This is a genomic window from Streptomyces sp. NPDC057474, from assembly GCF_042802555.1.
GTDB lineage: Bacteria > Actinomycetota > Actinomycetes > Streptomycetales > Streptomycetaceae > Streptomyces.
Map to the genome: position 1 here is coordinate 1 of NZ_JBHVDX010000073.1, position 42,007 is coordinate 42,007.

The 42,007-nt window shown below is 71.9% G+C and carries 43 protein-coding genes, 1 pseudogene and 1 riboswitch; of the genes and pseudogenes, 24 read left to right on the top strand and 20 right to left on the bottom strand.

Annotated elements, in window-relative coordinates:
- Together ACFU53_RS21415 and ACFU53_RS21420 are read left to right on the top strand one after the other, a co-directional pair.
- A partial coding sequence (locus tag ACFU53_RS21415) for a CoA transferase (protein ID WP_383994569.1) occupies window positions 1-750 on the top strand: 750 nt, incomplete at its 5' end.
- A 100-nt stretch (window positions 751-850) separates the two neighbouring features.
- Window positions 851-1,924 carry a CopD family protein gene (locus ACFU53_RS21420; RefSeq protein ID WP_383994572.1) on the top strand — a complete coding sequence of 358 codons (1,074 nt, stop codon included), beginning with the start codon at window positions 851-853 and terminating at the stop codon, window positions 1,922-1,924.
- Window positions 1,925-2,152: 228 nt separating this feature from the next.
- Here the strand turns inward: ACFU53_RS21420 and ACFU53_RS21425 are convergent, their stop codons facing one another.
- A complete protein-coding gene (locus ACFU53_RS21425) occupies window positions 2,153-2,824 on the bottom strand; it encodes a lysoplasmalogenase (RefSeq protein ID WP_383994575.1) in 672 nt (223 codons plus the stop codon).
- Window positions 2,821-3,744 carry a sterol desaturase family protein gene (locus tag ACFU53_RS21430; protein ID WP_383994578.1) on the bottom strand — a complete coding sequence of 308 codons (924 nt, stop codon included), beginning with the start codon at window positions 3,742-3,744 and terminating at the stop codon, window positions 2,821-2,823. Before ACFU53_RS21430 ends, ACFU53_RS21425 begins: the two co-directional genes overlap by 4 nt.
- A 149-nt stretch (window positions 3,745-3,893) precedes the next feature.
- On the opposite strand from ACFU53_RS21430, the gene ACFU53_RS21435 reads away from it, so the two are divergent.
- From ACFU53_RS21435 to ACFU53_RS21450, 4 genes are all read left to right on the top strand, one after another.
- The gene (locus ACFU53_RS21435) at window positions 3,894-4,535 is read left to right on the top strand and encodes a hypothetical protein (protein WP_383994581.1); all 642 of its coding nucleotides are present in this window, start codon (window positions 3,894-3,896) and stop codon (window positions 4,533-4,535) included.
- Between the two features lie 47 nt (window positions 4,536-4,582).
- Entirely contained in the window at window positions 4,583-5,578 is a 996-nt protein-coding gene (locus ACFU53_RS21440) for a DEDDh family exonuclease (protein WP_383994583.1), read from the top strand.
- Window positions 5,579-5,696: 118 nt separating this feature from the next.
- Window positions 5,697-5,930 carry a hypothetical protein gene (locus ACFU53_RS21445; protein ID WP_078531414.1) on the top strand — a complete coding sequence of 78 codons (234 nt, stop codon included), beginning with the start codon at window positions 5,697-5,699 and terminating at the stop codon, window positions 5,928-5,930.
- 81 nt (window positions 5,931-6,011) lie between these two features.
- Window positions 6,012-6,818, top strand: a complete 807-nt coding sequence (locus ACFU53_RS21450; protein ID WP_383994586.1) for an SURF1 family protein — start codon at window positions 6,012-6,014, stop codon at window positions 6,816-6,818.
- A 6-nt stretch (window positions 6,819-6,824) separates the two neighbouring features.
- Here the strand turns inward: ACFU53_RS21450 and ACFU53_RS21455 are convergent, their stop codons facing one another.
- The 4 genes from ACFU53_RS21455 to ACFU53_RS21470 all read right to left on the bottom strand — a co-directional run bounded on the left by ACFU53_RS21455 (window position 6,825) and on the right by ACFU53_RS21470 (window position 10,754).
- Complete coding sequence (locus ACFU53_RS21455) at window positions 6,825-7,784, bottom strand: hypothetical protein (RefSeq protein ID WP_383994589.1); 960 nt, start codon at window positions 7,782-7,784, stop codon at window positions 6,825-6,827.
- Window positions 7,785-8,063: 279 nt separating this feature from the next.
- Window positions 8,064-8,261 carry a YbdD/YjiX family protein gene (locus ACFU53_RS21460; RefSeq protein WP_383994592.1) on the bottom strand — a complete coding sequence of 66 codons (198 nt, stop codon included), beginning with the start codon at window positions 8,259-8,261 and terminating at the stop codon, window positions 8,064-8,066.
- Window positions 8,258-10,411 carry a carbon starvation CstA family protein gene (locus tag ACFU53_RS21465; RefSeq protein ID WP_383994595.1) on the bottom strand — a complete coding sequence of 718 codons (2,154 nt, stop codon included), beginning with the start codon at window positions 10,409-10,411 and terminating at the stop codon, window positions 8,258-8,260. Before ACFU53_RS21465 ends, ACFU53_RS21460 begins: the two co-directional genes overlap by 4 nt.
- A gap of 100 nt (window positions 10,412-10,511) precedes the next feature.
- Window positions 10,512-10,754, bottom strand: a complete 243-nt coding sequence (locus tag ACFU53_RS21470) for a DUF3311 domain-containing protein (protein WP_383994598.1) — start codon at window positions 10,752-10,754, stop codon at window positions 10,512-10,514.
- Window positions 10,755-10,921: 167 nt separating this feature from the next.
- Here ACFU53_RS21470 and ACFU53_RS21475 point away from each other — a divergent pair, with 167 nt between their 5' ends.
- The 5 genes from ACFU53_RS21475 (at window position 10,922) to ACFU53_RS21495 (ending at window position 16,345) form a co-directional block, all read left to right on the top strand.
- Complete coding sequence (locus ACFU53_RS21475; RefSeq protein WP_383994601.1) at window positions 10,922-12,478, top strand: sodium:solute symporter; 1,557 nt, start codon at window positions 10,922-10,924, stop codon at window positions 12,476-12,478.
- Window positions 12,475-13,191 carry a SigE family RNA polymerase sigma factor gene (locus tag ACFU53_RS21480; protein ID WP_383994603.1) on the top strand — a complete coding sequence of 239 codons (717 nt, stop codon included), beginning with the start codon at window positions 12,475-12,477 and terminating at the stop codon, window positions 13,189-13,191. Before ACFU53_RS21475 ends, ACFU53_RS21480 begins: the two co-directional genes overlap by 4 nt.
- Window positions 13,188-13,481 carry a hypothetical protein gene (locus ACFU53_RS21485; protein ID WP_383994604.1) on the top strand — a complete coding sequence of 98 codons (294 nt, stop codon included), beginning with the start codon at window positions 13,188-13,190 and terminating at the stop codon, window positions 13,479-13,481. Before ACFU53_RS21480 ends, ACFU53_RS21485 begins: the two co-directional genes overlap by 4 nt.
- Before the next feature lie 300 nt (window positions 13,482-13,781).
- Window positions 13,782-15,584, top strand: a complete 1,803-nt coding sequence (locus ACFU53_RS21490) for a glycoside hydrolase family 15 protein (protein WP_383994607.1) — start codon at window positions 13,782-13,784, stop codon at window positions 15,582-15,584.
- 5 nt (window positions 15,585-15,589) lie between these two features.
- Window positions 15,590-16,345, top strand: coding sequence for an SDR family oxidoreductase (locus ACFU53_RS21495; protein WP_383994610.1), 756 nt, complete (start codon window positions 15,590-15,592; stop codon window positions 16,343-16,345).
- Between the two features lie 96 nt (window positions 16,346-16,441).
- Here the strand turns inward: ACFU53_RS21495 and amaP are convergent, their stop codons facing one another.
- From amaP to ACFU53_RS21520, 5 genes are read right to left on the bottom strand one after another with little or no spacing between them, the layout of a single operon-like run.
- A complete protein-coding gene (gene amaP / locus ACFU53_RS21500) occupies window positions 16,442-17,020 on the bottom strand; it encodes an alkaline shock response membrane anchor protein AmaP (RefSeq protein ID WP_383994612.1) in 579 nt (192 codons plus the stop codon).
- Between the two features lie 6 nt (window positions 17,021-17,026).
- Window positions 17,027-17,740, bottom strand: a complete 714-nt coding sequence (locus ACFU53_RS21505) for a DUF6286 domain-containing protein (RefSeq protein WP_383994615.1) — start codon at window positions 17,738-17,740, stop codon at window positions 17,027-17,029.
- Window positions 17,737-18,111: a hypothetical protein gene (locus ACFU53_RS21510; RefSeq protein ID WP_383994618.1), complete on the bottom strand. Its 375-nt coding sequence runs from the start codon at window positions 18,109-18,111 to the stop codon at window positions 17,737-17,739. The genes ACFU53_RS21505 and ACFU53_RS21510 overlap by 4 nt, the downstream gene beginning before the upstream one ends.
- Window positions 18,108-18,293, bottom strand: a complete 186-nt coding sequence (locus tag ACFU53_RS21515) for a hypothetical protein (protein WP_316729604.1) — start codon at window positions 18,291-18,293, stop codon at window positions 18,108-18,110. Before ACFU53_RS21515 ends, ACFU53_RS21510 begins: the two co-directional genes overlap by 4 nt.
- 58 nt (window positions 18,294-18,351) lie before the next feature.
- The gene (locus tag ACFU53_RS21520) at window positions 18,352-18,837 is read right to left on the bottom strand and encodes an Asp23/Gls24 family envelope stress response protein (protein WP_383994621.1); all 486 of its coding nucleotides are present in this window, start codon (window positions 18,835-18,837) and stop codon (window positions 18,352-18,354) included.
- An 87-nt stretch (window positions 18,838-18,924) separates the two neighbouring features.
- Between ACFU53_RS21520 and ACFU53_RS21525 the strand changes: the two genes are divergently transcribed.
- Entirely contained in the window at window positions 18,925-19,692 is a 768-nt protein-coding gene (locus ACFU53_RS21525) for a nucleopolyhedrovirus P10 family protein (RefSeq protein ID WP_383994624.1), read from the top strand.
- Window positions 19,693-19,704: 12 nt separating this feature from the next.
- Here the strand turns inward: ACFU53_RS21525 and ACFU53_RS21530 are convergent, their stop codons facing one another.
- The 3 genes from ACFU53_RS21530 to ACFU53_RS21540 form a co-directional block, all read right to left on the bottom strand.
- The gene (locus ACFU53_RS21530) at window positions 19,705-20,496 is read right to left on the bottom strand and encodes an enoyl-CoA hydratase/isomerase family protein (protein ID WP_383994627.1); all 792 of its coding nucleotides are present in this window, start codon (window positions 20,494-20,496) and stop codon (window positions 19,705-19,707) included.
- Between the two features lie 125 nt (window positions 20,497-20,621).
- The gene (locus ACFU53_RS21535; RefSeq protein WP_006123601.1) at window positions 20,622-20,843 is read right to left on the bottom strand and encodes a helix-turn-helix domain-containing protein; all 222 of its coding nucleotides are present in this window, start codon (window positions 20,841-20,843) and stop codon (window positions 20,622-20,624) included.
- A gap of 348 nt (window positions 20,844-21,191) precedes the next feature.
- Complete coding sequence (locus ACFU53_RS21540) at window positions 21,192-22,790, bottom strand: ABC-F family ATP-binding cassette domain-containing protein (protein WP_383994630.1); 1,599 nt, start codon at window positions 22,788-22,790, stop codon at window positions 21,192-21,194.
- Window positions 22,791-23,044: 254 nt separating this feature from the next.
- On the opposite strand from ACFU53_RS21540, the gene ACFU53_RS21545 reads away from it, so the two are divergent.
- Window positions 23,045-23,467 carry a VOC family protein gene (locus tag ACFU53_RS21545; RefSeq protein ID WP_383994633.1) on the top strand — a complete coding sequence of 141 codons (423 nt, stop codon included), beginning with the start codon at window positions 23,045-23,047 and terminating at the stop codon, window positions 23,465-23,467.
- 80 nt (window positions 23,468-23,547) lie between these two features.
- Here ACFU53_RS21545 and ACFU53_RS21550 read toward each other — a convergent pair whose 3' ends face one another.
- The 3 genes from ACFU53_RS21550 to ACFU53_RS21560 form a co-directional block, all read right to left on the bottom strand.
- Window positions 23,548-24,993 (bottom strand): hypothetical protein, encoded by a 1,446-nt coding sequence (locus ACFU53_RS21550; protein ID WP_383994636.1) that lies wholly within the window; start codon window positions 24,991-24,993, stop codon window positions 23,548-23,550.
- Between the two features lie 225 nt (window positions 24,994-25,218).
- Entirely contained in the window at window positions 25,219-26,346 is a 1,128-nt protein-coding gene (locus tag ACFU53_RS21555) for an alpha/beta hydrolase (protein WP_383994639.1), read from the bottom strand.
- Between the two features lie 720 nt (window positions 26,347-27,066).
- Window positions 27,067-27,798, bottom strand: a complete 732-nt coding sequence (locus ACFU53_RS21560; RefSeq protein ID WP_383994642.1) for a class II aldolase/adducin family protein — start codon at window positions 27,796-27,798, stop codon at window positions 27,067-27,069.
- Between the two features lie 196 nt (window positions 27,799-27,994).
- Between ACFU53_RS21560 and ACFU53_RS21565 the strand changes: the two genes are divergently transcribed.
- From ACFU53_RS21565 to ACFU53_RS21575, 3 genes are all read left to right on the top strand, one after another.
- On the top strand, window positions 27,995-28,744 hold the full coding sequence (locus ACFU53_RS21565; protein ID WP_383994645.1) for a lysozyme: 750 nt from the start codon (window positions 27,995-27,997) through the stop codon (window positions 28,742-28,744).
- 198 nt (window positions 28,745-28,942) lie between these two features.
- The gene (locus ACFU53_RS21570) at window positions 28,943-30,205 is read left to right on the top strand and encodes an anion permease (protein ID WP_383994647.1); all 1,263 of its coding nucleotides are present in this window, start codon (window positions 28,943-28,945) and stop codon (window positions 30,203-30,205) included.
- Window positions 30,206-30,236: 31 nt separating this feature from the next.
- Window positions 30,237-30,458, top strand: a complete 222-nt coding sequence (locus ACFU53_RS21575; protein ID WP_383994650.1) for a hypothetical protein — start codon at window positions 30,237-30,239, stop codon at window positions 30,456-30,458.
- A 427-nt stretch (window positions 30,459-30,885) separates the two neighbouring features.
- Here ACFU53_RS21575 and ACFU53_RS21580 read toward each other — a convergent pair whose 3' ends face one another.
- The gene (locus tag ACFU53_RS21580) at window positions 30,886-31,197 is read right to left on the bottom strand and encodes a hypothetical protein (RefSeq protein WP_383994653.1); all 312 of its coding nucleotides are present in this window, start codon (window positions 31,195-31,197) and stop codon (window positions 30,886-30,888) included.
- A 31-nt stretch (window positions 31,198-31,228) separates the two neighbouring features.
- On the bottom strand, window positions 31,229-31,603 hold the full coding sequence (locus ACFU53_RS21585) for a DUF397 domain-containing protein (protein ID WP_383994655.1): 375 nt from the start codon (window positions 31,601-31,603) through the stop codon (window positions 31,229-31,231).
- 68 nt (window positions 31,604-31,671) lie between these two features.
- Window positions 31,672-31,836: riboswitch (cobalamin riboswitch) on the top strand.
- Between the two features lie 97 nt (window positions 31,837-31,933).
- Between ACFU53_RS21585 and ACFU53_RS21590 the strand changes: the two genes are divergently transcribed.
- The 5 genes from ACFU53_RS21590 (at window position 31,934) to ACFU53_RS21610 (ending at window position 38,636) form a co-directional block, all read left to right on the top strand.
- Window positions 31,934-32,905: a cobalamin biosynthesis protein gene (locus tag ACFU53_RS21590; protein WP_383994658.1), complete on the top strand. Its 972-nt coding sequence runs from the start codon at window positions 31,934-31,936 to the stop codon at window positions 32,903-32,905.
- Window positions 32,902-34,470 (top strand): cobyric acid synthase, encoded by a 1,569-nt coding sequence (locus ACFU53_RS21595; RefSeq protein WP_383994661.1) that lies wholly within the window; start codon window positions 32,902-32,904, stop codon window positions 34,468-34,470. The genes ACFU53_RS21590 and ACFU53_RS21595 overlap by 4 nt, the downstream gene beginning before the upstream one ends.
- Before the next feature lie 79 nt (window positions 34,471-34,549).
- Window positions 34,550-36,631 (top strand): putative cobaltochelatase, encoded by a 2,082-nt coding sequence (locus ACFU53_RS21600; protein WP_383994663.1) that lies wholly within the window; start codon window positions 34,550-34,552, stop codon window positions 36,629-36,631.
- Window positions 36,632-37,231 (top strand): cob(I)yrinic acid a,c-diamide adenosyltransferase, encoded by a 600-nt coding sequence (gene cobO, locus ACFU53_RS21605; protein WP_383994666.1) that lies wholly within the window; start codon window positions 36,632-36,634, stop codon window positions 37,229-37,231. It abuts the gene before it with no gap.
- A 4-nt stretch (window positions 37,232-37,235) separates the two neighbouring features.
- The gene (locus tag ACFU53_RS21610) at window positions 37,236-38,636 is read left to right on the top strand and encodes a cobyrinate a,c-diamide synthase (protein ID WP_383994668.1); all 1,401 of its coding nucleotides are present in this window, start codon (window positions 37,236-37,238) and stop codon (window positions 38,634-38,636) included.
- A gap of 44 nt (window positions 38,637-38,680) precedes the next feature.
- On the opposite strand, the gene ACFU53_RS21615 is transcribed toward ACFU53_RS21610, so the two are convergent.
- Window positions 38,681-39,409 (bottom strand): ZIP family metal transporter, encoded by a 729-nt coding sequence (locus ACFU53_RS21615; protein WP_383994671.1) that lies wholly within the window; start codon window positions 39,407-39,409, stop codon window positions 38,681-38,683.
- Between the two features lie 181 nt (window positions 39,410-39,590).
- Between ACFU53_RS21615 and ACFU53_RS21620 the strand changes: the two are divergent.
- The 3 genes and pseudogenes from ACFU53_RS21620 to cobC form a co-directional block, all read left to right on the top strand.
- A pseudogene (locus tag ACFU53_RS21620) lies at window positions 39,591-39,959 on the top strand (cobalamin biosynthesis protein); the annotation flags it as partial.
- 239 nt (window positions 39,960-40,198) lie between these two features.
- Complete coding sequence (locus ACFU53_RS21625) at window positions 40,199-41,140, top strand: sirohydrochlorin chelatase (RefSeq protein WP_383994673.1); 942 nt, start codon at window positions 40,199-40,201, stop codon at window positions 41,138-41,140.
- Window positions 41,130-42,007: Rv2231c family pyridoxal phosphate-dependent protein CobC (gene cobC / locus ACFU53_RS21630; protein WP_383994676.1), on the top strand; the 878-nt coding region annotated here is incomplete at its 3' end. The genes ACFU53_RS21625 and cobC, both read left to right, overlap by 11 nt.

Sequence of the window (42,007 nt, forward strand, 5' to 3'; positions counted from 1 at the left end):
GCCGGAGTGCGCGTCCTGGACCTGACCCGGGTCATCGCGGGCCCGGTCGCCACCCGCACGCTCGCCCTGCTGGGCGCGGACGTCCTGCGCGTCGATCCGCCGGGGATGCCCGAGATCCTCGACCAGCACGCCGACACCGGTTTCGGGAAGCGGTCGGCGACGCTCGATCTGGCCGCGGACCCGGGGGCCTTCGAGGCACTGCTCGCCGACGCGGACGTCGTCGTCACCGGCTACCGGCCCGGCGCACTGGACCGCTTCGGGCTGTCGCCCGAGGCGCTGACCGAACGCCGGCCGGGACTGGTCGTGGCGCAGCTCTCGGCGTGGGGCGCGTACGGGCCGTGGGCCGGGCGGCGGGGCTTCGACAGCCTGGTGCAGGTGGCCTCGGGGATCGCGACGGTCGAGGGTTCCGTGGAGCAGCCGGGCGCCCTGCCCGCGCAGGCCCTGGACCACGGGACGGGGTATCTGCTGGCGGCGGCCGTACTGCGGGCGCTCACCGAGCGGTTGGACGGGGGCGGCAGTCGCGTCGTCCGGCTGGCGCTCGCGCGTACGGCGGCCTGGTTGACGGACGGCATCGAGCGCGGTCCGGACGGGGTCGATGTCTACGACGGGCCGGCTGCGTGGCTCGCCGAGCGGGACAGTCGGTCGGGTCGGCTGCGGTACGCGCTGTCGCCGGTGTCCTTCGAGGGTGGGCCGGGTGACTGGGCGCGGCCGCCGGGGCTCTGGGGAGCGGACGAGCCGCGCTGGGGTTGAGTCACCGGAAGCCCTGAACCGTATGTATGGCCGGAATGTCGAACTGCCAGTTGTTTTCCGGCACTTGCCCAGTTCTGGTGCGACTGGTGAACTTTTCGGGGTGAGCCTGACGAGACGGACGGCGGAGGCGGCGGAGGCTGGGGCGGATGAACCCGAGCGACGACCTGGGGGGCGGGCCGGACGGCGAACCGGACGGCCCGGCGGTGGGACCGGCGGTGGGACCGGCCGGGCCGTCGTCGTGCTCGTCCTGGTGGCCGTCGGTGCGCTGATACCGCTGTTCGGCCCGCGTGTCGCGCTGGACGGCACGGGTGAGGCCGGGGCTCCCGGGGCCGGTGGGATCGCTCTGTTGCGGGCGGTGTCGCTGGCAGCGCTGTGTGTGCCGGTGGGCGAGCTGTTCGTGGCGTGGCTGGTGCGGCGGGTGCCGGGCGCGCCCGGGGAGGCTCCGCGCGGTTGGGCGCCGTGGGCGGCGGGGGCCGGTTTCGTGGCCTCGCTGGGGCTGGCCTCGGTCGTGGCCACGGGCAATCTGGTGCCGGACTCCCCCGCCGACATGGACGTGGGCGGCCTCTACGAGACCCGGGACGGCAAACTCGCGCTCCTGGAGGTCAACGCCTTCGCGGCGGCCGGTCTGCTCGCGCTCTCCCGCAGGCCTGCCGCCCAGGCGCTGCCCCTGGCTGCGATCGTCGTCGCGGAGGCGCTGCGCGCCCACCCCAGCACGGAGTACAGCCCGCTCATCGGCACCGGTCTGACCCTGGTGCACCTGGCGGGCGCGGCGCTGTGGGCGGGCGGACTGCTCCACGTCCTGCGGACGCTGCGCACGCGCGCGTGGCGCTCGACGGAGGCGGGGGCCGCGTTGTTGGGCCTCTACGCGCGCGTGGCCGCTGTTCTGCTCGCCGCCATCACCGCCACCGGCGTGTGGAGCACGCTGCGCCGGATGCCGCCGGGCACGGTCCTCGACCAGCTGACGGAGACGGCGTACGGGCGCGCCCTGCTCGCCAAGGTGCTCCTCGTGGCCGCCGTCGCCGGTCTCGCCCTCTGGGCCCGGCTGCGGCTGCGCCGCGCGACCGGCGATCCGCGCGACGCCTGCGCTCCCGCGCGCGCGGAGGTGGCGGTGCTGGGCGCGGTCGTCGCGGTGTCGGCACTGCTGACGGCGCTGCCGGTGCCGATCCGCTGGTGAGCGGTGCATGGGCAGGCCGAGAGTTGGTGAGCGGCGTGTTGGGCAGCCGAGAGTTGGTGAGCGGCGTGTCGGTGAGTGGGCGGCGTGTGAGTGAGCGGCGGCAGGCGGCCTCGGGGACGTCCTCCACCCGCCATGTCGTACGGAGCGTGGATGGTGGTGGCGCGTATGGCGGTGGATCCTTCGTGCAGTCGTGCAGTCGTGCTGTTCGGCCTGTGCTGTTCGGCCTGGTCAGACCGTGTTCGTGGACACCTCACCGTGCGCAGGGGTGGGCGCGGGCCGCGCGCCGAGGGTTGCGAGGACCCCCCGGACCAGGAGGTACTGGGCCGCCAGATAGGTGAGCATGATCCACAGGTCGGGGCGAGGCAGCTGCGGCCACTCGGCGACGCCGGTCGCGATGAGCATGTCCGACACCACGAAGAACGCGCCTCCGAGCCCCGCGACAAGCCCCAGCCGGGCGGCGGCCCACGCCATCGCGGTCAGCAGGGCGCTGTATCCGGCGACGGGGAGCCGTAGATCCGCAGGCAGACCCGGCCACAGACTCGCGACGGCGGCGACCAGGGCGAGGCCGTACGCGGCGCCGTACGCGAGCCGCCCGGGCTTCCTGAACCTCGCGAAGAGCACGAGGTAGCAGACGTGCCCCACCGCGAAGGAGGTCATCCCGGCGAGGAAGGCCGGCTCGGCGTCGGAGAGGAGCAGCACGTCTCCGCCCCAGCCGAACAGCAGCGCCGCGACCAGTGGCCGAGGCCCGCCGCGCGTGTAGGTGTACGCCGCGAGCAACGGCATCAGCAGCGGCTTGGCGACGACGTGCCCGGCGGTGAACCCGACGGCCAGGGAACCGAGATCGACGAGGGCCGCGCATCCGAAGGCAATGAGCAGAAGCGAAGCCCTGTCCGGCCTCACGCGACGTTCTCCGTGACCGTGGCGGGCTGCTCCTCGATGGCCGCGGGCCCCTCGGTGGAGTCAGCCCCCTCCACCGGCCGGTCCGACGGCTTCGCCGGCGCCCAGCCGGGCCCCCGGAAGACCCGGCCCGCCCGCTCGCCCCAACTCCCCGCCCTCTTGAGGTCTTTGGCGATGGAGGCGTACTCATGGGTGGCGACCCGCAGCGGGTTGTACGTGTCGATGTTCTTCGTCAGCCCGTACACCGGCCGTTCGGTCTCCTCGACGAACGACCCGAAGAGCCGGTCCCAGACGATGAGGATGCCGCCGAAGTTGCGGTCCAGGTAGCCGCCCTGGGAGGCGTGGTGGACCCGATGGTGCGACGGCGTGTTGAACACGAACTCGAACGCGCGGGGCAGCTTCCCGATCCGCTCGGTGTGGATCCAGAACTGGTACACGAGGTTGGCGGAGGAGCAGAACGCGAGCGCGGCCGGGTGCACGCCGAGGGCGATGAGCGGGGCGTAGAAGGGCCACACGGTCAAGGTCGTCCAGGGCTGCCGCAGGGCGGTCGTCAGGTTGAACTTCCGGCTGGAGTGGTGGACGACGTGGCAGGCCCAGAGGATCCGGATCACGTGGTGGCCGCGGTGCGACCAGTAGTAGAAGAAGTCCTGCGCGAGCAGCATCAGCGGGACCGTCCACCACAGAACGGGGACGCGCAGCGGGGTCAGCTCGTACATCGCCGTGTAGATCGCGACGATCGGGATCTTCCAGAGGAAGTCGAAGGCAAGACTCCCGAGCCCCATGCCGACGCTCGTCGCGGCGTCCTTCGCCTCGTACCCTGCGGCATCGTCGTCCGGATGGATCCGGACACTGACCACCTCGATCACGGTGAGCAGCACGAAGGCGGGTATCGACCACAGCACGACATCGGGCAGGTTCGGCATGTGGGCACGGTAGAACCGCTGGTCGGCGGGGTCTAGACGTGGTTACTGACAAGTATTCCCGGTGGTACGCGCTTGCTTCTTGGCGTCCTCCACCAATCAGAGGGGCGTGGGAGGGGCATTGTCAGTGGGTCGGCCCACGATGCGAGTCCATGCCGGCCCGCACACCGATCACGCCGAAGCCGGGCGCGGGTCCGGTGACCCCCGAGCACGAACGACTCGCGGCCGACCTGAACCCCGGGCGCCTGACCGCCGAGTTACGAGCACTCGACACGCGCCTCTTCGCCCGCGCCGTGGACCTCCACGCCGAGCCTCTCGGCCTGTGCTGCGCCCACCTGGTCGAACAGCTCACCGCCCACCCGTCGTTCGCGGCCCGTGCGGCCGTGGAGCAGACCCGGCGGTCCGGGCGTACGGAGGGCCTGCGGCGGGACCTGGCCCGGACCCCTCATCCACAGCGTGGAACCTGTGCGTGCCGTTCGTCCTGTGCCTGCGCTCGTTCAACACCCCCGACGGGCTGCCGATGCCGGAGGACTACCTGCCGGCCGCCGGAGTCCCGCTGCGCGCACCTGACGGCTGGACCCCGGAACTGCTCTCGGCCGGGCGGGCGTTGGTGCTCGTGCGCCGTGTCGACGAGGTGCCGACACACCGCTGGTGCCCCATCAGCGGCCGTCCACTCTCTATCTCGGCAGAGCCCGTCAGGTGGAGCACATCGCGGCACAACCGTCCGTCCCTACGACTGCCCGGACGTCGTCGGCGTCGATCTCTTCCCCCGGGACCGTCCCACCGTCGAGTAACAAGTCGAGTAACAAGCTGTCAGTCCCGGCCCGTATCCTCATGGACCATGCTCGAAGACCACACGACCGCAGCGTCGCAAGCGCCTTGGCCGGCCGCGTATCCGCAGGGGTACGCGGTCGTCGACGTGGAGACGACCGGGCTGGCCCGGGACGACCGGATAATTTCGGCGGCTGTGTACAGACTGGACGCGTGGGGCGAGGTCGAGGACCACTGGTACACGTTGGTGAACCCGGAGCGGGATCCGGGGCCGGTGTGGATCCACGGGCTGACGAGTGACGTGCTCGAAGGGGCGCCGCTCTTCCGGGAGATCGCGGAGGAGTTCTCGTCGCGGCTCGCGGACCGCGTCCTCGTCGCGCACAACGCGGTGTTCGACTGGTCGATGATCGCCCGGGAGTACGCGCGCGCGGAGACCGAGGCACCGGTGCGGCAGCGGCTGTGCACGATCGCGTTGTCGAAGGAACTGGGACTGCCGCTGCCGAACCACAAGCTGGAGTCGCTGGCGGCGCACTTCGGGGTCGTACAGCAGCGGGCGCACCACGCGTTGGACGACGCGCGGGTGCTGGCGGAGGCGTTCCGGCCGAGTCTGCGGGTCGCTGCCGCCAGTGGCGTACGGCTGCCCCTGCACGAGTGCCGTCCGCTGACCGAGTGGCGGGACAGCCCCGCCGCGCCCCGGATCGGGCAGCAGGCGGGCCACGGCGGCTACGACGGTTATCGACCGACCAGTTGGCGGCCCTCACGGAAGCGGCCCGCATGCCCCCATCCCAACCCCGGGCGCTATGAAGACGGCAAACCGCTCAAGCAGGGCATGCGTGTCGCCTTCTCCGGGGACACGTCGATCGAACGCGATCTGCTGGAGGACCGCGCGATCGAGGCCGGGCTGCACGTCGCGACGAGCCTGTCCAGGGTGACCAGTCTGCTCGTCACCAACGACCCGGACTCCCACACGTCGAAGGTCGTCAAGGCCCGGCAGTACGGAACGCCGGTCGTGGACGAGGCGGCGTTCGGGCAGTTGCTCCGCGATGTCGACCCCGCGGACGAGTGACCCGACCGGAAGGCCCGTACGAGTTGGTGTTCGGGCGGCCCGTACGGATGGGTGATTGCCGCGCGACTCGCCCGCCGCTCACTCGCCCGCACGGCGGTGACGGCTCACCCTGTGGCGCATGGCTAGATGCGAAGTTTGCGGCAATGACTACGGAATGACCTTCGAGATCCATGCCCAGGGTGCGGTGCACGTCTTCGACTGCTTCTCCTGCGCGATCCACCGCATGGCCCCGATCTGCGAGCACTGCCGGGTGCAGATCATCGGCCAGGGCGTCGAGGTCGAGGGCCACTGGTACTGCGGCGCCCACTGTGCGCGGGCCGAGGGGAAGGCGGGGATCGTCGACAAGGTCTGACCACGTCCCCGGAAGGGCCCGTCGGGGTTCGAGCGCACACCCGCCCGAACCCGCCCCACGACCGAGTTGTACGGTCGTGGGGTGTACCGCTTCCTGTTGTCCCGGCAGTGGGTGATCCTCACTCTGCTCTCACTCGTCCTGATCCCGACCATGGTCCGGCTGGGTATCTGGCAGATGCATCGCTATGAGGAGCGCAGCGCGCGGAACCAGCTCGTCGCCGACGCGCTGGCCGCGAAGCCGGTGCCCGTGGAGCGGCTGACCTCCTCCGGGCACACCGTCACCAGCGCCGAGCGCTACCGCACGGTGACCGCGAAGGGCCACTTCGACACCGACGACGAGGTCGTCGTCCGCCGCCGCGTCAACGCCGACGACGAGGTCGGCTTCCATGTCCTGACCCCGTTCGTGCTCGACGACGGCAAGGTGCTGCTCGTCAACCGGGGGTGGATCCCCGCGGACGGCCCGAGCCAGACCGCGTTCCCCGAGATCCCCGCGCCGACCGGCGGCGAGGTCACCGTCACCGGGCGGCTGATGCCCGACGAGACGACCGAGGCGAGCGGCATCAAGGATCTCAAGGGTCTGCCGGACCGGCAGATCATGCTGATCAACAGCGAGCGGGAGGCGGAACGCCTCGGCGTCCAGGTGCTCGGCGGCTACCTCGCGCAGACGGCGCCCGAACCCAAGGGCGACACCCCGGAGCAGCTCGGCAGCCCCGGCGACGAGAACGCCGCGCTGAACTACGCCTACGCCCTTCAGTGGTGGCTCTTCGCCCTCGGCGTTCCCGTCGGCTACGTCATCCTCGTCCGCCGCGAGCGCCGCGACCGCGAGGAGGCCGCGGCCGCCGCGGCGGAGGAAGAGAAGGAAACGGCGCCGACGCCTGCTTCGGCATAGTCGACGTCAGGTCCGGCCACGGCCGCCGGTCGACCTCTCCCGCCAGTATGCGAACGTGCGTTCCGGCTCGGGCAGCAGGTCCCATGGGTGGCGCGTCATATGGCGGCCGAGGCGGTGGAAGACGGGGGCGGCCTCGGCGGGGCGGTGCGCGCGGGTCAGGGCGAAGGCGAGGATGTTGAGGTCGGTGACGGCTTCGGCGTGGGGTGTGGTGCCGGCGTCGAACCAGCCCTTGAGTGCCAGGTCGATCTCGTGGATGGATCGGGGCTCGTTCCAGTTGCCGCCGCCCGAGCCGAGTGCGTCGAAGGGCGTCGCCCCCTGGCGGTGGGCCATGAGTTCGACGCGGGCCGCCACAGGGAGCAGGGCGAGCGGCGACCCGTGCGGTGCGCGGGCCGCGGCCTGCCAGGCGAAGTCCATCATGTCGGGGACCGTCCCGTGTCCGCGCGGCGACAGGTAGCGCAGGAGCCGGTGATAGGACGTCCGGAGCCAGGGGGCCCGGTTGACGGCCTCGGTCCACACGGGGACGGCGTCCTTCACCGGTACGGCGCAGGTGTACATCAGGGACAGCAGCGCTAGCCAGGGTGTGGGGTCCTCGGGGCAGGCCTCGGCGGCGCGGAGGCAGGAGTGTTCGGCGCGGCGGACGTCTGTGTGGTCGGCGGCCGGTGCCCGGTCCGCCTCGACGAAGGCCCTCAGTGTGAGGGCGTCGCCGTCTGCCGGGCAGTCGGCGGCCCAGCGCTGCGGGATCGCGGCGGGGAGGCGCCGGGCCAGTACGGCGATGCGGTGCGCCCGGCGGTCCCAGTCACGGCCTGTGGCCCGAAGTAGGTCGGCCACCGGTTCCCATGGGGGGCGGGTGCGGCCCGCGCCCAGGCCGTGGAGCTGCTGCGCGGGGCGGAGTTCGGTCAGGGTCGAGTGCAGGGAGTCGTCGTCGAGTTCGGGGCGGATCAGCAGGGCGGGTCGGCGTCTCAGCATCTCTGGATCCGGTCGGGTCGGAGGTGGCCGGGGGCGGGCGCCGTGGGGTTGCCACGGCGCCCGGCGGCGGGGGGCTGGGAGGAGGCGGGTTTCGCTCAACGGCGCCGGCCGGGTGCCGCTGCGCCCACCCTCCCCCATCGCCCCAGCAGCACGACTGCCCGCAGCTGGGACAGCCGGGCCAGGACAGCCGGGCGCACGCCACCCCCACCGGCACGGATGCCCACAGCTGGGGGGTGGGGTGAACGGCAGCGGCTCTGCGGCGGCCCGCATGGCGCGGCCTCAGCAGCAGCGGCCCTCCGGATGTTCCTCCCTGCGCAGGGTCCGCAGCGCGTCGTACTCCCGTCGGGTGGGGACCGGTGCCTTCGGGTGGTGGCGTCGGTGTCGCTCGCAGTAGCGGTCGTACTCCGCCTCCCCGGTCAGCTCCCGCAGGTACCAGCGGACGGTCCGCACCCAGTGCCTGGCGGTACGGGCGGTCACCGGCGGGCCCCCACCAGTTCCTCCTCGCCCCGCTCCGCCGCGTCGATGCGCGACTCGACGTACGGCGCCTCGGTCGACGGCAGCGGGACCGGGGACCGTACGGCCCGGACGCACACCACGGCGCAGTTGACCAGGACCGTGAGGACCAGGAGCAGGAAGATCGCCATGATCACGCCGTCGACCGTGTTGTTGAGCACGATGGTGTGCATGTCGTCCATGTTCGTGGCGCCCGGCAGGAGCTCGCCCCTGTCGATGGCCGCCGCGTACTTGTCCCGCAGGGCGAAGAAGCCGATCGCCGGGTTGTCCGAGAAGATCTTCTGCCAGCCGGCGGTGAAGGTGACGGCCACGTCCCAGGCCAGCGGGATGCCGGTGACCCAGGCCCAGCGCAGCTTGCCGGACTTGATGAGGACGGTGGTGGTCACGGCCAGGGCGACCGCGGCGAGCAGCTGGTTGGCGATGCCGAACAGGGGGAAGAGCTGCTTGATGCCGCCCAGCGGGTCGGTGACACCGGCGTAGAGGAAGTAGCCCCAGGCGCCGACGACCAGGGCGCTGGTGATCCAGATGCCCGGCTTCCAGGTGACGCGGCCGATCGGCTTCCAGACGTTGCCGAGCATGTCCTGGAGCATGAAGCGGCCGACGCGCGTGCCGGCGTCCACCGTGGTGAGGATGAACAGCGCCTCGAACATGATCGCGAAGTGGTACCAGAAGGCCTTCATCCCGGCGCCACCGAAGACTCCGGCGAAGATCTCCGACATGCCCACGGCCAGGGTGGGCGCGCCGCCGGAGCGGCCGACCAGGGTCTCCTCCTCGACGGCCTTGGCCGCCGCGGTGAGCTGTTCCGGGGTGATGGTGAAACCGAGGTTCTTGACCGCCTCGGCGGCGGTGTCGACGGTCGGGCCGAGCAGCGCGGCCGGGGAGTTCATGGCGTAGAAGAGGCCAGGCTCCAACACACATGCAGCGATCAGGGCCATCACCGCGACGAAGGACTCCGTGAGCATGGAGCCGTAGCCGATCAGCCGGACCTGGGACTCCTTCTGGATCAGCTTCGGTGTGGTGCCGGAGGAGACCAGGGCGTGGAAGCCGGACAGGGCGCCGCAGGCGATGGTGATGAAGAGGAAGGGGAAGAGGGAGCCGGCGAAGACCGGTCCGGCGCCGGTGTGAGCGAACTCGGTCACGGACTCGGCGCGGAGGTTCGGGGCGGCGATCACGACGCCGACGGCCATCAGGGCGATGGTGCCGACCTTCATGAAGGTGGAGAGGTAGTCGCGCGGGGCCAGCAGCATCCACACCGGGAGCACGGAGGCCACGAAGCCGTAGCCGACCAGGCAGAAGACCAGGGTCTCGGGGCTCCAGAAAAAGTACTCGGCGAGCGAGGAGTCCTGGATCCAGCCGCCGCCGAGGATGGCGAGCAGCAGCAGGGCGACGCCGATGAAGCTGGTCTCGACGACCCGGCCGGGGCGCAGGTAGCGCAGGTAGAAGCCCATGAAGAGGGCGATCGGGATGGTCATGGTGACCGAGAAGGTGCCCCAGGCGGACTCGGCGAGCGCGTTGACGACGACCATCGCCAGCACCGCGAGCAGGATGATCATGATGGCGAAGACGCCGATCAGCGCGGCGGCACCGCCGACCTTGCCTATCTCGTCACGGGCCATCTGTCCGAGGCTCTTGCCGTCCCGGCGCATGGAGAGGAACAGGACGATCATGTCCTGCACCGCACCGGCGAAGATCACGCCCGCGATGATCCAGATGGTGCCCGGCAGATAGCCCATCTGGGCCGCCAGCACCGGTCCGACCAGCGGGCCCGCGCCGGCGATGGCCGCGAAGTGGTGGCCGAACAGCACCCGCTTGTCGGTGGGGTGGTAGTCGACGCCGTCCTCGAGGCGCTCGGCCGGGGTGGCCCGGGTGTCGTCGACCTGGAGGACCCGGCGGGCGATGAACCGCGAGTAGAAGCGGTAGCCGATCGCGTACGAGCCGAGGGCCGCCATGAGCAGCCAGACGGCCGAGATCTCCTCGCCCCGGGACAGGGCGAGCACGGCCCAGCCGATCGCGCCGACGAGGGCGACGGCGATCCAGAGCGCGATCGACCTGGGCGACATCCGGGATTTCTCCGGCGCCTCTGGACCGGATTCGGGCATGACTGATCGAGACATGACGGCTCCTGACTTCAACGGGTGTGCGGCGAGAAAGACAGAAAGAAGGAAAGAGAGAAGGAAAGAGAGAACGAAAAGGCAGTCGGAACGAAGGTGCGGCTCAGCGATGTCGGTCCGAACGGTGTCGGTCCGAGCGATGTCGGTCCGTCAGCGCGTACGCGGCGAGCAGACAGAGGCCGCATCCCGGGACCCAGGCGAGCTGGTACCAGTAGAAGAACGGCGTGCCCGCGAGCCGTGGCTCGGCACCGGCGTACCAAGGAACCCAGAGCAGTCCCGCGGCCGGGGCGAGGAGCAGTACGGCGATCGCGACGCGCCGTATCCGCTGGTGACCGTTCCGTGCCATGGGCTGTGCTCCTCTCCCGATCGCTGTGGGTCTGTGCAAGAGTTGCCCACCCGCCGGATCCGGTTGACAGCGAATTTCCAGAAGATTTCCCGCCGGTTCGTGTCCTCCGAACCGGCCATCCGCGCAACCAACACGCGAGGGCCCAGGCACACCAAGGACGGTGACCCATGGCGGACGCTGCCATGACCGCGACGTTTCTCGCCGTGATCGGCGGAGCGTCGCTGCTCGCCGTCACCGCGCGCCGACTACGCCCCACCGACCGGCTGCCCTCGCTGGAGAGCTGGGCGCTGGCCGACCGCAGCCTCGGCCCGGTGTGGACCTGGCTGCTGCTCGGCGGCACGATCTTCACCGCGTACACCTTCACCGCCGTGCCCGGACTGGCGTACGGCAACGGGGCGCCCGCCTTCTTCGCGGTGCCGTACACGGTGATCGTCTGCCCGCTCGCCTTCGTGCTGCTGACCCGGCTGTGGGAGGTGGCCCGGCGCCACGGGTACGTGACGGCCGGGGACTTCGTGCGCGGGCGGTACGGTTCGGCGCCGCTCGCCCTGGTGGTGGCGCTGACCGGGATCCTCGCGACGATGCCGTATCTGGCGTTGCAGCTGCTCGGTATAAGGGCGGTGCTGACGGCCGGGGGCTTGTATCCGAAGGGCGCGGCCAGCGACCTGGTGATGGTCGCGCTGTTCGCGGGGCTCGCGGTGGCGACGTACCGGCACGGGCTGCGGGCGCCCGCCGTGATCTCGGCGCTGAAGGCGGTGGCCGTCTTCGTGTCGCTGACCGCCGTGTGCTGGCTGGTTCTCGAACGGTTCGGCGGTCCGGGCGCGGTCTTCGAAGGAGCGGCCCGGCGGCTCGGCGGAACCGGTGTCGAGCGGTCCGCCCTGCTGCTGGCCCCCGAACAGCAGCCCGCCTACGCCACCCTCGCGCTCGGCTCGGCGCTGGCCCTGCTGATGTATCCGCACGTCCTCACCGCCGGGTTCGCCGCCGACGGGCCGCGTACGGTCCGCAAGGTCGCCGTGGCGCTGCCCGCCTGGACGGGACTCCTGGCACTCTTCGGTTTCCTCGGCGTCGCGGCACTCGCGTCCGGGGTGCGGGCGCCCGAGGGCGGTGCCGAGGCGGCCGTACCCATGCTGGTGGACAGGCTGATGCCGGGGCCGCTGGCCGGACTGGTGTTCGGCGCGATCACCGTGGGCGCGCTGGTCCCGGCGGCGGTGATGTCGATCGCGGCCGCCACCGGCTTCGTCCGCAATGTGTACGTCGAGTACTTTCAGCCCACCGCCACGCCCAAGCGGCAGGTGCGCATCGCCAAGATGGTGTCGCTGACCGCGAAGGTGGGGGCGGTGGCGTTCGTGTTCGGGCTGCGCGACCAGGACGCCATCAACCTCCAGTTGCTCGGCGGGGTGTGGATCCTGCAGATCTTCCCGGCGGTGGCGGTCGGCCTGTTCACCGGGCGGCTGCATCCCCGGGCGCTGCTCGCCGGGTGGGGTGTGGGCATGGTGACCGGCACCTTCCTGGTGGTGCGCGAGGGGTTCTCGTCCATCGTGCTTCTGGGCGGCGGCTCGCTGGAGATCTACGCCGGTCTGCTCGCCCTTCTCCTCAACCTGACCGTCGCCGTCCTCGGCACCACGGTCCTCGAACGGCTCGGTGTCCCGCGCGGCGCCGACGCGACCGACCTACCGTCCCGCCTGACCGTCAGGCGGCGCCCCGAGACGGGAGCGAGCAACCCGTGAGACGCAGACAGCACATGCGTGTGCCGGGCCGGCCGGCCTCTGCTCCGGCATCCGCCGAGCCACTGGGCCTGCGGACCGCACCGCCCGCCGCCGAGCCGCTGGGCCGGATACCGGCCCCGGCCGTCGCCGAGCCACTGGTGCCGAACCCCGTACTTGTGCCGAACCCCGCGCCGGTCCCGAACCCCGCGCTGCCGCCGGGCGCCCTCGGCGATCCCGCCGACGTGGAGCGCGAGGCGGGTGTCGCCCGGCTGTTCGAGCTGCACTACTCCTCGATGCTGCGGCTCGCGGTGCTGCTGGGCGCCGACGACCCCGAGAACGTGGTGGCCGAGGCGTACTACCAGATCTACCGCAAGTGGCGGCGCCTGAGGGACGCCGAGGCGGCCGAGGCGTACCTCCGCTCCACGGTCTGCAACCTCACCCGGATGCGGATACGGCACCTCCAGGTCGCCCGCAAGCATGTGGAGGCCCCGGCGGCTCAGGAGCCGGTCGCTTCCGCCGAGAGCACCGCTCTGCTCCACGACGACCAGCGGGTGCTGATCGGCGCGCTCCAGCAGTTGCCCGCCCGGCAGCGGGAGGCGCTCGTGCTGCGCCACTGGCTCGGGCTGAAGGAGAGCGAGATCGCGGCCGCGATGGGCATCTCCTGCGGCTCGGTCAAGACCCACACCGCACGCGGCCTCGCCGCCCTGACCCAGGCGATGGAGGCCCGGCGATGAACGACACCACCGGCAACGACACCGGTCAGGACCGCACCGAGCGGGAGCTGACCGAGGCGCTCGCGGCGCTGGCGGGCGGCGTCCACGCCGCCCCCGACGCCTACCGCACGGCCCGCGGCGACTGGCTCCGCCGCGAACGCCGCCGCCGCCTCGTCCTCGCCGTCCTCGTCCTGCTCGTCTTCGCCCTCGCCACCCTGATCGGCCTGTGGGTCCTCAACCAGGCCCCGTCCAGCTCCGGGGTGATCTTCTCGGGGGTGGGCGGCACGACAGCGGGAACGGGGCCGGGCTGACAGAGGGGGCGCCATCGCCGTGCACGTCTGCGGGCCGTCCGTGGCCGTGGCGTCGTTCCCCGCGCTGTCGGGGCGCGGCTGACGGGGCGGGGCGGCTGGGCCGGGGGTTTCCAGGCGCCCGGCGGCTGCGGCTGGGCGGGGCGGGTTTCGCTCACCGGCGCTTGCCGGGTGCCGCCGCGCCCACCCTCCCCCATCGCCCCAGCGGCACGACTGCCCGCAGCTGGGACAGCCGGGCAAGGCCGCGCCCCGCCCCGGATTTCCGTCGGACTGATCACCCCCGGCTCCGGGAACCCGTCCCCCGTGCACCCCCACATCGAGGACTACGCGCTGATCGGCGATCACCAGACGGCCGCGCTGGTGAGCCGCCGCGGTTCCATCGACTGGCTCTGTCTGCCCCGCTTCGACTCGGCCGCCTGCTTCGCCGCGCTGCTCGGCGACGAGGAGAACGGTCACTGGCGGATCGCGCCCAGTGAGGGCGGGACCTGCACGCGGCGGGCGTACCGGCACGACTCGCTCGTCCTTGACACCGAGTGGGAGACCGCCGAGGGCGCGGTGCGGGTGACCGACCTGATGCCGCAGCGCGACCGCGCCCCCGATGTCGTACGGATCGTGGAGGGCCTGTCCGGCCGCGTCACCGTGCGCAGCACCCTGCGCCTCCGCTTCGACTACGGCTCGGTCGTGCCGTGGATGCGCAGGTCGGACGGTCACCGCGTGGCGGTCGCGGGCCCGGACGCGGTGTGGCTGCGCAGCGAACCCCGGGTGCGGTCGTGGAGCGAGGACCGGGCCACGTACGCGGAGTTCACGGTGGAGCCGGGCGAGCGGGTCGCGTTCGTGCTGACCTGGCATCCCTCGCACGAACCCCGCCCCCGCCTCGTCGACCCGTACGAGGCACTGCGGTCGAGCCTCCACGACTGGCGGGCCTGGTCGGCGCGCTGCCGGTACGACGGCCCGCACCGGGACACCGTGGTCCGCTCCCTGATCACCCTGAAGGCCCTCACCTACGCCCCGACCGGCGGCATCGTCGCGGCCGCCACCACCTCCCTGCCCGAGGAGATCGGCGGCGTCCGCAACTGGGACTACCGCCACTGCTGGCTGCGCGACTCCACCCTCACCCTCGGCGCGCTGCTGGCCTGCGGCTACCAGGAGGAGGCCGAGGCATGGCGCGACTGGCTGCTCCGCGCGGTCGCGGGCGACCCGGCCGACCTGCAGATCATGTACGGCCTGGCCGGTGAACGGCGCATCCCCGAGTACGACCTGCCCTGGCTGTCCGGCTACGAGGACTCGCGCCCGGTCCGCGTCGGCAACGACGCCGTACGGCAGTTGCAGCTGGACGTGTACGGCGAGGTCATCGACTCCCTGTTCGTGTCCCGGCGTTCGGGCCTGCCCGACAAGCCGGACATGTGGCGGATGCAGTGCGCGCTGATGGAGTATCTGCGGACGGCCTGGCGGAAGCCGGACGAGGGCCTGTGGGAGATCCGCGGGCCGCGCCGCCACTTCACGCACTCCAAGGTGATGTGCTGGGTGGCCGCCGACCGGGCCGTCCGCACCCTGGAGGACGACCCGAAGCTGACCGGCGGCGACCTCGAAGGCTGGCGCGTCCTGCGCGACGAGATCCACCGCGAGGTCTGCGAACGCGGCTACGACGCCGACCGCAACACCTTCACCCAGTCGTACGGCTCCCGCGAACTCGACGCCGCGCTGCTGCTCATCCCCCTCATGGGCTTCCTGCCGCCGGACGACCCCCGGGTCGTCGGCACGGTCGACGCGATCCGCGAGGAGCTGAGCCACGAGGGCCTCGTCCGCCGCTACAGCGCCGATCACCTCACGGCCGCGACCACCTCCGTCGACGGGCTGCCGGGCGGCGAGGCCACGTTCCTCGTCTGCTCGTTCTGGCTGGCGGACGCACTGCATCTGACCGGCCGTACGGAGGAGGCGCGCGAGCTGTTCGACCGGCTGGTGGGGCTGGTCAACGATGTGGGGCTGCTGGCGGAGGAGTACGACCCCGTCGCGGGCCGGCAGCTCGGGAACTTCCCGCAGGCGTTCAGCCATGTCGGTCTCGTGGGCACCGCCCTCGCCCTCTTCGACGGGGAGGAGGCAGGATAGGGGCCATGGATCTTGGGCTGAAGGACCGTGTCTACATCGTCACCGGGGCGACCCGCGGACTGGGCAACGCGGTCGCGCGGGAACTCGTCGCCGACGGCGCGAAGGTGGTCGTCACGGGCCGCGAGGAGGAGAGCGCGGGTGCGGCGGCGGCCGCGCTCGGGGCGAACGCGGTGGGTGTCGCCGCGGACAACGCCGACCCCGAGGCCGCCGGGCGGTTGATCGCCTTTGCCCGTGAGCACTTCGGGGGCTTCGACGGCATCCTGATCAGCGTGGGCGGGCCGGCGCCGGGGTTCGTCGCCGACAACACGGACGAGCAGTGGACCGCCGCGTTCGAATCGGTGTTCCTGGGGGCGGTCCGCTTGGCGCGGGCCGCGGCCGAGGAGCTCGGTGAGGGGGGCGTCATCGGGTTCGTGCTGTCCGGGTCCGTGCACGAGCCGATTCCGGGGCTGACCATCTCGAACGGGCTGCGGCCGGGGCTGGCCGGGTTCGCCAAGTCGTTGTCCGACGAGTTGGGGCCGCGGGGGATTCGGGTGGTCGGGCTGCTTCCGGCTCGTATCGACACGGATCGGGTGCGTGAGCTGGACGGGATGTCGGCGGATCCGGAGGCGACGCGGGCGGCGCACGAGTCGCGGATTCCGTTGCGGCGGTATGGGAGGCCGGAGGAGTTCGGGCGTGCGGGGGCGTTTCTGCTGTCTCCGGCCGCGTCCTATCTGACCGGGATCATGCTGCCGGTTGATGGCGGGATGCGGCACGGGTTCTGACGGTCGCTCGCTCGCCGGGTGCGGGTTTGTGGGGGCTGTCTCGCCCACGCGGCGGAACCTCATATCGACACAGCCCCGCGCCCTGAAGGGGCACGCTCAACTCACCCTTTCCGCGCGGTGCTTGGCCCCCTGCAGTCTGACCTCCGCCGGTAGTGCCGCCAGGCCCGCCGAGTTCCGGGCGTGGGTGAGGGCCTCCGCGGTCAGGGTGTGGAGGGCGTCCGCCGGGTTCACATGGGGCTGGAGGAGGAGGCGGACTCGGGCCTCGGGGGCGTTGCGGCGGCCGGTCAGGCGGGCGTGGGCCCGTTCGACGCCGTCCGCCTCGGCCGCCTCGGTGGTGAGTACGCCCTCCAGCGCCCGCCCTCGAAGCAGTGCGCCCTCGCCGTCGCCGGTGTCGACGAGTACCTCGGCGAGGCGATGACGGCGCAGGACCGCGGTCAGCCACCACAGGGCGAGCAGGACGAGGAGGGCGAGCACGGCGATGACGGCGGGCCACCACCAGCCGGCGTCGCGCCAGCGGGTCCGCTCGGCGTCGCTGAGCAGCACGTCGTTCCCGCCGTCGTGCGGCCACCACGAGGGCGGGTCCGCGCCGAGTCCGACGGCAAGGACGGCGGCACCCGACACCACCAGCACGAGCCCGACGAATCCGACCAGCACCCGGTTGACGATCCTCAGCATCGCGTCTCACCCCTTCCGGCCGGGCCGGCGTACATGCACCGACAGGGCGGGCGGCCGGGACAGACCCAGCCCCCGGATGCCGTCGGCGAGCGTGACGTCCAGGTCGGCCCGTACCTCGTCGAGTTCCCGGAAGTGGGACACCGCGCGGACGTCGACCCTCTTCCGTCCCGCCCGGACCCGTACGGACTGCACGCCGGACACCTCCATGGCCCGGTCGCGCAGGGCCAGCGCGGCGGCGCCCCGGTGCAGTCCGGCCCGTACCCGGGGGTGGACGCGCCGCATCGGCAGGACGTCGCGCAGCCCGGGGGTCGCGGCGAGCACGAGCAGCCAGAGGCCGAGGAGCACGGCGACCGCGGCGCCGGCGAGCACCCAGGCGTCGTCGAGGGGCCGCTCGGCGAGCTGCCGGGCCAGCGAACGGCGCCACGCCATGGCGGGCCGGTCGGCGCGGACGGCGGCGACGTCGTACAGGAAGAGGCCCGCGACCGCGACGAGCAGCACCGCGAGGATGCCCGCGGGGACTCTGCGCGCGGACCAGAAGCGTCTCTCCCCGCCGTTCTCGCCGTCGAGGACGGGCAACGGGTCGTAAGCGGCGGCGGACGCCGACTGGTCCGGCTCGCGGTCGGCCGCCTCGCCGGCCGCCTTTTCACCGTCCGTCTCGTCGGCCTTCTCCATGACGGGTAGTCGTCGAGTGGTGCCTTCGGAGCGCTGGGGTTCGCTCATCGCGTCCTCCCCTGTGCCACGTCGTGTGCGTGTGCCAGGTGCAGCCGTTCCACCTGGACGGCCACCTCCGACACGTGCATTCCTGCCAACGTCCCTACCCGCTCCATGACATGACGACGCACCGCAGCGCATTGGCCACCGATGTCCGAGGGGTAAGGGAGCCCAAGACTGACGCGGACGCACGCGGTCTCGCGCAGCACGACAACCGTGGCGGACGGGGGCCCGGAGTCCGGCGGTGGCGCTACCAGTGCCTCGCGCGCCGCCTGCGCGGCGATCTTCGCGACCACCCGGTCGGCGATCCGGGTCGCCCCGCGCTCACCGGACGGCACGGCCTTCGCCTCCGTGCGACGGCCGCTGTCAGCGGGGTTCATCGGCGTCGGTCGTCACGCGGGCGGAAGAAGTCGCCCAGCTCCAGGTCCCCCTCCAGGAACCGGCCGACGACGAAGCCGACGGCGCCCAGCGCGGCCACCAGCAGAAAGGCGCCGAATCCGCCGAAGTACCCGGCGAAGCCCAGCGCCATCCCGGCGATCATGCCGATCACGGCCAAGCTCATGCTGCGCTCCTAGGGACTCAAAGACTCCTGTCGCGTTCCATCGGGGCCGAGGCTCCGCTCACTGCAGCCGGGACTCCGGCTCCTCGTCCTCCTCGTCCGGCAGCTTCACATCGCTGACCGCGATGTTGACCTCGACGACCTCCAGGCCGGTCATCCGCTCGACGGCCGCGACGACGTTCTCGCGCACATCACGGGCCACCTCGCTGATGGACACCCCGTAGTCGACGACGATCTCCAGGTCCAGCGCGGTCTGCACCTCGCCGACCTCGACCTTCACACCCCGGGTCACGGACTTGGCCCCGCCGGGGACCCGGTCTCGCACGGCCCCGAAGGTCCGTGACAGCCCGCTGCCCATGGCATGCACGCCCACCACTTCCCGCGCGGCGAGCCCGGCGATCTTCTCCACGACGCCGTCGGCGATGGTCGTACGCCCCCGGCTCGCCGGATCACCGCCGCCACGCCGGGTGGTCTTCCGCCCGACCTGCGTCGACTCCTTGGTGGTGTCGGGCCCTTCCGTCCGGTTCCGCTCCGTCATGTCAGTCATGCCGTACGTCCCTTCCGGTCGTCCCCCTCAAACCCACAGTAAGCGCGGTTGCGGCGCCGCGCGCCGGGGATGCGGCAGGCTGGAGGAATGACGGCGGACAGTTGGACGAAGGCGGTACGCCAGCAGCTCGGGCTCGGCAGCGTGCTCCCCCTGGGCGGCCCGCACGACGGCGCGTGGATCACGGAGAGCGCGGCCCGAGCGGCACTGCGCCGCAGGGCCGCGTCGATGCGCGGGGTCGTCCTGGGCCCCCTCCGCATCGCGTCGGCCGACCCGGACGCCTCCGGCGACTCCCCCGAAACCGCCGTACCCCCTCCCCCGAGCGCCCTTCCGCCCGGCCCCCTCCGCATCACGGCCGACTTCGCCGCCTTCGCGGGCCCGGTCGCCGAGCCCTTCCCCGTCACGGCGACCCGCCTCCGTACGGCCCTCTCCACCACCGCCACAGAACGCCTCGGACTGACGGTGACGGAGATCGACCTTCGGGTGACACACCTATTGGAAGACGTGGAGGACGAGGAGCAACCCACAGCCCCGGCACCTGAGCCCCCGCCCACCACCCCGCCCCCGTCCACCGGCGACGACGAGCACTCCCGTGCGGCTGCCGCAGCCCTCTCGATCCCCGGCGTCACCCATCTCACCGCCACCCTCGGCGGCCTCGACCGCCCCACCCCCATCACGACAGGGCCCGCCCTCCCCCGCCGCCACATCCGCGTGGAACTGGCGGTGACGGAGGAACGACGAGCCCTGGACATGGCACACGAGGTACGAACAGCGGTGAGCGAGGCCCTACCGGACCACCCGTCGGTGGGAGTGCTCATCACAGCGGTGACTGCCGTCGGCCCCGTCACCCGCTGGTAGCTGCTGCGCCGGCTACTCCCCCACCCCGGCCAGATCCCTCAGCCGCCGCGCCTGGGCCGCCCTCTCCGCCGCCCGCTGCTCGTCGTACGAACGACCCGCCGCTCCCCGCAGCAGCGCCTTCGTCTCGATCACGGCCTCCCGCGGCGCAGCCACCAACGCAGCCGCCAGATCCCGCACCGCACCGTCGAGTTGATCGACAGGCACCGCAAGGTTCGCGAGGCCGACCCGCTGCGCCTCGTCCGCCTGGACGAAGCGCCCGGTGAGGCAGATCTCCAGCGCGCGGGCGTACCCGACGAGGCTCACCAGCGGATGCGTCCCCGTGAGGTCGGGCACGAGCCCGAGGCTGGTTTCGAGCATGGCGAACTGCACGTCGTCGGCGACGACGCGCAGATCACAGGCGAGGGCAAGCTGGAAGCCCGCACCGACGGCGTGCCCCTGCACGGCGGCGATGGACACGATGTCGTTACGCCGCCACCAGGTGAACGCCTCCTGGAACTCGGCGATGGTCGAGTCGAGCCCGGCGTCGTCACGACGCGCGAGATCGATGAACGACAGCTCCCCTTCGATACCTTCGGGCGTGAACATCTGCCGGTTGAGCCCGGCGGAGAACGATTTGCCCTCGGCACGCAGCACGACCACGCGGACGGAGCCCGGCACCGACCGCCCGGCCTCTGTGAGCGCCCGCCACAGAGCGGGGCTCTGCGCGTTGCGCTTGGCCGGATTGGTCAGCGTCACCGTGGCGATCGCGTCGTCGACGGTGAGCCGTACGCCATCCTGGTCGAGCAGCGGTTCGAGCGAAGCCATGGGGCGCCTCCGATGAGTGCGGTCAGCAGAGCGATGGAGCGATGCTAAGTGACTGCACAGTAACCACCCGGTCGATCAGCCGACCGACCGGGTGGCCACCATCGAAGCCGATGGGCCGCCCGGCGTCAGGCCGAGGCGGCCTTCTTGCCCCGCGTCGCGCCGCCACGCCCTCGGAGCGTGACGCCCGACTCGCTGAGCATCCGGTGTACGAAGCCATACGAGCGGCCGGTTTCCTCGGCCAGCGCTCGAATGCTCGCACCGGAGTCGTACTTCTTCTTCAGGTCTGCCGCGAGCTTGTCGCGCGCGGCGCCGGTAACCCGGCTGCCCTTCTTCAGAGTCTCGGCCACCCGGTCCTCCTCATGGGAAGTGCGCTCTGGTCTCCTCATGATCACCCCTCCGGGGCGTGATGGCCACCCATTCGGCAAGGTCCGTGAGACAAGGTTCTGACGACGGGAGCGCGTCCCCACGAGTGGAATCTGTTATTCCGCCCGGAGGCGTCCGTACGCCCGAACGGGTTGTTCCGTGAAGTACCAGGTCAGAGACGCGCGACGGCCGAGCCCTTCGCACGGAAGGACTCGGCCGTGAAATCGATGTAGGACACACCTCGGTACGAGGAGATCTCACACAGATGATGGATCACGGATGGGCCGAATGATCCATACGCAGTTGATCAACCCATTCGATCAGCCGTTCGCTCAAGCGAGCGCGACGAGGTCCGCGTAGTCCGCGCCCCACAGGTCCTCGACGCCGTCCGGCAGCAGGATGATCCGCTCCGGCTGGAGCGCCTCGACCGCGCCCTCGTCGTGGGTGACGAGGACGACCGCACCCTTGTAGGTGCGCAGCGCGCCGAGGATCTCCTCACGGCTGGCGGGGTCGAGGTTGTTCGTCGGCTCGTCGAGGAGGAGGACGTTCGCGGACGACACCACCAGGGTCGCGAGCGCCAGACGGGTCTTCTCGCCGCCGGAGAGGACCCCGGCCGGCTTGTCGACGTCGTCGCCGGAGAACAGGAACGAGCCGAGCGTCTTACGGATCTCGACCAGGTCCAGGTCGGGGGAGGCGGAGCGCATGTTCTCCAGGACCGTGCGTTCCGGGTCGAGGGTCTCGTGCTCCTGCGCGTAGTAGCCGAGCTTGAGGCCGTGGCCCTCGATCACCTCGCCGGTGTCGGGCTTCTCGACGCCGCCGAGGAGGCGGAGGAGAGTGGTCTTGCCCGCGCCGTTGAGGCCGAGGATGACGACCCGGGAGCCCTTGTCGATGGCCAGGTCGACATCGGTGAAGATCTCCAGCGAGCCGTACGACTTCGACAGGCCCTCGGCGGTGAGCGGGGTCTTGCCGCAGGGCGCGGGCTCGGGGAAGCGGAGCTTGGCGACCTTGTCGGAGACCCGTACCGCGTCGAGGCCGGCGAGCAGCCGGTCGGCGCGCTTGGCCATGTTCTGCGCGGCGACGGTCTTGGTGGCCTTGGCGCGCATCTTGTCCGCCTGCGAGTGCAGCGCGGCGGCCTTCTTCTCGGCGTTCTGCCGCTCGCGCTTGCGGCGCTTCTCGTCGGCCTCGCGCTGCTGCTGGTAGAGCTTCCAGCCCATGTTGTAGACGTCGATCTCGGCGCGGTTGGCGTCCAGGTAGAACACCTTGTTGACGACCGTCTCGACCAGGTCGACGTCGTGGGAGATGACGATGAAGCCGCCGCGGTAGGTCTTGAGGTAGTCGCGCAGCCAGACGATCGAGTCGGCGTCGAGGTGGTTCGTCGGCTCGTCGAGGAGCAGGGTGTCCGCGTCGGAGAAGAGGATCCGGGCCAGCTCGATACGGCGGCGCTGACCGCCGGAGAGGGTGTGCAGGGGCTGGCCGAGCACCCGGTCGGGCAGGTTGAGCGCGGCGGCGATGGTGGCGGCCTCGGCCTCGGCGGAGTAGCCGCCCTTGGTGAGGAACTCCGTCTCCTGGCGCTCGTACTGCCGCAGCGCCTTCTCCCGGGTCGCGCCCTGGCCGACCGCGATGCGCTGCTCGTTCTCGCGCATCTTGCGGATCAGTACGTCGAGGCCGCGCGCGGAGAGGACGCGGTCGCGGGCGAGGACGTCGAGGTCGCCGGTGCGGGGGTCCTGCGGGAGATAGCCGACCTCGCCGGAGCGGGTGATGGTGCCGCCGGCCGGGATGCCCTCGCCGGCCAGGCACTTGGTGAGGGTCGTCTTGCCGGCGCCGTTGCGGCCGACCAGGCCGATGCGGTCGCCCTTGGCGATGCGGAAGGTGGCGGACTCGATGAGGACGCGGGCACCGGCGCGCAGCTCGACGGCGGAGGCGGAGATCACGGACAGACTCCAGGGCGGATTGGGGTGGCGGGTGGGCGGCTGAGGACGTTCCCGCCGTCTAATGCGCGAGGAGAATGGCCATGAGCCGATTCTAACTGGGGGCAGCAAGCGGTTTTCCGCCCGTAAGACAAGGGATCACGTGGTCTCGGTCACCGGCGGGCCGGACCCCGGTCCGGCCCGTTCGCTCGGCAGGGCTTTGTCAGCGGTGGGTGCAAAACTGAGCAGCGGGTCGTATTCCGGACGACGGAGAGGTTGTGATCGGTATGGCAGGCAGGAGCGACGGACGTCCGAGCGTCTATCCGACGCTGCTGTACGCGGACGCCAAGGCCGCCATCAGGCAGCTCACGGAGGCGCTGGGCTTCACCGAGCTCTCGGTGTACGAGGGTGAGGACGGGGTGGTCCAGCACGCCGAGCTGACGCAGGGCAACGGCGCGGTGATGGTCGGCTCCAAGGGCAGCGGCAGCGTCTTCGACGGCGCGATGAAGGGTGCGGGGCCCACCGGGGTGTACATCGTCGTGGACGACGTGGACGCCCACCACCGGCGGGCCGTGGAGCACGGCGTGGAGATCCTGACGCCCCCGACGGACCAGGACTACGGCTCGCGGGACTACATGGCCCGCGACGCCGAGGGCAATGTGTGGAGCTTCGGCACGTACGCCCCCGAGATAGGCGGTTGACGCCGCGCGACCGGCCCGTCGCGCGTGGCTGAGCGCCGCCTGCCCCTCGTGGCCCGGCGCCGTCGGCCGCGTCTCCGAGGTCAGCTGCCTCCGGTGTGCACCTGGAAGGCGGCGCGGCGGACGGCCTTGGCGAGGGCCGGGTCGGGGTGGGCGGCCGCGAGGGCGACCAGGACCTGGACGGTGCGGGGGTGGCCGACCGCGCGGACCTCGGCGAGCAGCGCGGGGACCGTGGGCTGCACCGCGGACTCCAGATGCCGTACGAGGAGCGGGGCCTCGCCGTGGTCGGCGACGGCGGCGGCGGTGTCCACCCAGAGCCAGGTGGACTCCTCGCGGGTGAGAACCTCGTGGGCGTCCTCGGGGTCGGCGCCGTCGTGCTCGGCGAGCCAGAGCAGGGCGTAGGGGCGCAGCGGGGTCTCGTCGGCGACCGTGCGGACGTCCGGCTCGGCGGGGGCGCCGACGACGCGCAGTGCCTCGAAGGCGAGGCCCCGGATGAGGGCGTCCTCGCCGCGGGCGGCGTCGATGAGCTCGGTGACGGCGCCGCCGACGGGGCGGGCGGCGAGCCAGGCGCGGTACTCGGCGCGGGCCGCGTTCGGGCGGAGCTGGGCGCAGCCTCTGAGCATGTCCTCGGCGGAGACCTCGATGTTCCCGGCGGGGCTCTGCGCGGCGACGCAGATCTGCTCCAGCTTGACCCAGACCGCCCAGCTGCCGAGCGGGGTGAGGGTGGCCTGGGCGGCGCCGTAGGTGAGGGCGCCGACGGATGCGAGGGCGCGCAGGGACCAGTCGAGCAGCGGCGCGAGGGGGGTGTCCTCGGCGCCGGGCTCCGGGCTCGGCTCGGAATCAGCGGGTGCGGCGCGAAGCGCCTCGTCAGAAGGGTGGTGGGCGACGGGTGGGACGTAGGGGACCTCGCAGCGCTCGGTGCGCAGTTCGGTGACCCGCTGTTCCAGGAGGTCGAGGAGCTGTTCCACGGGGACGGGCCCGGCGGAGAGCTGGAGGAAGGAGAGCACCTGGGGCATGGCCGAGACGACCTCGGCGACCGCCGCGGGCTCTCGGTCCTCGGGCTCGGGGTAGGCGATGGACCAGGCGTCGAAGAACGCGACCCAGCCGCGCAGTACGGCGCTGTCGTCGCGGTTCCAGGCGCGCAGCCGCCAGCCGGGGCGCGCGGTGTCGCCGTGCACCTCGACGAGGCCGGCCAGTCGGGCCGTGTCCCAGTCGTGGCGGACCTGATCCGGGGTCAGCCCCAGGTCGTCGGCGGCCCGTTCGGCGGTCGCGGCGGAGAGGGTGCCCTTGCCGTCGGGGCTCGCGCTCTCACGGCCGGGGCGCAGGGCGGCATCGGCCCAGTGGGCGACGCGGGCCGCGTCCGCCAGGACGGCGCGGGCCATGCGGGCGAGTTCCACGGGCGGCGGTGTGCCCTCCGGGGGCCGGGGAGCCGGTCGGCGGCGCTGGGTCACTGCTGCTCGGGGAGCGGCGGCCAGGGTTCGCGGGCCGACGAGTCGGAGCCTGGAGTCGCGCGGGTTACGGGACGTCACGGGGGCAGTCTTCCGGTTGACGGTCCGAAAACCCAAACGGAATGTCACAGCGGGCGACAGGGGTGGCCAACGCACGGGTTCCCCAAGGGGTCGACACCGATGGTGATCGCCTTGGTACAGCACTAAACGGAATGCGGCGTACCTCTCTGTGACGGACGGGTTCCACGGCCCTTTACGACGATGTGCCCAGTGGCCGCGTGCGGACCGTCGGCGGCCTGCGACTCCCTACATCAGTGGTGTGAGGAAGCGGCGGAGCGCTTCTTCGTAGGCCTTGGGGTCGGCGTTCCACATGGCGCCGTGCGGGGCGTGGCGGACCGTGCGGAGGGTGACCCGGTCGGGGCGGCGGGCGGCGAGGCGGCGGGAGGGGTCCCAGGGGGCGACGGTGTCGTCGGGGCCGTGGAAGATCAGGGTCGGTGTCCTGAGCCCCGGTGGGACGGCGTCCTGGTCGACGGGGGTGGCGCGCAGTCCCGTGCGGCCCTGGGCGGCGCGGACCGCGAGGGGCAGCAGGGCGCCGGGGGTGCGGCGGGCGGCGGCGAGAGCGCGCAGGGTGGCCGTCCAGTCGAGGACCGGCGAGTCGAGGACGAGTCCGGCGACGCGGTCGCGCAACGCGGAGTGCGTGGCGGCGCGCAGGGCCATGGTGGCGCCGGTGGACCAGCCGTGCAGGACGACCCGCTCGGCGCCGAACCGGACGGCGTACCGGATGGCGGCGTCCACGTCGCGCCACTCGGTCTCGCCGAGGTGGTTCAGGCCGTCCGGGGAGCGGGGTGCGCCCTGGTCGCCGCGGTAGGCGAGGGCGAGCACCGGGAAGTGGTGGCGGTGCAGGAACTCCATGACGTTCATGGTGTGTTCGCGGGTCGCGCCGAGGCCGTGCACGGCGATCACCCAGGTGCCCCGGTCCGCGGGCACGAACCACGCGGGCAGCGTGCCGAGTTCGCCGGGCACGTCGACGTCGTCGTGGTCAAGGCCGAGCGCGGTCCGCGGGTCTCCGATGTGGAGGTTGGGGGTGAGCCACACCCTGGCGCCCGGCTTGAGGGTGCCGTGGGTGACGCGCTCCAGGCGGCGTACGACGGCGTCGGGGGCGTGCGGAGCGCCGTTCAGGACGTTGCCGACGACCGCGTGGGAGCCGTTTCCGGTGAGGCCGTAGGTGCCGGGGCGCTGTGAGGCGAAGGCGCGGGTCAGTGCGATGCGGCCGGCGGCGGTGGCGTGCACGGTCAGACGGGGTTCCGTGGGCAGCGGTTCGCCCGGCGGCGCCTTCAGTGCGACGTCGCTCGCCAGGCGGCCCGCGGCGACACTGACCGCGCCGGCCGCGAACGCGACCCCGACGGCCGCGACTGCTGCTTTGACTGCACCCACGGGTCCAGTGTCCTGGCGGACCCCGTCAGGGGCCAGTGGGCGTGGGTCCGGGGGTGACCGGGGCGGGGCGGAACGGGGTCACGAGGCAGGCCCTGGTGACCGAAGGGGCATGTGTGAGACCGGCACCGCCGGACAGACCCGATTCGGCTGAGCGCCGTCGCGGCGGAGAGAGGTGACCGGCGGAAGGAGAGACAGCCGACTGGAGGCGGGGACGGCCGGGGCGGGAGCTGAGGAGAGGTGGTGGACGCTCCGGACGACAGACGACAGGTGGACCGCCGGAGGCGGAGGAGCGGTGGACGGTCTGGGCGGCAGGGGGCGGGTAGGCAGCCGGGGCAGAGGAGGGGCGGACCGCATGGAGAAGCAGGGGCAAGGAGCCGGCCGGAGGCAGGGGAAGGGGCGGACCGCTTGGAGAAGCAAGGGCAAGAAGCCGGCCGGAGGCAGAGGAAGGACGGACCGCCTAGGGAAGCAAGGGCAAGAAGCCGGCCGGAGGCAGGGGAAGGGGCGGACCGCCTGGAGAAGCAAGGGCAAGAAGCCGGCCGGAGGCAGAGGAAGGACGGACCGCCTAGGGAAGCAAGGGCAAGAAGCCGGCCGGAGGCAGAGGAAGGGGACGGTAGGTGGTCCGAGGGGCTGTTCCGCCGCTGAACTCTGCTTCCGCCGCGGGCGATCAGCCGCGACGTGTCTGTCCGGCGGTGCCGGTCGTCCCGCGCCGTCGGAAGTCCGCTACCCAGGCTGGCCGTACCCCCGGAGGCGGTCCCCCGCTTCGTTCACCTGTTCGCGGGTGAGTAGGTTCGGGGAGAGACCCGGGACCGAGGAGGCCGTCAGCCAGACCTGGCACATCCATTCGAGTTGGGTCGTGCGGTCGTATGCCTCGGAGAGGGTGTTTCCGTATGTGATCGTGCCGTGGTTCTGGAGGAGACAAGCGGTGCGCTCCGTCAAAGCGCGGAGCATGTTCTCGGCCAACTCCGGGGTGCCGTAGGTCGCATACGGGGCGACCCGGACGGGTCCGCCGAGGGCCGCGGACATGTAGTGGATCAGCGGCAGCTCGCTCACGAGGGTGGAGACGGCCGTCGCGTGGACGGCGTGGGTGTGGACGACGGCGCGGGCGTCGGTGGTGGTGTGGATCGCCAGGTGCATGGGGAGCTCGCTCGTCGGCCGGAGCGTGCCGAGAACCTGTCGGCCGGAGAGGTCGACGCCCGTCACGTCGTCCGGAGTCAGGCGGTCGTACGGCACTCCCGTCGGTGTGACCAGGACGGTGTCCCCGACGCGCACGGACACATTGCCGGAGGTGCCGACGACCAGACCGTCGGCCACCGTCCGGCGGGCCGTGGCGACGAGCTCGTCCCACGCGCGCGCCACGTCGTCCGGCACACCCCGCCGCCGTATGTTTCGCGAACCCGGTGAATCCCCACCCGCGTCCCGCTCGTCCCGGGTGTCGCTCCGCTGCTCAGCCATGCCGTGATCCTGCCAGGCGGACCACACCGACGGGTCCCGGCCGGGGCACTGTAGGGCCGGACGCGGACCTTCGGAAGAGCCCATATGCGTACACATCACCCGGTGTCGGCGATTGGCCGATGATCGACCGGGATTCGGCGATCTTCCAGTAGCCTCCGGGTGTTTTGTCGCACAAGTTGCCATTCCGGGGGGAACCATGGCCCGTGCTCTCAAGTCGTCCCGTCGCCGCAACCGCGTATTCGCCGCCTCCGTCGCGGCGCTCGCCCTAGGGGGGACCGCTCTCACCGAGATCCCCGTCTCGGCCGCCGCCAAGCCCAAGGGTCACGACGTCTCCTCGCACCAGAAGAAGGTGAACTGGTCGAGCGCGAAGTCGAAGGGCGCCAGGTTCGTCTACGTCAAGGCGACCGAGTCCACCACCTACCGCAACCCGTACTTCGCCCAGCAGTACGAAGGCTCGCGCGACGCGGGCCTGATCCGTGGCGCGTACCACTTCGCGGTGCCCCACAAGTCGTCGGGGAAGGCCCAGGCCCGCTACTTCGTCAACAACGGTGGCGGCTGGCGCGCGGACGGCTGGACGCTGCCGCCGGCGCTCGACATCGAGTACAACCCGTACGACAAGAAGAAGAAGTGCTACGGCCTGAGCAACAGCAAGATGGTCGGCTGGATCAAGTCGTTCAGCAACGAGGTCAAGCGCCTCACGGGCCGTCGGCCGGTGATCTACACGACCACCCACTGGTGGAAGACCTGCACGGGCAACAGCACGGCCTTCGGCGGGAACCACGCGCTGTGGCTGGCCCGGTACAACTCCGCGGGGGCGGGTGAGCTTCCCGCGGGGTGGAAGTTCTGGACGATGTGGCAGCACGACAACGGGAGCGGGAGCCTGCCGGGTGACCAGAATCTCTTCAACGGGTCGATGAGCCGGCTGAAGCAGTTCGCCGAGGGGTGAAGGGGTAACGGACCTCGGCATTCCGTCTCAGTTCGAACGCCGGGCCGCCGCTCCTCCGAGCTCGAAGCATGGGTCGCCACACAAGCGGAGCGGTGGCACCTCATTCACTACATCCCTACGCCCATCTCAGTTCATCTTCCGTTCACCCAGGTTGCCTACGGTCCACGTGCCACTGACGTCCAAAAGAAGCCCGGGTAAATGGAAAACTTCTCGCTGATCCTCGCGATCGTGGTGATCACCGCGCTCGCGTTCGATTTTACGAACGGTTTCCACGACACCGCCAACGCGATGGCCACCACCATCTCGACCGGCGCCATGAAGCCCAAGGTCGCGGTGGCCATGTCCGCCGTGCTCAACCTTGTCGGCGCGTTCCTTTCCATAGAGGTCGCCAACACCATCTCCAAGGGGCTCGTCGACGAGTCCGGCATACAGCCAGAGGTCATATTCGCGGCGCTCGTGGGCGCCATCCTCTGGAACCTGCTGACCTGGCTCGTCGGGCTCCCCTCCAGTTCCTCGCACGCCCTGATGGGCGGCCTCATCGGTGCCACCATCGCCTCGGCCGGCGCCGGCGCGGTGCACGGCGACGTGCTCGTCACCAAGGTGCTGATCCCCGCCGTCGCGGCCCCGCTGGTCGCCGGCGTCGCGGCGATGTTCGCCACCCGGCTGACGTACAGGCTCGGTGAGCACACGAGCGAGAAGGCCTCCGGCAAGGGGTACCGCGCCGGTCAGATCGCCTCCGCGGGCCTGGTCTCGCTGGCCCACGGCACGAACGACGCCCAGAAGACGATGGGCATCATCACCCTGGCCCTGGTCGCCGGCGGCGCCCTCGCGCCCGACTCCGACCCGCCGGTGTGGGTCATCGTCACCGCCGGTACGGCCATCGCGCTCGGCACCTATCTGGGCGGCTGGCGCATCATCCGCACGATGGGCAAGGGCCTGACCGACCTCCAGCCGCAGCAGGGCTTCGCCGCCCAGACCAGCGCGGCCACGGTCATCCTGGCCTCCTCGCACCTCGGCTTCTCGCTCTCCACCACGCACTCGGTCTCCGGTGCCGTGATGGGCGCGGGCCTCGGCCGCAAGGGCGGTGTGGTCCGCTGGTCCACCGCGACCCGGATGTTCGTCGCCTGGGGCCTGACCCTGCCGGCCGCCGCTCTGGTCGCCGCGCTCGCCGAGTGGGTGACGTCCTTCGGCAGCTGGGGCACGGCCGTCGTCGCGGTCTTCCTCATCGCCTCCAGCGCCGCGATCTGGGTCGTCTCGCGCCGCGAGGTGGTCGACCACACCAATGTGAACGACACCGAGGAGCCGCCCGGCGTGGTGACCACCGCGATGGCCGCCGTGACGCCGCCGCCGGCCGGCACCGTGACCGAGGACCTCACGGCGACCATCCCGGCCCCCGCGGCCCCGGCCGCCGTCGAGACCACGGCCCCGGCGAACTCGTCCACGCCGACGCCCGCCGTCTGAGCCCCGCGACCCCCTGAGGAAGATCACCACCATGCACATCGACTGGGCAGCTCTCGGCTCCGTCTTCGGAGTCAGCCTCGTGGTCACCGTGGCCCTCGTCGGCCTCTTCACCCTGGGCATCGTCGGCCTGTCCAAGCGGGAGACCGCGACCGCCGCCGGCAACTCACCGGCACCGGCCACGACAGCGGCGTACACGTGCTTCGCGGCCTGCGCGACGGCGGTGGGGTACGGGATCTACCTGATCATGGCCTGAGGCCCCGTCCACCCCTCTCACCTCGCACGACACACCACAACGAACCCCTCGTACCGTTTGACCAGGTATAGGGGGTTTGTCTATTTTCCACAGCAAACTGTGACCCTCGTCGAACGACTGCACCCTCAAGTCGTACGCCATGCAGCGACAGGAGTGGGCGGAGGCGCTCATCCGGGTGGAGAGCGCCCGTGTCGACGGCGAGATACGACTCGTGTCGACCCGCCTGCTGCTGGGCACGTTCTGCGCGAGCGTGCTGCTGCCGAGCATCGCGGTGGCGACCGGGTCGTGCCCACCACTCAGTTCGGGGCCACGCCACCACTCACCACGGCGATCACCGGCGCGATCGGCGCCGCACTGCTCACCTCGCTCGCCGCGGGGCTCGGCAAGGTACTGCGCGCCCGCGCCGACGCTTCGCGACCCAGCGGTCTCAGTGCCGCTCCGGCCCCCGCGGCCGAGCCCCGGCCAGAGCCCGGTCCAGGACCCTCAGCCGCTCCGTGACCGGAGTCAGCCCCCACCACAAACCCGCTCCCGCGGCGATGAGGGCGGTCACCACCAGCCAGACGACGCCTCGCACCTCCGTCCCCGGCACCAGCAGGGCGGCGAGCGCGCCCACTCCGACGGCCAGCACTCCGGCCACCATGCTGAAGAGCACCAGGGGGGCCGCGGCGGACAACAGCGTCCGCCGGTCCCTCGATGTCCTCGCATGCGCCGAGGCGGACCCCTTGGCCCGATCTTCCATCGCGTGCACCTCCCGTCCCCCGGAGGGTTCTTCAAGAACCGTCCGCTCCCGGGTCCACAAGCCCCGCCAGAAAACCACACCACGCGGCGTGACGGAAGGAGAGCACAGCGTTCTGATGCAAGTTTGAGTCACGCACCAGTACGTGACTCTCTCTGATCGACGCTTCCACGCAGACAGCGGCCTCGCCCGCTCCACCTCCCAAGTCGGCGCACCGACACGGCGTCCTCACCGCGACGACCCGAGCGCCGGGTCCAACCGCCGCGCGGGCGCGGAGGAGGGCCGGCCACACCAGGTTCGTCTCCCCGCGACGAAACACCCGACGCCGCTCGTCGGCGCTCAGCTTTCGTACTGCCGTCCCCTTGAGTGCTCCCAGCTCGGGCGTCAGGAAAGAGCACGGAAAGAGCACGGAAAGAGCCTATTAGGGCATCTGACGATATTTCAGCGATGTGGGGCTCAGCACACCGCTCCACCGCAGGTCAACAGCAAGTTGACGGTTCTTCCAGGTGCGTGGTGGACTGCCGGGGCCATGTACGACGGCAGGAGAGGAAGCCGGTGCGAGTCCGGCGCGGTCCCGCCACTGTCACCGGGGAAGAACCTTCCCGGGAGCCAGGAACTCTCGCCGTCGGTCTCGTCGAACCAGGGCGTGGACACCCTGAGTGAGGACATATCGCCATGCGCGGCTGCCCATCGGGGCTCAGCACCCGGTCCCTGCCCGACCTCGTGATCGGCTGAACCGATGCGTGCCGATCGCGTCTTCGCGTACGGTGCCGCCGCCGGGCTCCTCGGTGACCTGCTCCTGGGCGATCCTCGCCGGGGGCATCCGGTCGCCGCGTTCGGTCGGGCCGCCGGTGCCGTGGAGCGGGTGTTGTGGCGGGACCACCGCGGGTGGGGCGCTCTGCACACCGCGGTGTGCGCGGGTGGCGCCGTAGCGCTGGGAGCCGTGGCGGCGGCCGCCGTACGGCCATCGCGTGCCGCCTCCGTCGGATTGACCGCCGCCGCCACCTGGGCCGTCGTCGGGGGGACCTCGCTCGGGCGGGAGGCCCGGGCGATCGGGCGGTCCCTCGATGCGGGCGATGTCGAGGGCGCGCGGGACCGCTTGCCTCATCTGTGCGGGCGGGATCCTCAGGCGCTCGACTCGGACGGGATCGCGCGGGCCGTCGTGGAGTCCGTCGCCGAGAACACGTCGGACGCGGTGGTGGGGGCGCTCGTGTGGGGGGCCGTGGGGGGTGTGCCCGGGCTGGTGGGGTTCCGGGCCGTCAACACGTTGGACGCCATGGTCGGGCATCGGTCGCAACGGTATCGGCGGTACGGGTGGGCCTCCGCGCGGCTGGACGACGTGGCGGGGTGGCCGGGAGCTCGGCTGACCGCGGTGTTGGCCGCGGCAGCCGGTGGGGATGCCCGGGGGGCTGTCCGGGCTTGGCGGGCCGATGCGGGGAGGCATCCGAGTCCCAACGCGGGGCCTGTGGAGGCGTCGTTCGCGGGGGCGCTCGGAGTGCGGTTGGGGGGCACGTTGTCGTACGGGGGGCGGGTTGAGCATCGGCCTGTGCTGAACGGGGAGGGGCGGACCGTCGTCGTGGGGGACATCGAGCGGGCTGTTCGGTTGTCTCGGCGGGTCGGGTGGCTGGCCCTTGGGGTGAGTGCGGGTGCGGCGGTGCTGCGGGGCCGGGTTTCGCGGCGCCCGGCACACCAGGTGAGGAGTCAGGGATGAGTGGCGGGCTGTTGGTCGCCGGGACCACCTCCGATGCCGGTAAGAGCGTTGTCACCGCCGGGATCTGTCGGTGGCTCGTGCGGCAGGGGGTCAAGGTCGCGCCGTTCAAGGCGCAGAACATGTCGCTCAATTCCTTCGTGACGAAGGAAGGCGCTGAGATCGGGCGGGCTCAGGCCATGCAGGCTCAGGCCTGTCGCGTCGAGCCGAGTGCGCTCATGAACCCCGTTCTGCTGAAGCCCGGGGGTGAGCGGAGCAGTCAGGTGGTGCTGCTGGGGAAGCCCGTGGGTGAGATGAGTGCGCGCGGGTATCACGGCGGGCGGCAACAGCGGCTGCTCGGGACCGTGTTGGAGTGTCTCGCCGAGTTGCGGGGCACATATGACGCGGTGATCTGTGAGGGGGCCGGTTCGCCCGCCGAGATCAATCTTCGGCGCACCGACATCGTCAACATGGGGATAGCCCGGAATGCCGGGCTTCCCGTCCTCGTCGTCGGCGACATCGATCGCGGTGGGGTCTTCGCGTCCTTCTTCGGGACCGTCGCGCTGCTCTCGCCCGAGGATCAGGCCCTCGTCGCCGGCTTCCTCGTCAACAAGTTCCGGGGGGACGTCTCCCTGCTGGAGCCGGGGCTCGACATGTTGCACGGGCTCACCGGGCGGCGGACGTACGGTGTGCTGCCCTTCCGGCACGGACTCGGGATCGACGAGGAGGACGGGCTTCGGGTCTCGCTGCGGGGGACGGTCCGGGAGTCGAATGTCGCGCCGCCCGTCGGGGAGGACGTGCTGCGGGTCGCCGTGTGCGCGGTTCCGCTGATGTCCAACTTCACCGATGTCGACGCGCTCGCCACCGAACCCGGTGTCGTCGTGCGGTTCGTGGACCGGGCCGAGGAACTGGCCGACGCCGACCTCGTCGTCGTTCCGGGGACCCGGGGCACGGTCCGGGCGCTGGAGTGGCTGCGGGAGCGGGGGCTCGCCGACGCCATCGCGCGACGCGCCGCGGAGGGGCGGCCGGTCCTCGGCATCTGCGGGGGGTTCCAGATGCTCGGGGAACACATCGAGGACGAGGTCGAGAGTCGGCGGGGGCATGTGGACGGGCTCGGAATCCTGCCCGTGCGCGTGCGGTTCGCTCGCGAGAAGACGCTCACGCGCCCCGTCGGGGAGGCCCTCGGGGAGCGGGTCGAGGGGTACGAGATTCATCACGGGGTCGCTGAAGTCATGGGCGGGGATGCGTTCATCTCCGATGACAACGGACACAGCCTGGACGGGTGCCGGGTCGGGCAGACCTGGGGCACGCACTGGCACGGGTCGCTGGAGTCGGACGGGTTCCGGCGGGCCTTTCTGCGCGAGGTGGCGGCCGCGTCGGGGCGCCGTTTCGTGCCGGCCGCCGACACGTCGTTCGCCGCGCTGCGCGAGGAGCAGCTGGACCGGCTCGGCGATCTGATCGAGGAACACGCGGACACCGACGCGCTCTGGCGGCTCATCGAGTCGGGCACGCCGGCTGGACTGCCTTTCGTGCCGCCCGGAGCGCCCGGAGCACCGGAAGCGCCCGGAGCACCGAAAGCGCCCGCATGAGCGCGTCACACGCACGACATGAGCGAGCGGCTACGGGCCATCTGCCCGGGCCGGAGGGTGACTTGGAGGGCGACGAGAAGTGAGTGTTCCATTTCCGTTCACGGCCGTCGTCGGCCAGGACGACCTGCGGCTGGCGCTGCTGCTGAACGCGGTGTCGCCGGCGGTCGGCGGTGTGCTGGTGCGCGGTGAGAAGGGGACCGCGAAGAGCACCGCCGTGCGGGCGCTCGCGGCGCTGCTGCCGGAGGTGGAGGTCGTCGCCGGGTGCCGGTTCTCGTGCGATCCCGCGAAGCCGGACCCCGCGTGTCCGGACGGGCCGCACGAGCCGGCGTTCGAGACACGGCCGTCCCGCATGGTCGAGCTGCCCGTCGGCGCCTCCGAGGACCGGCTCGTCGGCGCGCTCGACATCGAGCGGGCGCTGTCCGAGGGCGTGAAGGCGTTCGAGCCGGGGCTGCTCGCGGACGCGCACCGGGGGATCCTCTACGTCGACGAGGTGAACCTGCTCCACGACCACCTCGTCGATCTACTGCTCGACGCGGCCGCGATGGGCGCCTCGTACGTGGAACGCGAGGGCGTCTCCGTACGGCATGCCGCGCGGTTCCTGCTCGTCGGGACGATGAACCCCGAAGAGGGCGAGCTGCGGCCGCAGTTGCTCGACCGGTTCGGGCTGACCGTCGAGGTCGCGGCCTCGCGCGAGCCGGACCAGCGGGTGGAGGTCGTACGGCGGCGGCTCGCCTACGACGACGACCCGGCGGGTTTCGTGGCCCGTTGGGCGGACGAGGAGGCCGACGTACGGCAACGCATCGTCGCCGCACGGGAGTTGCTGCCGTCCGTGGTACTGGGCGACGGGGCGCTGCGGCAGATCGCGGCGACCTGTGCGGCCTTCGAGGTGGACGGTATGCGGGCCGACATCGTGATGGCCCGGACGGCGACCGCGCTGGCCGCGTGGGCGGGGCGGACCGAGGTACTCGCGGACGATGTGCGCCGGGCGGCGCTGCTCGCGCTGCCGCACCGGCGGCGGCGGAACCCGTTCGACGCGCCGGGGCTCGACGAGGACAAGCTCGACGAGACGCTGGAGGAGTTCGCGGATTCAGCGGATCCGTCGGATTCAGCCGATCCGTCGGATTCAGCGGATTCATCGGAGGACGAGGATCCGGATCCCGGTCCGGACGGGCCCGGTGGCGGGGGGCAGCCGCCTTCCTCGGAGCCCGACGGGCCGCAGGGCAGCGACTCCGGGGCACAGTCCGAGACCGGGGAGGGCGTGCCGGCGCAGGCCCCGGCCGCCGGGGAGCGGTCCGCCGTACGGGCCGCCGAACCCTTTCGTACGAAGGTGCTGAGCGTGCCGGGGCTCGGGGAGGGCGCCGCCGGGCGGCGTTCGCGGGCGCGGACCGAGCACGGACGTACGACCGGGGCGCGCAGGCCGCGCGGCACGCTGACCAAGCTGCATCTGGCGGCGACCGTGCAGGCCGCCGCGCCGCATCAGCGGACGCGGGGGCGGTCCGGGCCGGGGCTGGTCGTACGCCGTGACGATCTGCGGCAGGCGACCCGGGAGGGGCGTGAGGGGAACCTCGTGCTCTTCGTGGTCGACGCCTCCGGGTCGATGGCGGCGCGGCAGCGGATGAGTGCCGTGAAGGGCGCTGTGCTCTCGCTGCTCCTCGACGCCTATCAGCGGCGGGACAAGGTGGGGCTGGTGACCTTCCGGGGGTCGGCCGCCGACCTGGCGCTGCCGCCGACCTCGTCCGTGGACGCGGCGGCGACCCGGCTGGAGTCGCTGCCGACGGGTGGGCGGACGCCGCTCGCGGCCGGGCTGCTCAAGGCCCACGACGTGCTGCGGGTGGAGCGGCTGCGGGACCCCGCGCGCCGGCCGCTGGTCGTGGTGGTGACCGACGGTCGGGCGACCGGCGGGCCGGAGCCCGTCGCTCTCGCCGGGCGTGCGGCGCGACTGTTCGCGGCCGAGGGCACCGCGTCCGTGGTCGTCGACTGCGAGTCGGGTCATGTCCGGCTGGGGCTCGCCGGGCAGCTCGCGGGTGAACTGGGCGGCACGGCGGTGACGTTGGACGAGCTGCGGGCGGACTCCATCGCCGGGCTGGTACGGGATGTGCAGGGGACGCGCGGAACGCACGGAACGCAGGGACCACAGAAAACACCGAGGAGGGCCGCGTAGATGCCGCAAGGACAGCCAAGTGTCGTGCCGGACGACGGACTGACGACTCGTCAGCGCAGGAATCGCCCGCTGGTCTTCGTGCACACGGGTATCGGCAAGGGCAAGTCCACCGCCGCGTTCGGGCTCGCGCTGCGCGCCTGGAACCAGGGGTGGCCGATCGGGGTGTTCCAGTTCGTCAAGTCGGCGAAGTGGAAGGTCGGTGAGGAGAACGCGCTGCGCGTGCTCGGGGCGTCCGGTGAGGGCGGGTCCGTCGACTGGCACAAGATGGGCGAGGGCTGGTCGTGGGTGCAGCGCGACGGGCAGATGGACAACGAGGACAAGGCCCGCGAGGGCTGGGAGCAGGTCAAGCGGGACCTGGCGGCCGAGACGTACAAGCTGTATGTGCTGGACGAGTTCGCGTACCCCCTGCACTGGGAGTGGATCGACACCGACGAGGTGATCGACGTGTTGCGGGACCGGCCGGGGACCCAGCATGTCGTGATCACCGGGCGGAACGCGCCCGAGAAGCTCGTCGACTTCGCGGATCTCGTGACCGACATGTCGAAGGTCAAGCACCCCATGGACGCGGGCCAGAAGGGCCAGCGGGGCATCGAGTGGTGACGCCGTGACCTCCTCCTCCCCCGCCTCCGCCTCCGCCTCCTCATCCACCGCCTCCCTGTCCTCCGTCCCCCGGCTGGTCATCGCCGCGCCCTCCTCGCGCAGCGGCAAGACCACCGTGGCCACGGGGTTGATGGCCGCGCTCACCGAGCGGGGGCTCGCCGTGTCCCCGCACAAGGTGGGGCCGGACTACATCGACCCCGGGTATCACGCTCTCGCGAGCGGGCGGGTGGGGCGGAACCTCGACGCGTACCTGTGCGGACCCGAGCTGGTCGCGCCACTCTTCGCGCACGGGGCGCGCGGGTGCGACATCGCCGTCGTCGAGGGTGTGATGGGGATGTACGACGGGGCCTCGGGGCAAGGGGAGTTGGCGTCCACCGCGCATGTGGCGAAGCTGTTGCGGGCGCCGGTGGTACTGGTCGTGGACGCGTCCTCGCAGTCGCGGTCCGTGGCGGCGCTGGTGCACGGGTTCGCCTCCTGGGATCCCGAGGTGCGAATGGGAGGCGTGGTCCTCAACAAGGTCGCCTCGGACCGGCACGAGGAGTTGCTGCGGGACGCCCTGGAGTCGACCGGTGTGCCCGTGCTGGGGGTGCTGCGGCGAGCGCCTCAGGTGGACACGCCGTCCCGGCATCTGGGGCTGGTGCCGGTCGCCGAGCGGCGACGCGCGGCGGTGGAGGCCGTGGCGGCGATGGCCGCGCAGGTGCGGGCGGGGTGCGATCTGGAGGCGCTGGTCGCGCTCGCCCGGAGTGCCGGGGCGCTGTCGGGTGCGGCGTGGGAGCCGCCCGTCGCCACCACTTCGGGGAGGCGGGAGGTGGTGGCCGTGGCCGGCGGGCCCGCGTTCACCTTCTCCTATGCCGAGCACGCCGAGCTGCTGACCGCCGCCGGTGCCGAGGTGGTCGTCTTCGATCCCCTGCGCGACGAGCAACTGCCCGAGGGGACACGTGGGTTGGTGATCGGCGGCGGGTTTCCCGAGATGTACGCCGCTGAACTGTCCGCCAACGAACCGCTGCGGAAGGCGGTCGCCGAGCTGGCGTTCGGCGGGGCTCCGGTGGCCGCCGAGTGTGCCGGTCTGCTCTACCTCTGCCGGGAGCTGGACGGGCGGCCCATGTGCGGGGTGCTCGACGCGACGGCGCGGATGGACGAGCGGCTGACCCTCGGATACCGGGACGCCGTGGCCGTCGGCGACAGCGTGCTCGCACCGGCCGGGACCCGCATGCGGGCGCACGAATTCCACCGGACGGTCGTCGAGCCGGGGGCCGGGCCGGCTCCCGCCTGGGGGGTACGGACCCCTCGGCCGCGGCTCGAAGGGTTCGTGCAGCAAGGTGTGCACGCGAGCTATCTGCACACGCACTGGGCGGCGGAGCCCGGTGTCGCCCGTCGGTTCGTGGAGAGATGCCGGACCTCATGAGCGGCGGCCTGGTCGGAGCCCCGCCCGGCTTGAAGCCCTTCCGCTCACTCCGCCACGCCCACCACCAGCCAGATGAAGGCCGCCCCGGCGATCGTGCACAGCAGTGTGGAGCGGGCCGGGTGTGCGTGGTGGGCCTCGGGGAGGATCTCGGCGGCGGCGAGGTAGAGCAGCGCGCCGCCGAAGAACCCGAGGTAGCAGCCGAGGGGGCCCTCCGGGATCGTGAACAGCAGGGTGGAGGCGGCTCCCACCACCGGGGCCGCCGCGTCCGCGAACAGCATCGCGAGCGCGCGGCGGCGGGCATTGCCGTACAGGCTCGTGAGGGTGTACGTGTTGAAGCCGTCCGCGAAGTCGTGGGCGATCACCGCGAGCGCGACCGCGATGCCCATGCCCTCGCCGATCTGGAAGGCCGCGCCGATCGCCACGCCGTCCATGGCGCTGTGTCCGACCATCGCGGCCGCGGCCGTCAGGCCCACCTGGGGCGTACGGCCGTTGTACTCCTCCGCCCCGTGCGCGGCCTGGCGGGCGGCCAGCAGGCGTTCCACGAGGTGGGCCAGGAGAAAGCCGGCGACGAACAGCAGCAGCGCGGCCGGTACGCCGAAGACCTCGTCGCCGGCGGCCTCCAGCGCCTCGGGGAGCAGGTCGAGGCCGACCACGCCCAGCATCAGGCCGCCCGCCAGGCCCAGCACCAGGTGACGACGGTCCGTCACCCGTTGTGCCGTCCAGCCGCCGACCAGCGTCATCAGGAACGCGCCGAGTGCTACGAAGACCGCCATGCGTACTTGCTACCGGAAGAGGGGGACCTCTTGGGTGCGGCGCCCCGGGTGAGTGCGGAGTGGGAAGGCCGGGTTTTGGCTGCGGGTTCGTCGTGGCTGGTCGCGCCCACGCGGCGGAGCCGCATATGTCACCGCCCCGCGCCCCTGAAGGGGCGCGGCCGTGGCTGACCATGTGCTCGGCTCGCTCGTCGTGGGTGTGGGCGCCTCCAGGGGCGCGCCGGTGGCGGAAGTCCTCTGCCTGATCGAGGACGCCCTGCGGGACGCCGGATTCTCGCCCGAGTCGCTCGCCGTACTCGCCACCGTCGACGCCAAGGCCGACGAACCCGGCATCGTCCAGGCCGCCGAGCGCCTCGGCGTTCCCCTGGTGACCTACTCCGCAGCGGAGTTGGCCACGGTGGAGGTTCCCAACCCCTCCGACGCCCCCCTCACCACCGTCGGCACACCGTCCGTCGCGGAAGCCGCCGCGCTCGTACGCGGTGGTGAACTCCTCGTCCCCAAGCGGAAGTCGGAGCGGGCGGACGGGCGGCCGGCGAGGGTGACGTGTGCCGTCGCGTCAGCCGGTGTCGTGCGGGACGCCTCGCCGCCGGCCGAGTCGAGCCGGCTGACGAACCGTGGCTTCGCCGAACCCGACGCCGGTCGGCATGATGATCGTCGTGACCGTGACCGTGACCGTGGCCTTGAGGATCACGATGACGGTGACCGCCGCCGACCCGCCCTGAACGCCCTCCCGCTTTCCGCTGCCCTACTGCTTCCGCGCCCACACCCACCTTCCGCTTCCGAGGAGACATCGTGACCACCCCGCCGCCCGCCCTGCTCATCGCCGGTCATGGCACCCGGGACGATGCCGGCGCCGAGGCGTTCCGTGTCTTACTGCGCGAGCTGGCGGGCCGGTACCCCGGGCTGCCCGTCGGGGGCGGCTTCGTCGAGCCGTCCCGGCCGTCGCTGGGCGAGGCCGTGGACGGGCTGCTGGAGCGGGGGGTACGGCGGTTCGCCGTGGTCCCGCTGACGTTGGAGCCCGCCGGGCGCGCCGAGGCGGGCGTCGCGGCGGCGCTGGCTCGCGCGCAGGAGCGGTTCCCGGGGATCTCGTACACCTGCGGCCGTCCGCCGGGCCCGCATCCGGCGCTGCTGAACCTCCTGGAGCGGCGGACGGAGGAGGCGCTGAGGTCGCCCTCGCCGCGTACGCCGGGTGACCGGGCCGATGTGACCGTGCTGCTCGTCGGGCACGGGTCGACCGACCCCGAGGCCAACGCCGAGGTGCACAGGGCGGCCCGGCTGTTGTGGGAGGGGCGCGGGTACGCGGGCGTGGAGACGGCGTTCGTGTCGCCGGCGGCGCCGGACGTGCCGAGCGGTCTCGACCGGTGCGTGAGGCTGGGCGCGCGGCGGATCGTCGTGCTGCCGTACTTCCCGCTCACCGGTGTGCCGGCGGACCGGGTACGGCAGCAGACCGAGGGCTGGGCTGCCGCTCGTCCGGAGATCGAGGTACGGTCGGCCGATGTCATCGGACCGGAGCCGGAGCTGCTCGATCTGGTCGTGGAGCGGTACCGGGAGGCGCTGGAGGGCGACCCGCACATGAACCGCGATTCCCGCGACTCCTCCACCCACGGCGGCAACCCGTCCGGCGTCGAGAACACCACAGGGCTGCCGCGGCAGTCGCGCGTCCATCCGGACGACGACGGGCACCACGGCCACGATCATCACCACTGGGGACACGCGAACTCCCATGCACACTGAATCCGACTCCGGGAGCAGGCACGACCTGCGGCACGCGGGTCACGACCTGCGGCATCACGGCGACGCCGAGGTGCGGGACGACGGGGCGAGGCTCATCGATCTCGCCGTGAACGTCCGGGCCGACACGCCGCCCGCCTGGCTGCGGGAACGGATCGCCGGATCGCTGGCCGGGCTGGCCGCCTACCCGGACGGGCGGGCCGCCCGGGCGGCGGTGGCGGCCCGGCACGGGCTGCCGACGGACCGGGTGCTGCTCACGGCGGGTGCGGCCGAGGCCTTCGTGCTGCTCGCGCGCGCCCTGAAGGTCCGTCAACCTGTGGTCGTTCACCCACAGTTCACGGAACCGGAGGCCGCGCTGCGGGACGCCGGACACACCGTGGACCGGGTGCTGCTGCGGGAGTCGGACGGCTTCCGGCTGGACCCGGCGGCCGTGCCGCAGGACGCGGACCTGGTCGTCATCGGCAACCCGACCAACCCGACGTCGGTGCTGCACCCGGCCGCGTCCATCGCCCGACTGGCCCGGCCGGGGCGGACATTGGTGGTGGACGAGGCGTTCATGGACGCGGTGCCCGGTGAGCGTGAGGCGCTGGCCGGCCGGACGGACGTGCCCGGACTCGTCGTCCTGCGCAGCCTCACCAAGACATGGGGGCTGGCCGGTCTGCGGATCGGCTACGTCCTCGCCGCACCCGAGACGATCACCGAGCTGGAGCGCGCCCAGCCTCTGTGGCCGGTGTCGACGCCCGCCCTCGCGGCGGCCGAGGCGTGCGTGTCGGACCGGGCGCTGGCGGAAGCGGCCGAGGCGGCCGGCCGGATCGCCGCCGACCGTGCCCATCTGGTCGCCGGGCTCCAGGAGTTCGCCCCCGACGGCCT

What these genes read in the sequence shown, in the direction of transcription:
- ACFU53_RS21430 (WP_383994578.1), bottom strand. Translation starts at nt 3,744, where the DNA reads ATGCCGAACCTGCCCGATGTCGTGCTGTGGTCGATACCCGCCTTCGTG.
- ACFU53_RS21435 (WP_383994581.1), top strand. Translation starts at nt 3,894, where the DNA reads ATGCCGGCCCGCACACCGATCACGCCGAAGCCGGGCGCGGGTCCGGTG.
- ACFU53_RS21440 (WP_383994583.1), top strand. Translation starts at nt 4,583, where the DNA reads ATGCTCGAAGACCACACGACCGCAGCGTCGCAAGCGCCTTGGCCGGCC.
- ACFU53_RS21445 (WP_078531414.1), top strand. Translation starts at nt 5,697, where the DNA reads ATGGCTAGATGCGAAGTTTGCGGCAATGACTACGGAATGACCTTCGAG.
- ACFU53_RS21455 (WP_383994589.1), bottom strand. Translation starts at nt 7,784, where the DNA reads ATGCTGAGACGCCGACCCGCCCTGCTGATCCGCCCCGAACTCGACGAC.
- ACFU53_RS21465 (WP_383994595.1), bottom strand. Translation starts at nt 10,411, where the DNA reads ATGTCTCGATCAGTCATGCCCGAATCCGGTCCAGAGGCGCCGGAGAAA.
- ACFU53_RS21470 (WP_383994598.1), bottom strand. Translation starts at nt 10,754, where the DNA reads ATGGCACGGAACGGTCACCAGCGGATACGGCGCGTCGCGATCGCCGTA.
- ACFU53_RS21475 (WP_383994601.1), top strand. Translation starts at nt 10,922, where the DNA reads ATGGCGGACGCTGCCATGACCGCGACGTTTCTCGCCGTGATCGGCGGA.
- ACFU53_RS21485 (WP_383994604.1), top strand. Translation starts at nt 13,188, where the DNA reads ATGAACGACACCACCGGCAACGACACCGGTCAGGACCGCACCGAGCGG.
- ACFU53_RS21495 (WP_383994610.1), top strand. Translation starts at nt 15,590, where the DNA reads ATGGATCTTGGGCTGAAGGACCGTGTCTACATCGTCACCGGGGCGACC.
- amaP (WP_383994612.1), bottom strand. Translation starts at nt 17,020, where the DNA reads ATGCTGAGGATCGTCAACCGGGTGCTGGTCGGATTCGTCGGGCTCGTG.
- ACFU53_RS21505 (WP_383994615.1), bottom strand. Translation starts at nt 17,740, where the DNA reads ATGAGCGAACCCCAGCGCTCCGAAGGCACCACTCGACGACTACCCGTC.
- ACFU53_RS21510 (WP_383994618.1), bottom strand. Translation starts at nt 18,111, where the DNA reads ATGAACCCCGCTGACAGCGGCCGTCGCACGGAGGCGAAGGCCGTGCCG.
- ACFU53_RS21515 (WP_316729604.1), bottom strand. Translation starts at nt 18,293, where the DNA reads ATGAGCTTGGCCGTGATCGGCATGATCGCCGGGATGGCGCTGGGCTTC.
- ACFU53_RS21520 (WP_383994621.1), bottom strand. Translation starts at nt 18,837, where the DNA reads ATGACTGACATGACGGAGCGGAACCGGACGGAAGGGCCCGACACCACC.
- ACFU53_RS21525 (WP_383994624.1), top strand. Translation starts at nt 18,925, where the DNA reads ATGACGGCGGACAGTTGGACGAAGGCGGTACGCCAGCAGCTCGGGCTC.
- ACFU53_RS21530 (WP_383994627.1), bottom strand. Translation starts at nt 20,496, where the DNA reads ATGGCTTCGCTCGAACCGCTGCTCGACCAGGATGGCGTACGGCTCACC.
- ACFU53_RS21560 (WP_383994642.1), bottom strand. Translation starts at nt 27,798, where the DNA reads ATGGCTGAGCAGCGGAGCGACACCCGGGACGAGCGGGACGCGGGTGGG.
- ACFU53_RS21565 (WP_383994645.1), top strand. Translation starts at nt 27,995, where the DNA reads ATGGCCCGTGCTCTCAAGTCGTCCCGTCGCCGCAACCGCGTATTCGCC.
- ACFU53_RS21570 (WP_383994647.1), top strand. Translation starts at nt 28,943, where the DNA reads ATGGAAAACTTCTCGCTGATCCTCGCGATCGTGGTGATCACCGCGCTC.
- ACFU53_RS21575 (WP_383994650.1), top strand. Translation starts at nt 30,237, where the DNA reads ATGCACATCGACTGGGCAGCTCTCGGCTCCGTCTTCGGAGTCAGCCTC.
- ACFU53_RS21580 (WP_383994653.1), bottom strand. Translation starts at nt 31,197, where the DNA reads ATGGAAGATCGGGCCAAGGGGTCCGCCTCGGCGCATGCGAGGACATCG.
- ACFU53_RS21590 (WP_383994658.1), top strand. Translation starts at nt 31,934, where the DNA reads ATGCGTGCCGATCGCGTCTTCGCGTACGGTGCCGCCGCCGGGCTCCTC.
- ACFU53_RS21595 (WP_383994661.1), top strand. Translation starts at nt 32,902, where the DNA reads ATGAGTGGCGGGCTGTTGGTCGCCGGGACCACCTCCGATGCCGGTAAG.
- cobO (WP_383994666.1), top strand. Translation starts at nt 36,632, where the DNA reads ATGCCGCAAGGACAGCCAAGTGTCGTGCCGGACGACGGACTGACGACT.
- ACFU53_RS21615 (WP_383994671.1), bottom strand. Translation starts at nt 39,409, where the DNA reads ATGGCGGTCTTCGTAGCACTCGGCGCGTTCCTGATGACGCTGGTCGGC.